Origin of the sequence: Hominilimicola sp., from assembly GCF_046972485.1 — a bacterium.
Classification (GTDB): Bacteria; Bacillota; Clostridia; order UBA1381; family UBA1381; genus Hominilimicola; species Hominilimicola fabiformis.
Window position 1 is genome coordinate 1 of the sequence record NZ_JBKVWU010000008.1, and the last position, 45969, is coordinate 45969.

46 protein-coding genes are annotated in these 45969 nt (G+C 38.3%); 22 read left to right on the forward strand and 24 right to left on the reverse strand.

From position 1 onward, the window contains the following. The 7 genes from hemC to ACLTU0_RS01980 form a co-directional block, all read right to left on the reverse strand. The coding region (hemC, locus tag ACLTU0_RS01950; RefSeq protein ID WP_412321172.1) for a hydroxymethylbilane synthase at positions 1–641 on the reverse strand (641 nt) is incomplete at its 3' end. Continuing rightward, positions 638–1771 (reverse strand): glutamyl-tRNA reductase, encoded by a 1134-nt coding sequence (gene hemA / locus ACLTU0_RS01955; protein WP_337599789.1) that lies wholly within the window; start codon positions 1769–1771, stop codon positions 638–640. The genes hemA and hemC, both read right to left, overlap by 4 nt. Positions 1772–1790: 19 nt before the next feature. Continuing rightward, entirely contained in the window at positions 1791–2474 is a 684-nt protein-coding gene (gene cobI / locus ACLTU0_RS01960) for a precorrin-2 C(20)-methyltransferase (protein ID WP_337599788.1), read from the reverse strand. A 2-nt stretch (positions 2475–2476) separates the two neighbouring features. Beyond that, a complete protein-coding gene (locus ACLTU0_RS01965; protein WP_022229458.1) occupies positions 2477–3319 on the reverse strand; it encodes an ATP-binding cassette domain-containing protein in 843 nt (280 codons plus the stop codon). Further along, a complete protein-coding gene (gene cbiQ, locus ACLTU0_RS01970) occupies positions 3319–4098 on the reverse strand; it encodes a cobalt ECF transporter T component CbiQ (protein WP_147514015.1) in 780 nt (259 codons plus the stop codon). Before cbiQ ends, ACLTU0_RS01965 begins: the two co-directional genes overlap by 1 nt. Continuing rightward, positions 4088–4372, reverse strand: coding sequence for an energy-coupling factor ABC transporter substrate-binding protein (locus tag ACLTU0_RS01975; protein ID WP_022229460.1), 285 nt, complete (start codon positions 4370–4372; stop codon positions 4088–4090). Before ACLTU0_RS01975 ends, cbiQ begins: the two co-directional genes overlap by 11 nt. A 14-nt stretch (positions 4373–4386) precedes the next feature. Further along, positions 4387–5121, reverse strand: coding sequence for an energy-coupling factor ABC transporter permease (locus tag ACLTU0_RS01980; protein WP_022229461.1), 735 nt, complete (start codon positions 5119–5121; stop codon positions 4387–4389). Positions 5122–5774: 653 nt separating this feature from the next. On the opposite strand from ACLTU0_RS01980, the gene hemL reads away from it, so the two are divergent. The 5 genes from hemL (at position 5775) to ACLTU0_RS02005 (ending at position 10975) form a co-directional block, all read left to right on the forward strand. After that, entirely contained in the window at positions 5775–7064 is a 1290-nt protein-coding gene (gene hemL / locus ACLTU0_RS01985; RefSeq protein WP_412321174.1) for a glutamate-1-semialdehyde 2,1-aminomutase, read from the forward strand. Continuing rightward, on the forward strand, positions 7061–7978 hold the full coding sequence (locus ACLTU0_RS01990; RefSeq protein ID WP_412321176.1) for a radical SAM protein: 918 nt from the start codon (positions 7061–7063) through the stop codon (positions 7976–7978). The genes hemL and ACLTU0_RS01990 overlap by 4 nt, the downstream gene beginning before the upstream one ends. Positions 7979–8049: 71 nt before the next feature. Beyond that, positions 8050–8412 (forward strand): HIRAN domain-containing protein, encoded by a 363-nt coding sequence (locus ACLTU0_RS01995; protein WP_308455629.1) that lies wholly within the window; start codon positions 8050–8052, stop codon positions 8410–8412. Beyond that, positions 8397–9734, forward strand: a complete 1338-nt coding sequence (locus ACLTU0_RS02000; protein WP_308455630.1) for an MATE family efflux transporter — start codon at positions 8397–8399, stop codon at positions 9732–9734. Before ACLTU0_RS01995 ends, ACLTU0_RS02000 begins: the two co-directional genes overlap by 16 nt. A gap of 62 nt (positions 9735–9796) precedes the next feature. After that, entirely contained in the window at positions 9797–10975 is a 1179-nt protein-coding gene (locus tag ACLTU0_RS02005) for a hypothetical protein (protein WP_412321177.1), read from the forward strand. A 60-nt stretch (positions 10976–11035) separates the two neighbouring features. Here ACLTU0_RS02005 and ACLTU0_RS02010 read toward each other — a convergent pair whose 3' ends face one another. After that, a complete protein-coding gene (locus ACLTU0_RS02010; RefSeq protein ID WP_117968241.1) occupies positions 11036–11641 on the reverse strand; it encodes a viroplasmin family protein in 606 nt (201 codons plus the stop codon). A gap of 538 nt (positions 11642–12179) precedes the next feature. On the opposite strand from ACLTU0_RS02010, the gene ACLTU0_RS02015 reads away from it, so the two are divergent. From ACLTU0_RS02015 to ACLTU0_RS02030, 4 genes are all read left to right on the forward strand, one after another. Next, a complete protein-coding gene (locus tag ACLTU0_RS02015; protein ID WP_412321179.1) occupies positions 12180–15146 on the forward strand; it encodes an S-layer homology domain-containing protein in 2967 nt (988 codons plus the stop codon). A gap of 121 nt (positions 15147–15267) precedes the next feature. Next, complete coding sequence (rlmD, locus tag ACLTU0_RS02020) at positions 15268–16626, forward strand: 23S rRNA (uracil(1939)-C(5))-methyltransferase RlmD (RefSeq protein ID WP_412321181.1); 1359 nt, start codon at positions 15268–15270, stop codon at positions 16624–16626. A 136-nt stretch (positions 16627–16762) separates the two neighbouring features. Then, positions 16763–17161: an NINE protein gene (locus ACLTU0_RS02025; RefSeq protein ID WP_412294744.1), complete on the forward strand. Its 399-nt coding sequence runs from the start codon at positions 16763–16765 to the stop codon at positions 17159–17161. Between the two features lie 101 nt (positions 17162–17262). Beyond that, complete coding sequence (locus ACLTU0_RS02030) at positions 17263–17565, forward strand: DUF2752 domain-containing protein (RefSeq protein WP_412321183.1); 303 nt, start codon at positions 17263–17265, stop codon at positions 17563–17565. 35 nt (positions 17566–17600) lie between these two features. On the opposite strand, the gene ACLTU0_RS02035 is transcribed toward ACLTU0_RS02030, so the two are convergent. Beyond that, positions 17601–18974: a citrate/2-methylcitrate synthase gene (locus ACLTU0_RS02035; protein ID WP_308455639.1), complete on the reverse strand. Its 1374-nt coding sequence runs from the start codon at positions 18972–18974 to the stop codon at positions 17601–17603. A gap of 172 nt (positions 18975–19146) precedes the next feature. On the opposite strand from ACLTU0_RS02035, the gene ACLTU0_RS02040 reads away from it, so the two are divergent. The 3 genes from ACLTU0_RS02040 to ACLTU0_RS02050 are packed head-to-tail and all read left to right on the forward strand — an operon-like array spanning position 19147 to position 21007. Continuing rightward, the gene (locus ACLTU0_RS02040) at positions 19147–19680 is read left to right on the forward strand and encodes a DJ-1 family glyoxalase III (protein WP_022229665.1); all 534 of its coding nucleotides are present in this window, start codon (positions 19147–19149) and stop codon (positions 19678–19680) included. Continuing rightward, positions 19677–20234 carry a 5-formyltetrahydrofolate cyclo-ligase gene (locus ACLTU0_RS02045; RefSeq protein ID WP_147514006.1) on the forward strand — a complete coding sequence of 186 codons (558 nt, stop codon included), beginning with the start codon at positions 19677–19679 and terminating at the stop codon, positions 20232–20234. The genes ACLTU0_RS02040 and ACLTU0_RS02045 overlap by 4 nt, the downstream gene beginning before the upstream one ends. Before the next feature lie 5 nt (positions 20235–20239). Beyond that, on the forward strand, positions 20240–21007 hold the full coding sequence (locus tag ACLTU0_RS02050) for a TatD family hydrolase (RefSeq protein WP_147514005.1): 768 nt from the start codon (positions 20240–20242) through the stop codon (positions 21005–21007). 39 nt (positions 21008–21046) lie between these two features. On the opposite strand, the gene spoVG is transcribed toward ACLTU0_RS02050, so the two are convergent. After that, positions 21047–21328 carry a septation regulator SpoVG gene (spoVG, locus tag ACLTU0_RS02055; RefSeq protein ID WP_117968249.1) on the reverse strand — a complete coding sequence of 94 codons (282 nt, stop codon included), beginning with the start codon at positions 21326–21328 and terminating at the stop codon, positions 21047–21049. Between the two features lie 210 nt (positions 21329–21538). Here spoVG and murC point away from each other — a divergent pair, with 210 nt between their 5' ends. Then, positions 21539–22930 (forward strand): UDP-N-acetylmuramate--L-alanine ligase, encoded by a 1392-nt coding sequence (murC, locus tag ACLTU0_RS02060; RefSeq protein WP_412321204.1) that lies wholly within the window; start codon positions 21539–21541, stop codon positions 22928–22930. Between the two features lie 83 nt (positions 22931–23013). On the opposite strand, the gene ACLTU0_RS02065 is transcribed toward murC, so the two are convergent. Then, complete coding sequence (locus ACLTU0_RS02065) at positions 23014–24342, reverse strand: sensor histidine kinase (RefSeq protein ID WP_412321186.1); 1329 nt, start codon at positions 24340–24342, stop codon at positions 23014–23016. A gap of 12 nt (positions 24343–24354) precedes the next feature. Then, a complete protein-coding gene (locus ACLTU0_RS02070) occupies positions 24355–25029 on the reverse strand; it encodes a response regulator transcription factor (protein WP_412321188.1) in 675 nt (224 codons plus the stop codon). Positions 25030–25236: 207 nt separating this feature from the next. On the opposite strand from ACLTU0_RS02070, the gene ACLTU0_RS02075 reads away from it, so the two are divergent. From ACLTU0_RS02075 to ACLTU0_RS02115, 9 genes are all read left to right on the forward strand, one after another. Then, entirely contained in the window at positions 25237–26004 is a 768-nt protein-coding gene (locus ACLTU0_RS02075) for a polyphosphate polymerase domain-containing protein (RefSeq protein WP_412321189.1), read from the forward strand. Positions 26005–26023: 19 nt separating this feature from the next. Beyond that, the gene (locus ACLTU0_RS02080) at positions 26024–26719 is read left to right on the forward strand and encodes a DUF4956 domain-containing protein (protein WP_308455645.1); all 696 of its coding nucleotides are present in this window, start codon (positions 26024–26026) and stop codon (positions 26717–26719) included. Between the two features lie 298 nt (positions 26720–27017). Beyond that, entirely contained in the window at positions 27018–27449 is a 432-nt protein-coding gene (locus ACLTU0_RS02085) for a DMT family transporter (protein WP_022229674.1), read from the forward strand. Between the two features lie 135 nt (positions 27450–27584). Continuing rightward, positions 27585–28628 carry a spermidine/putrescine ABC transporter ATP-binding protein gene (potA, locus tag ACLTU0_RS02090; RefSeq protein WP_117968254.1) on the forward strand — a complete coding sequence of 348 codons (1044 nt, stop codon included), beginning with the start codon at positions 27585–27587 and terminating at the stop codon, positions 28626–28628. A gap of 10 nt (positions 28629–28638) precedes the next feature. Then, entirely contained in the window at positions 28639–29448 is an 810-nt protein-coding gene (locus tag ACLTU0_RS02095) for an ABC transporter permease (protein ID WP_022229676.1), read from the forward strand. 51 nt (positions 29449–29499) lie between these two features. Continuing rightward, positions 29500–30270, forward strand: a complete 771-nt coding sequence (locus ACLTU0_RS02100) for an ABC transporter permease (protein WP_412321206.1) — start codon at positions 29500–29502, stop codon at positions 30268–30270. Beyond that, positions 30267–31538, forward strand: coding sequence for an ABC transporter substrate-binding protein (locus ACLTU0_RS02105; RefSeq protein ID WP_022229678.1), 1272 nt, complete (start codon positions 30267–30269; stop codon positions 31536–31538). The genes ACLTU0_RS02100 and ACLTU0_RS02105 overlap by 4 nt, the downstream gene beginning before the upstream one ends. 119 nt (positions 31539–31657) lie before the next feature. After that, positions 31658–32419, forward strand: a complete 762-nt coding sequence (locus ACLTU0_RS02110; RefSeq protein WP_412321190.1) for a type III pantothenate kinase — start codon at positions 31658–31660, stop codon at positions 32417–32419. Positions 32420–32550: 131 nt separating this feature from the next. After that, positions 32551–34665, forward strand: coding sequence for a glucose PTS transporter subunit IIA (locus ACLTU0_RS02115; protein ID WP_412321207.1), 2115 nt, complete (start codon positions 32551–32553; stop codon positions 34663–34665). A gap of 77 nt (positions 34666–34742) precedes the next feature. Here ACLTU0_RS02115 and ACLTU0_RS02120 read toward each other — a convergent pair whose 3' ends face one another. The 12 genes from ACLTU0_RS02120 to ACLTU0_RS02175 form a co-directional block, all read right to left on the reverse strand. Then, positions 34743–35810 carry a branched-chain amino acid aminotransferase gene (locus tag ACLTU0_RS02120; protein WP_412321192.1) on the reverse strand — a complete coding sequence of 356 codons (1068 nt, stop codon included), beginning with the start codon at positions 35808–35810 and terminating at the stop codon, positions 34743–34745. A gap of 180 nt (positions 35811–35990) precedes the next feature. After that, positions 35991–37043: an S-layer homology domain-containing protein gene (locus tag ACLTU0_RS02125; RefSeq protein ID WP_117968263.1), complete on the reverse strand. Its 1053-nt coding sequence runs from the start codon at positions 37041–37043 to the stop codon at positions 35991–35993. A 6-nt stretch (positions 37044–37049) separates the two neighbouring features. After that, positions 37050–37712, reverse strand: coding sequence for an orotate phosphoribosyltransferase (gene pyrE / locus ACLTU0_RS02130; RefSeq protein ID WP_022229683.1), 663 nt, complete (start codon positions 37710–37712; stop codon positions 37050–37052). Between the two features lie 17 nt (positions 37713–37729). Further along, entirely contained in the window at positions 37730–38467 is a 738-nt protein-coding gene (locus ACLTU0_RS02135; RefSeq protein ID WP_022229684.1) for a sigma-70 family RNA polymerase sigma factor, read from the reverse strand. Positions 38468–38489: 22 nt separating this feature from the next. Further along, complete coding sequence (locus ACLTU0_RS02140; protein WP_022229685.1) at positions 38490–39149, reverse strand: hypothetical protein; 660 nt, start codon at positions 39147–39149, stop codon at positions 38490–38492. Between the two features lie 218 nt (positions 39150–39367). Next, positions 39368–39952, reverse strand: a complete 585-nt coding sequence (locus tag ACLTU0_RS02145; RefSeq protein ID WP_412321194.1) for an L-2-amino-thiazoline-4-carboxylic acid hydrolase — start codon at positions 39950–39952, stop codon at positions 39368–39370. Between the two features lie 98 nt (positions 39953–40050). Beyond that, positions 40051–42054 carry a leucine-rich repeat protein gene (locus ACLTU0_RS02150; protein ID WP_412321195.1) on the reverse strand — a complete coding sequence of 668 codons (2004 nt, stop codon included), beginning with the start codon at positions 42052–42054 and terminating at the stop codon, positions 40051–40053. A gap of 193 nt (positions 42055–42247) precedes the next feature. Beyond that, positions 42248–42883 (reverse strand): S-layer homology domain-containing protein, encoded by a 636-nt coding sequence (locus ACLTU0_RS02155; protein ID WP_412321197.1) that lies wholly within the window; start codon positions 42881–42883, stop codon positions 42248–42250. Positions 42884–42995: 112 nt separating this feature from the next. Beyond that, positions 42996–43718 (reverse strand): S-layer homology domain-containing protein, encoded by a 723-nt coding sequence (locus ACLTU0_RS02160; RefSeq protein ID WP_412321198.1) that lies wholly within the window; start codon positions 43716–43718, stop codon positions 42996–42998. Positions 43719–43852: 134 nt separating this feature from the next. Continuing rightward, the gene (locus ACLTU0_RS02165; protein WP_412321200.1) at positions 43853–44479 is read right to left on the reverse strand and encodes a hypothetical protein; all 627 of its coding nucleotides are present in this window, start codon (positions 44477–44479) and stop codon (positions 43853–43855) included. Between the two features lie 502 nt (positions 44480–44981). Continuing rightward, positions 44982–45659, reverse strand: coding sequence for an S-layer homology domain-containing protein (locus tag ACLTU0_RS02170; protein WP_308455656.1), 678 nt, complete (start codon positions 45657–45659; stop codon positions 44982–44984). Positions 45660–45711: 52 nt separating this feature from the next. Next, positions 45712–45969: hypothetical protein (locus ACLTU0_RS02175; protein WP_412321202.1), on the reverse strand; the 258-nt coding region annotated here is incomplete at its 5' end.

Consider the following 45969-nt stretch of genomic DNA (forward strand, 5'->3'; position numbering starts at 1 on the left):
TTATCATTTATCGCCTGTGCGTATTTATCGGCTTTGCCGACGGCAGTTTCAATGGCAAGAATTCCCTGACCTGCGGCGCATATGAAATTATCGCCGAGATTTTCGATTTTAACGTCGGAAACGGCAAGACGGTTTATTGCGGCACGAGCCATAATAACCGCATCGTATTCACCGTTTTTGACTTTTTCAAGACGAGTACCGATATTACCTCTGATTGGCTTAAAAACAGCATTCGGGAATAGTTTTTCAGCCTGTGACTGACGTCTTGCACTGCCTGTACCGATTATTTTTATATCGGACAATTTAGTGTCCCCAAAATGAACAAGCACATCACTTCTGTCGTCGCGAAGAAGTGCGGCACTTATCGTAAGACCGTTGCAAATTTCTGTCGGCATATCCTTTGCACTATGCACCGCCATATCTATTTCACCGCTTAAAAGTGCGGTTTCGATTTCTTTTATAAAAACACCCTTTCCGCCGAAACTTTGGAGCGACTTATCAAGCTGACGGTCACCCTTTGTTGAAATGCCGACAATTTCAAAAGTGTCGTTTGGAAAATGCTCTTTCAATTTTTTGATTACAGCCTCTGTTTGCTTGATTGCAAGTTGGCTTTTTCTTGAGCCGATTTTTATTATACTCACGTTAATTTCTCCCTAAGCAAAATAATAAATTCACTGAATTTTGCATAATTGTTGTCTGATTTCAGATTATATATTTTATGGCGAAAAGTGTTCTTTTCGCTCTCGTTTTCAATTTTATTCTCTGCCGATTTGAATAATGTTTCGCTTTCGGAAAAAAGTTTCCATATACGAAATTCATCAATATATTTTTGAAGAATTTTTTCGGCTTTCATAATTTCCTGTTGTTTAATTCTGTTGTTGTTGTCCGCGATTTCGGTTAAATCGTCAATATTTTTGTAAACTGTGTATTCATCCTCGAATATCTCAATGTCACGAGGTACTGCAAGGTCGATAAAAACTCGCTTTTTACAAGTCTTTATTGCGTTTTTTGCTCTGCTTTTTTCAAGTACGATATGCGGACTGGACGTGGCACTGATTACGGCGTCATACATATCAAGATTATCATAACGCTTGTCGTAATCAACGGTAATCGCACCGTCAATGTGGTTTATAATGCCGTCATGCGTACGCGAAGTGGCATAAATATTTACACCGTCAAGGGACAGTAAATCTTTAAGAACGATAGAGCCTGTTTTTCCGCTTGCACCGATAATTAATATGTTTTTGTTATTTAGTGTCCCCAAAATATTTTGACACTGTTTTATTGCAATGGTTGCCGCGGAAACAGGAGTTTTCGATAAAAGCGTTTCCGTTTTAACTTTTTTTGCACCCGTTACGGAAATACGGAAAAGTGTGTTGAGATATTTTCCGCAGCACAAATGTTCTTTTGCAAATTCGTGCGCGTCTTTAACCTGACCTAAAATCTGATCCTCACCGAGAATCATTGATTTAAGCCCCGACGCGGTAAGTGCAAGATGACGCGAACAATCGTCGCCCTCATATATGCTTATGTACTTTTTAACAAATTCATCGGTTAGGGACACTAAACAGTCAATGAATTTATCTTTCATATTATACCCCGCAAGATAAAATTCACAACGGTTGCAAGTGGACAAAAGCACACATTCTTCAGCGATATTCTGTTTTATATACTTTAAAATTTCAGCCTGTTTTTTCTTTGTAAAAGATACTTTCTCACGAATTGATATTGGAGTATTTTCGTGGCTGATACTCACTGCAAGCAGTTCCATTATCCCATAACCTTTCTGATTATTTTCTTACAATAACGGTTGTAAAATAACCGTATGATTTGCCTTTTTGTATTTTTTCGATAATTTCGTTTTCCATACCGATACAGCTTGAAACAATCGCGTTGTTTTCAAGTCCGTACTTTTTTAAAATGTCGTATATTACATCTGTATCGTTGCCCGATTTCATAATCACAACCGTATCAAAATCGGCAATATATTTTTCAAGTAAATTTGATTTAAGCGAGGGAATAATCGCAACCGATTCGTTTCCCTCGCAAAGACTTATCTGTGCCTTGTCCGCAGCGGCACAAAATGAAGTTATACCGGGTATAATTTCAAGTTCAAAGCCTGCATTTTTCACTGCGTTGTGAACGTATGTGCAGGTACTGTAAACCGAAACGTCACCGAGAGTAATCATTGCAACATCTTTTCCGTCTTTTAAAGCCGATATAATTTTTTCGGCTGAATTTCTGCGGGACTCCTCTCTGATTTTAGTGTCCCCGCTCATACGGAATTCAAGTTCTGAAATTTCTTTTTTATCCGTATCAAATTCCTTGCGGATTATTTCAAGTGCAGTTGATTTTTCTCCGTATTTTTTAACGGGAACTGCGATTATATCAGCCTGTTCCAATGCACGAAGCGCACCGAGAGTTATATATGAACCGTCACCTGCACCGACTCCGACGGAATAGAATTTTGCCATAGTTATTTACCCCTTATAAGATTTAAAATTTCTTCTCTTGCTTTGCCGATAGTGGCTTTTGAGAAGTCTACATTAAGTTTATCACATTTATTCAAAATTTCAAGTAAATGTGCAATTCTCGGCAATCTTAAATTATGTTCACGCAAAAGCGTCGGATTTGAGAATACTTCTTCGGGAGTACCGTCTGTAAGTAACTTACCGTGATTTATAACGTAAACATAGTCTGAATAAATCGGCACAACGTCAATATCGTGCGTTGACATTATAATTGTCGTACCCTCATTTTCGCATATATCGCGAAGAAGGTGCATAAGCTCACTTACGCCCATTGGGTCAAGACCTGCCGTCGGCTCGTCAAGAATGATTACCTCCGGCGACATAACAAGTATGCCGGCTATTGCGGCACGTTTTTTCTGACCGAAACTTAATGCATGGGTGGGCTTGTCTTTTAAATCAAAAATACCTGTGCGTTTAAGTGCATTTTCGGTAAGATGAACAACTTCGTCCTGCGGCAATTTCAAATTCATTGCACCGAAAGACACATCCTGAAAAACAGACGCGGAAAAAAGCTGGTCGTCGGGGTCTTGAAAAACTATTCCGACACTTTTTCTTAATTCTCTGATTTCCTTTTTTGAATAACCTATCGGTTTACCCATAAATTTTACTGTCCCCGAATGCGGCTTTAAAATTCCGTTCATATTCAGAAACAATGTTGATTTGCCTGCTCCGTTTGCACCGAGAATTGTTGTAATTTTCCCTTTTTCAAAGCCAATGCTCAAATCTGAAAGAGCAAAATGGCTTTCATCATATTTATATGAAAGGTTTTCTGTTTCGATAATATTCATCAAATCCCCGCCTTTCTTGAAAATATTGCAATCGCTGTTGTAATTACGACGTATATGACCGCAAATACGTTAAATTTGACCGAATGATTAATCTTCGGCATAATAACGTTGATTTCGCCGTCATAACCGCGTGACTCCATAGCGGTATACGTTTTTTCGGCTTGATTAAAGGAACGTATAAAAAGGTTTGACGCAAGCTGTGCCGTTGAGTGGTAGCTTACACGAAGATTGCTGTACCCCAAACGTGCGTCTTGAGCGGTGTGTATTCTGTGCGATACGTCAAACAGCACAAAAATGTATCTGTAAATCAGTTCCGCAATTTCGATTATAAAATTCGGTATAATGCTTTTTCTGAGCAAAGTGAATAAATCGACCATAGGCGTGGTAAGTGAAAGAAAATACATACAGCTTACCGCACCGAAACACTTAATCATAACGCGAACAGCCGATAAAAGACTTGTATGGCTCACGCCGAAATAAGTATTGCCGAAATGCAGTGAAAAAAGCATATCGCCTGAATTTTGACCGATTGAAATTGCTATTGCGGCCGCACCCATAATAATAAAAACTATCGGGACAGTCATAAGATGAAATACGTTTTTATACGATGTTTTTCCTATAAAAATAATAAGAAACAGCATAGTAAGCGCAGTAAATACGCTTACCAAAAAGCTGTTTGCCCATATGCAGATAACAAGCACCGACATTGAAAACAGAAGTTTTGAAATAGGTGCAATATTTCTGAGTTTTGAATTATATGCTAATTTATCAATTATCATTTTTCTTTTTAGCTGTTACTCTGCCAAGTACAAAGCCGACAATACCGGCGCCCACTCCTGCCTGAAGACAGAAGAAAAGTGACTCGATTTCACCTGACGGCGGCTCCCAGAACGGCTCAAACCATGGCTCGTAACTTTCGTCCAATTCACTTATGGCGTCTGATGCTTGGTCGTCAGAACCGCCAAATTCGTGACCGCCCATAAACAGTAGCGGTACGGCAATTATAAGAACAAGTATAACTGCCAATATTGTATTTTTAACCCAAAGTTTCATTAATATATACCCCCTTATATAACATTAAGCTGCTTAAGTTCGTTTGTACAGTTCTTAGCCAATACATTGAATATCATAACAGACAGAATACCCTCTGCAATGGCAATCGGAACCTGTGTAACTGCGAAGATTCCCATAAACTTTACAAGTGATGCAAAGAAGTTTTGGTCAGGGAATGCAAGTGCAAGTTGACATGATGTTACCACATAAGTGAATATATCACCTATTGTTGCGGCAAGAAATACTGCAAGACCTTTCGGTGCGTTAAGCTTTTGGCAAAGCTTGTATATACCGAATGAAACGAACGGTCCGGCAATCGCCATTGAAAATGTGTTTGCACCAAGTGTTGTAAGTCCGCCGTGTGCAAGAAGAAGTGCCTGGAACAAAAGCACGATTATACCGAGTAAAGACATAATCGACGGTCCGAAAAGAATTGCACCGAGTCCTGTACCTGTCGGATGTGAACAACTTCCTGTAACTGAAGGGATTTTAAGCGATGAAAGAATGAAAACGAAAGCTCCTGCAAGTGCAAGAAGTATTTTTGTTTTATTATTCTTCTTTGCTTGCTTTTGCATACTGATACCGCCTGCGATAAGGAACGGTATACATACAACTCCCCATATAATACAGTAGTTCGGAGGAAGATAACCCTCCATAATGTGCATTGCGAATGCGTTTGTCATAGGAATGACAAGCAGTAGTGAAAGCATTGCCACCAATAGTTTTGTTTTCCTGTTTGCTAAAGACATAAATTTTTCTCCTTTTCTTATTATGAAATATGTTTTAGCACACAAGTGACCACTTAAATCAGTTATGAAACTTTTTGGGAGTGCAGAAAACTTGTGATTTTCACATACCAAAAAAAGCCGTAGGGATTGGGTAAATCCTATGGCTTAAAATCTGAATGATTCCGCCATTGACCCATCGTTCGTAGGCACAAATGCGCTCGATTTTCGGTAGGCGATCCGACTGTACGGTAGCGTGACTATGAGGGAATTTCACCCTGCTTCTCCTTTTGAAAACAAATATTTACAAATGAGCCTGTCGACAAATGTCGACAGCTCCAAAAATCACATCATAGATGTAATTTTTGAGTATTATCAGAGAAAAAATCGTAAAGTTCCTCCAAAGTCGAAACTTTAGATTTTAAGCCATTTCTGCCGCACCTGTCGCCAGAAATGATTGAAACTTGAGGCTACACCTCAAACTCCAACGTACAAAGCAGACAAAACCGTAGAGGTTTTGTCTGCAATCTATTATAAATATTTGTTTACCGAAAACGGATATATTTAGATATATCTTGTCTATTTTAACACTATTATATCGAAAAATCAAGGGAATTGACAATAAATTAAGTAGGGTGTATAATTTTTTTATCTGTTTAGAAAAGGAATGATATATTGTGGATACATCAAAAAGCAAAACAGCCTTTGACGAGGCTAAAAAATATATACCCGGCGGAGTTAATTCGCCTGTAAGAGCGTTTAAAAATGTCGGAACTTATCCGCTTTTTATAGAACGTGCAAACGGAAGTAAGATATACGATATTGACGGAAACGAATATATAGATTATGTCGGCTCATGGGGGCCTATGTTTTTGGGACACTGTAAGGAAATCGTTTTGGAGGCGGTTAAGGAGGCTTGCGATAAAGGTATGTCTTTCGGTGCACCTTGCCTTGCCGAAACGGAGCTTGCAAAGAGAATTTGTTCGCTTGTTCCTTGTGTTGATGTTGTGAGAATGGTTAATTCGGGTACGGAGGCAACTATGTCTGCGATACGTCTGGCAAGAGGTTACACGGGCAGAAATATAATAATAAAGTTTGAGGGCTGTTATCACGGACACAGCGACTCGCTCCTTATAAAAGCCGGTTCGGGTGCGGCAACTTTCGGAAGTGCGTCATCGGCAGGTGTGCCTGAAGATTTTGCAAAGTATACGCTTGTTTTGCCGTACAATGATATTGACGCAATAGAGGACGCATTTGAAAAAATGGGTAATGAAATTGCCGGAGTTATAATTGAGCCTGTAGCAGGAAATATGGGTGTTGTACCGCCTAAAGACGGATATTTGCAGAAAATTCGCGAGATAACGAAAAAGTACGGAAGCGTGTTTATTGTGGACGAGGTTATGACGGGATTTAGATTATCTGCATCGGGTGCAATAGGCAGATTTGGTTTGGATGCGGATATTGTCACATTCGGAAAAATTATCGGCGGCGGTATGCCTGTCGGCGCATACGGCGGTAAACGTGAGATTATGGAATTTGTTTCGCCGACAGGTCCTGTTTATCAGGCAGGTACATTGTCGGGTAATCCGCTTGCAATGGCGGCGGGTAACGCACAGATTAAATATTTGCAGGAAAACCCCTATATATATGAAGAAATTGAACAAAAGGGTGCATATCTTGAGAGTGAATTTAAAAAGTCGGCTGAAAAATACGGCGTGAATGTTCGTGTAAACAGAGTAGGCTCAATGATGAGTGTATTCTTTACGGACAATGACGTAACAAATTTTGAAACCGCGTCAAAGTCGGACATCGAAAAATTCAAAGTATACTTTAACGAAATGCTTAAACAGGGTATTTATCTTGCACCGTCGCAATTTGAGTCGTTGTTCTTGTCTGACGCACATACTAAGGCTGATTTGGAAAAGACAGCGGCGGCATTTGACAAGGTTATGGAAATATTGCGATGAATTATTACAGAGAATGTAGACTTTGTCCGAGAAACTGCGGTGTTGACAGAAGCAGGATAGTCGGTGTATGCGGCCAGAGTGATAAGCTTTATGTGGCACGTGTCGCACTGCATATGTGGGAAGAACCGTGTATTTCCGGTGAGAGCGGTTCGGGAACAGTGTTTTTTTCGGGATGTAATCTTGGGTGCGTGTATTGTCAGAACAGAGAAATATCTTCGGAGCATAAAGGCTTTGAAATAACATCGGACAGGTTGGCGGAAATATTTCTTGAACTTCAGGATAAAGGCGCAAACAATATAAATCTTGTAACACCAACTCATTATGTACCGCATATTATAAAGGCACTCGATGCGGTAAAAGGACTTGATATTCCGATTGTGTATAACTGCGGCGGCTATGAAAGCGTTGATACACTGAAAATGCTTGACGGTTATATAGATATTTATTTACCGGATTTTAAATATGCCGACAGCGTACTTGCAAAAAAGTATTCAAAAGCAGAGGATTATCCGATACACGCAAAAAGAGCGATAGATGAAATGGTAAGACAAGCCGGAGGTTGTGAATTTGACGAAAACGGTATGATGAAACGCGGAATAATCGTAAGACATCTTGTTTTGCCGTCATATACCGACAATTCAAAAAGAGTGATTAAATATCTGTATAACACATACGGCGATGATATTTATATGAGCATAATGAATCAGTACACACCGCTTGAAAGTGTTTTAAAATATCCCGAAATAAACAGAAAAGTTACGGAAAGCGAATATGACGAAGTGCTTGACTTTGCGGTTGAAATCGGTGTCGAAAATGCTTTTGTGCAGGAGGGGGGTACTGTTTCGGAAAGCTTTATTCCTTTATTTGACGGTGAAGGAGTAGTAAAAAAAGTAGACAAAACAAATATAAAATGATATAATAACAAATATGATTTTTGAACCTGTTTACAGGTTCGGATAATATATTGATGATTGGGGGCGGATTTATGGAAGATTTGTATGTAACGGTAACGGGCTTTGCGAATTATTATCATAAAAAGCCTTTTGCAATAGGAAACGTGCTTATCTGCGTAAAAGAGCCGTCAAACAAATATGATTCAGAGGCGATAACCGTAAAATTGCCGATTATCGGCAAGGTCGGATATATCGCAAACAGTCCGGCGAGTATTGCCGGCGGTACACTGAGTGCCGGAAGAATATACGATAAAGTCGAGGATAAGTTTTTTGTCCGAGTGATGTTTACGACTCAAAGTAAAGTGATTTGTAAGGTCGAAGAAAATTCGGACGGAATACTTGAAAAAGAAATACAAACACAAATTGAGGCGGCGGAAGAATGGCTAAACAAGTAGTAAACGATTTTTCAAAGGGAAGTATAATATCAAATATATTAAGACTTTCTATTCCGATGACGCTTGCACAGCTTATCAATGTACTTTACAGTATAGTAGACCGAATTTATATAGGAAGAATGGGCGAAAATTCGTCACTTGCATTGACAGGCGTCGGAGTTTGTCTGCCGATTATAACTATTGTAATCGCTTTCGCAAACCTTATCGGTATGGGCGGTGCACCGTTGTTTTCGATAAAACGCGGTGAGGGCAACGAAAAAGAGGCTGAGGCGATACTCGGCAACAGCGTGACACTGCTTGTAATATTCGGTTTGTGTCTTACGGTTGTCGGATTAATCGTAAAAAGACCGCTTTTGTATCTTTTGGGTGCAAGTGAAAATACGATTGAATATGCAAATTCATATATAACGATTTACCTTTTGGGTAACGTGTTTGTTATGATGAGTTTGGGACTTAATTCGTTCATAAATGCACAGGGCTTCGGTAAAACGGGTATGCTTACCGTCGTAATCGGAGCGGTGCTGAATATTATTTTAGACCCGATATTTATATATATAATGGGCGTACAGGGTGCGGCACTTGCGACAGTCTTGTCACAGCTTGCCGCGTCGGTTTGGACGTTTAAATTTTTAACCGGCAAAAATACGATTATAAAAATAAAACTTTCCGCAATGCGCTGTCAGGCAAAACGTGTAAAGAAGATACTTGTTTTAGGACTTTCGGGATTTACAATGTCGGTGACAAACAGCGCGGTACAGATTGCGTGTAACGTGAGTTTGCAGAATTACGGCTCGGACGTGTATGTCGGAGTTATGACTATAATCAATTCTATAAGAGAAGTTTTGCAAATGCCTGTAACGGGTTTGGGAAACGGTGCACAGCCGATAATCGGCTTTAACTACGGTGCAGGTGAAAACGGACGGGTTAAAGAGGCGATACGGTATTTGGCGGCAATGCTTATTATATACAGTACAGTGGCATGGTTTATAATTTTGCTGATTCCGAAATTCCTTATAGGAATATTCACTGCCGATGCGGCACTTATAACTGCCGGTGTACCGTCATTGCATATATACTTTTTCGGATTTTTCCTTATGGCGTTTATGTTTACGGGGCAGACGGTGTTTGTCGGAATAGGGAAAGCGAAGTTTGCGATATTCTTTTCTATATTGAGAAAGGGAATAGTGGTAATACCGCTTATACTTCTTCTTCCGATATGGTTCGGAGTAAACGGAGTATTTTTGGCAGAGCCGATTTCAAATTTGATAGGCGGTTTGGCGTGTTTTACAACAATGTATTTTGCAGTTTACAGAAAATTATAATTTGAGGTGCAGTTTTGAAAAAAAATAATTTGAAAAAAATAAATTTACAAAAGATTAAGAAAATGTTAGGAAATATATTTTCGTCAATCGGCTCAAAATTTAAGAAAATAAAACCGGTCGAATTCGGTGTCGGAGCGGTTGTAATTGTTTTGTCGTGCGTGGTAATAGTACCGTCACTTGTGCAGTGCGTTATAAATCGTAATAAGGCAAAGTGCAGTACGCATATGAGCATAATGCTGAATATGCTTTCGGACGAGCTTACGGACGAAATGAAAACAGGCGAAACATATTGGCACGACCTTATCCAAAATGGAAATTATCAAAAATTGATTTCAAGCCTTAATGAAAAGACCGGATTAAGTAAAAAATATCCGTCGACAAATTATTATATCAGAACAGGTGAAGAAAAACTTGCGCTTATGTGTAAAAAGCATAAGGATATATCGGATAAAGAGATTAAGTTCGCGCTTATGAAAGACGTGTCGGTTGAAGTGGCGGAAAAACCGCAAATCGGCGAAAAAATCGCATATTTGACGGTAAGCGGACCTGATACGTATTATGAGGACGATATGCTTGACGAAAATAATCCTAGTAAAATGGTGTTCATAGGCAGAGAAGTTGATAAGGTTATAAAGAACTTGACTGTAACGGCAGTATATGCAGGCGGTGCAAGGGAAGAACTTCCGAGAAGTAAGTATACCGTAACGGCGGATAAGCTTAATATGAAAAAATCGGGACAGACACATCTTACGGTTAAGTCAAACTCAAGTTCGCTTTGGGATAACAGCGCATATGCACAGTTTGTAATTGATGTTGTCGGAGATGATGACGTTGCACCGCTTATAGTTGACGGCGGCACAAAGGGAAGATTTGAACTTGCGTCATGGGAATGGAATGACTTTGTAACCGAGGCGGCACAGGAGGACGGTAAAAAATCGTTCGGTGCGTCAATAATCAGATATAACGGCAATTACTATTATTATCCTGACGGTTTGACGATAGTAAATGACAATAAAAATAATAATATGTTCAAATGCGCACTTGATGTTGACGATGAAACAAAACCGGCATATTATATCCAATTTGATACATCGTCGGTTGTGATAAACGATAATGACAGCAAAATCCATAACGGCAGCGTTAAGATTGAAAATGATTTAATCTATATTTGGCAGGAAAAGAGCAGTAAAGAACTTGACACCGGTTGGATAAGAGTGTATTGTGATTTGAAAAAGTATTAAAAGAAAAACAGACAAGTCGGTTAATTGGCTTGTCTGTTTTTGCATTGCTGCAAAAATAATTTATTTAATTCCCAAAGCGTCTTTTGCGAGTCTGTCGGCGACATCGTTGTACTTGTCGCCGGAGTGACCTTTTACCTTGTTAAATGAAACTTTTACCGATTTTTTTATTTCGTCATAAAATTGCTTGTAAGAAATTGTGCCGGATTTGTTTGTTTTCCAAGCACCCGTACACCATTTTTCGACACCTTCGTAATCATAATAAATGTCTATTTCTTCTATATGATTGTCAATGCAAAACTGCATTGCGAGTTTTGCACCCTCAATTTCACCCGCAACATTTCTCATTGAGGCGTTTTCGGGATTTGAAAATTTTCGGCTGAATGTCGTTTCTTTCCCCTCATAGAAAATAATAACTCCGCACGCATATTCTTTTGTGGAGATGTTGTAACTTCCGTCAACATATGCAACGGCGGTGCTTTTATTGTCTTTCGGTTCGTCAAATAAACTTATTTGTTCGTTTTCGCCTAAAAAAGCTTTTGCGTCCTCAAGCTTTGTGAAACTTTTATATTCCGCACCCGAAAAACCGGAAACCTCCTTTTTACATTCGTCCCAAGTGTTAAAAATTCCTGTATGATAGCCGTTTCTGACGGCATAATATTTAGCCATATGTGTAGTCCTTTCAGTTTGTTTACACTATTATATTAAGAAAAAATAATGATTTCAATAAATTTTTTAAAATTTTTTCAAAAAAAGCGGAACTTTTTCGGAAAACATACGTCTAATCTATTGTAAAACATAAAAGCATTGGTTGACATAATCAATTTGACCAAAAAATCCGTGAATTGGACATAGATTTTGTGCTAATTATAAAATTTTATGAAAAAGATCGGGTTGGCAGAAAAAAGTAGTTGACAACAGCTTTATGAAAGAGTAAAATATTCAGTAGCAGTTTTCGAATAATAGGGTAGAAGCGTTAGTTGAAAATTGTTACCGTAATATGAGTCACAAAACGGCAAAGCAGGTTGTAGCCGAGATGTGACAAGAATTACAGTTTTTTTACAACTGTAATACGTCATTGACTTATACACAGTTTGCGTGGTATAATCAATGTGTAATGTAGTTTTGTAATGCAAAGAAGGGTGCATACAAAACATTTAAGGAAACCCTTCACAAACAAAGAATCAAAAAGGGAGGATTTGAGACTATGAATAAGAATCTCAAAAAGGTAATTTCATCAGTTGCTGCTCTTACTATGGTAGCATCTTCAGTTGCCGCTTTCGCAGTTGATTTCCCTGACGTAGAATCTACAGCAAGCTACGCACAGGCTGTTCAAGAACTTTCAGCTCTTGACGTAATCAGCGGTTATGATGACGGCACATTCGGTCCGGATAAGCTTGTAACAAGAGCTGAAATCACAAAGATGATCGTTGACGCTCTTGCAGAACGTTCATCAGCAGAGGCATCAACAGAATCAACAAAGTTCGCTGATGTTTCAGCAGATCACTGGGCTAAAGGCTACATCAACCAAGGTGTTGCTAACGGTTTCATCGCAGGTATGAGCGATACAGAATTTGATCCAGACGCTAACGTTACATATGTACAGGCTCAAAAGATGCTTGTAAGTGCTATCGGTTACGAAACATATGCACAAGCTCAAGGCGGATGGCCAACAGGCTACAAGACATATGCTGCTTCACTTGATATCACAAAGGGTATCTCAGGTATCACAGACAGCACAGAACTTACAAGAGCTCAGGTTGCTCAAATGATCGACAACGCTATGGACGCTCCTCTTTGCGTAATCGCAAGCTGGAAGACAGAGTGGAACGGTTCAAAGACACCTAATCTTGAAGTAAGAGACGGTAAAGAAGGCAGAGCATACGAAACTCTATTCACAGAAAAGCATGACGCATACAAAGTATACGGTCGTGTAACAGAAACAAGCAAGACTGGTTCAGTTGATACTGACAAGGTTACATTCCAAGTTGAAAAAGCTGACAACTTCGACGATGAAGAAGTTAAGGCAGATTCACCTGTTTCAGAAGATATGTACATCGGCGATTCAAAGGCTGATAACTACCTAAGAACATATTCTCAGGCACTTATCCAAAAGAATGACGATGATGAATTCACAATTCTTTCAATCGCTGCTGCTGCTGCAAACAAGAGCGTAACAGTTGCTTCAGAAGACTTTGATGAAAACAAGTCAACAGACGAAGCTCTTTACTTCTTCCCGGCAGGTACAACAAAGGGTTCAACAAAGTATCAACTTGATACAACAAACGGCGTTACAATCTATATCAACGGCGTTGAATCATCAAAATCTATTGCAGAGCTAAGAGATTATCTTGATAAGAACGAAACAGCATCTGTAACACTTCAAAAGGAAACAGAAACTGGTTCAACAAGCACATCAGCTAAGTATAACACAATCATGGTATCTTCATATGTAACAGCTATTGTTGATGAAGTTATCGACAAGACAAACGAAACATCAGTAAACTTCGATACATATTCATCAGGTATCCAAGCTAAGATGACAGTAAACAAGGATGATGATAACTACACATATTCATTCAAACTTGACGGTAAAGATATCGAAGCTAAAGATCTTCAACAAAACGACGTACTTAACATTTCATACGATACAACAGGTTCATTCAAGGATTCAAGCTTCTATGATGTAATCGTTACAAGAAACGTTGTTGACGGCGTTAAGTGCACAAGCATTAACGATTCAAAGGGTGAATACACAATCGGCGGTACAAAGTATAAGGCTGCTGAAGGTATGGATATCGATGTTGAAACATCAACAGAATATAGCCTATACCTTGATCACTTCGGCAGAATCGCTAAGGCTGACGAAAACTCAGTATCAAAGAACTACGGCGTATTGAAGAACATCTACAAGAAGGCCGGCGGCGACTACATGGCTCAAATCATTACTAAGAAAGGTACTGAAGAAGAGTACAAAGTAGACAGCGATAAGGTTAATGAATATGCAACATACTTGAAGTATGCTACATTCTATTCAGATGCTAAAAAGGAAAATAAGATAGATACAACAACAAAAGATTGGCAATCAAAGGTAGTAGCTTTTGATGAACCTAAATATAGCACATCACAACCTAAGTCAGTTGCTTATCCGGAACAGGTTGTAGAATATTCAGTAAGCTCATCTTCAAACAAGATCACAATTAAGAATGGTGGCGTAATCGCTCCAACAGCTGCTGATGCTGAATACAAAGAATCAGGTAACAAGATTGGTTCAGTTAAGATGGCTGACTCAACAGTAATCCTTGACCTATCAGAAGTTGATACAAAGGATACATACTCAGTTGTTTCATCTCTAAACGACGGTAGCAACTATGTAGCTTACGGTTATGATAAGTCTAAGTCAGACAACACATACAGATTCGTAATCATTACAGAAGGTACATCAAGCGTATTCAATTCAGAAACACAGCTTGCTATCTTCAACGGTAGTGAAGTAGTCGACAATGACGGCGATAAGACAGCTTACAACTTGGTTGTAAACGGTGAAGAAAAGCAATTCATTCTTGATGATGACGTTGTAATCACAGGTAACAAGGGTGAAACAGTAGCAGATAACGCATTTGACGAAGGTGACGTACTTGTTTACGCTACTAACTCAGAAGGCTACATCTCAAGAATCTACTCAGTATTCGCTGCTCAGAATGTTCTAAACGGTTCATCATTTGAAGACTTTAGAACTAACGCATTCAAGAAGCAATCATCAGTTCTTGCAGATACAAAGTTCGCTGATCTTCTATCAGATGATGACAACGATGTAAACGTTGTATTCGGTCCTGTTGTTGATAAGAGCGGTAGCAACATCACAATCGGTACAGTTACAACAAATGCTGAGGGTAAGTATGTAGTAAACTATGACGAAGGTCTTGAAGTAAACTACAGCAACGCTAAGATCTACACATATGACTTCGCAGCAAGATCAGATAACTCAAGAGTTCTTCTTGACGAAGGTATTGCATCAACACCTGACGTTAAGGCTGCTAAGACAACAGTAGGTGGTCAAGATATTCTTAACCTTGAACACGAAGATGTTATCGACGATGTAGTATTCGCAGTAGTTAGAACTACAGATAAGGACGAAGCTCAAGAAATCTACCTAATCGTTAATAACGACTAATTCTTAAATAAGAATTTTAAAAGAAGCGGTTTATACCGCTTCTTTTTTTGCTAAAATCTTGCATATACCATTAATGAATGATATAATAAAACTATTATACAAAACAAATAAGAGGTAAATTATGATTCCTGTTGAAAAAAATAAAGAGTACGTTGCTTGTATAGATTCTGTTTCTTCGGACGGTAACGGAGTTGCGCATATAGACGGATTTGCGGTTTTTGTACCGCAAACGGTGGACGGCGATAAAATTAAAATGCTTGTTGTCAAAGTGCAGAAAAATTTTGCATACGGTAAGGCGTTGGAAATTATAGAACCATCGGATAAACGTTGTGAGCCTATGTGCCAACATTATAAAAGGTGCGGCGGTTGCCAAATTCGTCATATAAAGTATGACGCACAGCTTGATATAAAACGTGATATTGTTGAGAATGCGATGCAGAGAATAGGCAAGTTTGAGAATTTTAAGATTGACGGAATTGTCGGTATGGACGTGCCGGAACGGTATAGAAATAAAATGGTTTTTCCTGTCGGAAATGTGTATGGTAAAAATGTTTGCGGTTTCTACGCAATGCGAAGTCATGACATTATTCCGCTTGATGATTGCAGCCTTGGTGATGAAATTAATAAGGAAATAAATGATGCGGTAATTGATTATATGAATGAAAATAATGTCAGTGCATATGATGAAAGGTCGCATAAAGGCATTGTCAGGCGTGTTTTTACACGTAAATCATTTTCTGCAAATGAGATTATGGTTGTCGTTTCCGTTAATGCAAAAAGTTTGCCGAAACGTGAAAAATTGATTTCAAAATTGAGAAAGGTTTCGGATAGAATTGTAAGCATCGTGCTTAATATTAACACTAAGAGAAATAATCTTGTGCTTACGGAGGAAAATGTAATTCTTTGGGGTAAGGATAGGATTTCAGATACACTTTGTGGAGTGAAATTTGATATTTCGCCTCAAAGCTTTTTTCAAATCAATCCGGTACAGACCGAAAAACTGTATAGTAAAGCTTTGGAGTATGCGGATATTGATGAAAATACAAGCGTGATGGATATTTATTGCGGTATCGGTACAATTTCGCTGTGTGCCGCTAAAAACGCAAAAAGCGTTGTAGGTGTAGAAATTGTTGAACGTGCAATCGAAGACGCAAAAGAAAATGCAGTGAAAAACGGTATTGAGAACGCAATTTTTTACGCAGACAGCGCAGAAAATATCGTGCCGAAATTGATAGAAAAAGGCGAACGGCCGGACGTGGTTATTCTCGATCCGCCGCGTAAGGGCAGTGATGAATCAACACTCACAGCAATAATTAAAGCACAACCCAAACGTGTAGTGTACGTTTCCTGTAACCCCGCCACTCTCGCCAGAGATGCACGTTTTCTTAACGATAACGGCTATACCATAACCGCCACCACCGCCTTCGACCTGTTCCCGCATACAAGTCATGTGGAAACGGTTTGTTTAATGTCAAAATAACGGAATTTAAACATAAAATTGAATGAATTTTTACAATACAATAATCTTTAAGATTAATTCAATTCCACTCCTATAATTGTTTATAATGTATAAAAAATATTACTATATGTTTGAATATTTTATAGGAGGGTTTTATATGTATTGTAGAAATTGTGGGGAACAAATAGATTCAAATGCTGCTATCTGTGTTAAATGTGGATTTGCAAAGGGGACTGGTGTAAAATATTGCGCGAACTGCGGAAAAGAAGTTGTACCGGGTGCAAATGTCTGCACAAACTGCGGATTTGCTATAGATAATACTCCAAATATTAATCCGGAAACTCAAAAGTCAAAAATGACAGCGGGTCTTTTAGGAATTTTCCTTGGTGGATTGGGTATTCATAATTTTTATCTTGGATATACCGGTAAGGCTATTGCTCAAATTGCATTATCAATCTGTTTCGGTGCAGGAGCTATTTGGGGACTTATTAAAGGAATTATGATTTTGACGGGTAAAATTAATAAAGATGCTAACGGAGTTCCTCTTAAGGAGTAATGAATAAGTTGATGGACAAACAGAGTTTCAAATTAAAATGGGACTCTGTTTTTTTACACAAAGAAAAGCTCGTGGAAAAACCGCTTTTAAAGATGTTATATATGGCGGTAGTACTTACCTTGTTGGCATTTCTCTATATCTCGGGTGTGGGCTGTGTTTGGCGATTCCTTTTTCATTATCCTTGTCCGGGGTGTGGAATAACCCGTGCATGTGTGGCTTTGGTGCATGGTGACTTTAAAGCGGCATTTGAATATAATTATATGTTTATAAGCTTGCCGATTATTTTTGCATATATTCTGTTTGACGGCAGAATATTTAAATCCAAAAAAATTGATTATACAATATTATCAATTATAATGTTTGGTTTTTTAATACATTGGATATTGACTTTATGCAACTATTAAACAATCCCAATGCAATGCATTGGGATTGTTTATTTTTAATCTCTGCTGTCAAGAGGAACATATTCTTTGTGAGGTGCGATACTTTTATATGCGGGACGAATGATTTTACCCGGATTGACAAGTTCCTCAATTCTGTGAGCCGACCAACCGGCAATTCTTGCGATTGCGAACATAGGTGTATACAATTCCATCGGCAAGTCAAGCATACTGTAAACGAAGCCCGAATAAAAGTCAACGTTTGCACTGACGCCTTTATACATTTTGCGTTCACTTGCGATGACCTGCGGAGCAAGTCGTTCAACCCTTGAATACAAATTAAATTCGTCCTCTCTGCCTTTTTCTTTTGAAAGGCTCTCAACGAATGACTTAAAAACATTCGCTCTCGGGTCGGAAAGTGAATAAACCGCGTGACCCATACCGTAAATAAGTCCAGATTTATCGAACGCTTTTTTATTAAGCAAATCAGAAAGATATTGCTCAATCTCTTTATCGTCATTCCAGTTTTTAATATTCTTTTTCATATCCTCAAACATTTGCGTAACCTTAATATTAGCACCGCCGTGCTTAGGACCTTTCAGCGCACCCAAAGACGCGGCAACAGTTGAATAGGTATCCGTACCGCTTGAAGTGACTACGTGAGTAGTGAATGTTGAGTTGTTACCGCCACCGTGTTCGGCGTGAAGTATCAACGCAATATCAAGAATTCTCGCCTCAAGCTCTGTATATTGACTGTCGTTACGCAACATATGAAGTATATTTTCCGCAGTCGAAAGCTCCGGTTTAGGTGCATGAACGATAAAACTGTCGTTTTCATGATAATACTTAAACGCCTGATAGCCGTAAACCGACAACAACGGAAATTGCGCGATTAACTGCAAACACTGTCTTAAAACGTTCGGAAGTGACACATCGTCGGCTTTATCATCATAAGCATACAACGTAAGCACACCTCTTGAAAGTGCGTTCATCATATCCTTACTCGGTGCTTGCATGATAATATCACGCACAAATGAAGGGGGAATAGTTCGCATATGTGAAAGTGTCTTTGTGAAAATATCAAGCTCATTTTTATTTGGAAGTTCGCCGAAAAGAAGTAAATATGTAACTTCTTCAAAGCCAAACCTTTTGTCGCGGATAAAACCTTTAATAAGGTCCTCGACATCATAGCCGTGATAATAAAGTTTACCGTCACAAGGTTTTGATGATCCGTCAGAGAGTGTATCATAGGCATGAATTTCGCCTATTTCGGTAAGTCCGGCAAGAACACCTTTACCGTTAATGTCTCTCAACCCCCTTTTAACGTCATATTTGGTATATAACTCAGGATTAATGCTTTTATTCTTTTTACAAATTTCAAGCATTTTCATCATTTCGGGAGTAACTTCGATAGGTACAATTTTCTCTCGCATATATATTCCTCCGTTTATTTTAAATTTAGTATATGAAAAAAATTCGCTCCATATAACTTTATTAATATTATACCAGATATTTGAATATAAAACAACAAAAATTATGTAAACTTATTGTGAATTGTTGATAGGCGTGATATAATAGTAAAAAAAGATGAAAGGATAGATTTTTATGGTATATGTAATGCTTGCGGACGGTTTCGAGGAAGTTGAGGCAATCGAACCTATAGATATTTTGAAAAGAGGCGGTGTTGATGTTACAACAGTAGGTGTAAAGAGCAAGACGGTAACCGGCGCACACGGTATTGAGGTGACAGCCGATATTGAGATTAACGGGGTTGAGCCTGAAAAGATGGAACTTTTAATGTTGCCGGGCGGTATCGGTCACGAAATTCTTGACGCGTCAAACGACGTACACGGACTTTTGAATTATGCGGTTGCAAACCGTATTTATGTATCGGCAATTTGTGCCGCACCGTCAATTTTGGGTAAGAAAATGTTACTTGAGGATAAAAAAGCGACTTGTTTCCCGGGTTACGAAAAGTATCTTTACGGTGCAGACGTAAAGTCGGATAAAGTTGTTGTTGACGGTAAGTTTATAACCGGCAAGGGCGCAGGCGCGGCGGCTGATTTCGGGTTTGCCATGCTGGCTATTCTAAAGGACAAGGAAACTGCCGACAGAGTAAAGGAGACAATGCAGTATTGATTAAGGACGAGATAAGGGAAGATATGCGTGCCAAACGTCGTGCATTATCTAAGGACGAGGTTAAAATTAAAAGTGATGAAATTCGTCAAAGGCTGCTTGGGGTTGAGCGTGTGAAACAAGCCAAAACAATATGTACGTTCATATCTGCGTTTAAAGAACCTGATACCGTTGAAATAATCAAAGAACTTTGGGAACAGGACAAAAAAATTGTTGTGCCGATAACCGATATTGAGAGCGGTACGTTGTCACTTTCGTATATAAACAGTATGGACGATATGAAAAAGGGTGCATATGGCATTTTAGAGCCGAAAACGGTACGAAAGGCTGACGAAAATAATATTGACGTTATTCTTGTACCGGGACTTGCATTTGACCGTAACGGCGGAAGAATGGGATTTGGAAAAGGGTATTACGACAGACTGCTTGAAAGCAGCAAAGCAGTGAAAATAGGGCTTTGTTATGATTTTCAGATACTTGAAAAAATACCTACGGAAAGTCACGATGTTCCGATGAATTTTGTGATAACGGAAAAAGAAATTTTAGAAATCAGGTGAAAGTTATGTTGTTTGATTCTCACGCACATTATAATGATGAGAGGTTTAAAGATGATGTCGATGAAGTGCTGTCGGCGATGAATGAAAATAATGTCGGACTTATTTTAAATTCGTGTTCGTCACTTGACGAGGTGCCGGATATATTTGCGATATGTGAAAAATATCCGTTCGTCTATGCATCGGTCGGAATACATCCGCACGAGGTTTCAGAACTTACCGAGGCGGATATGGATAAGCTGAAGGAATATGCAAAAAATCCGAAAGTTAAAGCGATAGGTGAAATAGGACTTGACTATTTTTATGATTTTTCACCGCGTGATATTCAGCAAAAGTGGTTTGCAAGACAAGTGGACGTTGCACGAGAGCTTAAAATGCCGGTTGTTATACACGACAGAGAAGCGCATAAGGATTGTATGGATATTTTGCGTGAACATAAGGTGAGCGAAGTCGGAGGAGTATTTCATTGCTATGCGGGAAGTGTTGAAATGGCAAAGGAAATACTTGATTGGGGAATGTATATCGCGTTCGGTGGTTCACTTACGTTTAAAAAGTCGGTAAGACCTGTTGAAGTGGCGAAGTATGTACCGCTTGACAGAATTGTTATTGAAACCGATTCGCCGTACCTTACACCGGAACCGCACAGAGGAAAGCGAAACAGTTCGCTTTATATCCACTATGTTGCCGAAAAACTTGCGGCGGTAAAGGGTATTTCTGTTGAAGAAATCGAAAACGCAACATATGAAAATGCAAAAAAATGCTTTGGAATAAAATAATATAAAAGACAGATTACAAAAAGTAATCTGTCTTTTATATTATTCAGCTGTTTCCGGAGCAGGCTCGTCTTCAATCGCATCATATGCGGCAAGAACCTTGCTTTCGAGCATATTTCTCATATCACTGTTTATCGGATGAGCAATATCTCTGTACTCACCGTCAGGAGTTCTTCTGCTTGGCATAGCAACAAACAGCTTTTCCGGACCTTCAATAACCTTTACGTCATGGACAGCAAACGCATTGTCAAATGTAACAGATGCGACAGCTTTCATTTTTCCTTCGCTGGCTACTTTTTTAATTCTGATGTCTGTAATTTCCATGTTTTTCATCACCTTCCGACAAATTTTACTAATTTAATAATATAGCAATTCGCTCAATTTGTCAAGTGCTTTGCACAGATTTTATGGTGAAAATGGCGAAAAAATTACAAGATACGATTTTTAATTGGGCAAATTTATAAAAAAGGGTTTTCAATTTGTTGATAAAGGTATATAATTAATATATTAATATGAGATACGAGGGGATATATGATGAATAGATTTCAAATGTCTGATATAGATAAGACGGCAAATATACATTTTATCGGTATAGGCGGAATAAGTATGAGCGGTTTGGCACAAATTGTGCTTAAAGACGGCTACGGCGTTTCCGGCTCGGACTGGAATAAGAGTGCTATAACCGAAAAGCTTGAAAATATGGGTGCGGATATTGTGTACGGTCACGGTGCCGTTAACGAGGACGGCATAAATAAGGCATCGCTTGTTGTATATACGGCGGCGGCAAAAGCCGATAATCCCGAAATTGTGCTTGCAAAGGAAAAGGGTATTCGCCTTATAGACAGAGCCGAGTTTTTGGGTGCGATAATGAAAAATTACAAGCACGCTGTCGGCGTAAGCGGAACGCACGGCAAGACAACGACAACATCAATGCTTGCACACGCACTTATCGGTGCAAATCTTGACCCTACAATCAGCGTAGGCGGTGAGCTTGATTTAATCGGCGGAAATATCAGAACGGGTAAATCGGATTATTTTGTTACAGAGGCTTGTGAATACACAAACAGCTTTTTGAAATTTTATCCTACAATTGCCCTTATAACAAATGTTGAGGAAGATCATCTTGACTTCTTTTCGGGAATTGACGAAATAATCGCAAGTTTCAGACAGTTTGCGTACTTGACAAAGGATATAGGTTATGTCGTTGCAATGGGCGGAGATAAGAATGTTCAAAAAGTGCTTGAAAACGCAGACGACCTTAACATAATCACTTACGGAATGGAAAGCAAGTTTGATTATTACCCTGAAAACATTGTGTATCACGCAGGTTTTCCGAGCTTTGACGTTATGAAAAACGGTGAAAAGGTTTGTCATATAAAACTTAATGTCCCGGGCGAACACAATATTTTAAATTCGCTTGCCACGGTTGCGGTATGTAATCTTATGGGCATTGACGCGGAAACTGTCGCAAAGGGTATTGAAACATTTAAAGGTACGCACAGACGTTTTGAGAAAAAAGGATTTTTAAACGGTGCGGTTGTGATTGACGACTATGCACACCACCCGACAGAAATAAAAGCGACACTTCACGCGGCACAAAAATTCCCGCACAATAAAGTTTGGTGCGTGTTCCAGCCGCACACTTTCTCACGAACAAGAACATTGTGGGACGAATTTGTCGGTGCATTTGATGATGCGGACGAATTGATTTTGACACATATATATGCTGCACGTGAAAAGTTTGACGGTGTTACAAAACCTGAAAATCTTGCGGAGGATATTAAGAAACGCGGAGTAAATGCACAGTATATCGATAAATTCGAGGATATTGCCGAGTTTTTGAAAAAGAACGTCAAAGAGGGCGATATTGTGTTTACAATGGGTGCAGGTGACGTTGTTAATATAAATAAGTTAATTGTTGAGTAACAAAAAAGACGACTTCTCAGTCGTCTTTTTTGTTGCCTCCCCTTGAGGGGAGGTGTCACGAGGTACGAGTGACGGAGGGGGCTTTACTTAGCCACAGGTATTTTAACGGTAAATTCCGTATATTCATTCTTTTTTGAGTAAACCTTAATACTGCCTTTACAAGCGGTTGTGATAGCTTTTGCTATTGCAAGACCGAGTCCGTAACCGCCGCTTTCTCTTGCTCTTGACTTGTCCTCACGATAGAAACGTTCAAATATTTGTTTTTGTGCGTCCTCAGAAATTCCGACACCTGTATTTCTGACTGTCAATACCGCATCAGATGATTCGTGAGTAAGAGTTATATTAATATCGCCGGATTTCGGTGTGTACTTGACTGCGTTGTCAAGAAGTATCATAACAAGCTGTTTAAGCTGTTCGGTCGAGCCGTTTACGAATAAATCGGGAGTGATGTCGTAAGTAAGGTTTACGTTGTTTTCAAAAATGACTGCCTCCATAAGAAGTATAACGCTTTCAGCTGCCTCCGAAAATGAAACCTTACTGAAAATCACGTTTCCGTCATCGTGGTCAATTCTTGCGAGATACAGTAGGTCATTTGTGAGTTTTGTCATTCTTTCAGTCTCTGTTTTGATGTAATCAAGCCATTTTTTTTCTTCGCCTATAGTATTTTCCTGATGTGACAGAAGTACGTCAACATTTGTATTAATCGTTGTAAGCGGTGTTTTCAGTTCGTGTGATGCGTCTGCGACAAACTGTTTTTGCTTGTTGTACGATTCTTCAACCGGCTTGATTGAACGGTTTGCGGACGACAGACTGATTAAAAACGCTACCGTAAGTGCAACTACGCCGACTAAAAGAAGTATCAAAAATAAATTTCTAAGCATTGCGTGTTCGGCTTGACATTCCGTAAATGCAATTATAAAACCTGTATCAAGCGGTACAACTTTGTATGACCAGTAACCGTTTGACGAACGGATTTGTCCTTTGTCCTCCGAACCGTAAATAATGTCATTTATTTTGTCGGTATAGAAATCTTCGTTTAATTCAAACGGTGCATTGATCTTTTCAACATTGCCGTCCGTATCGGTTGTGACAGTGAATGTAAGCGAAAATTCCTGCTTTTGTTTGTCATTTTTGTTTGTGTTGTCCGCATTAAGGTCGACTGTATTCGGATTGGGCGGTACATCGCCGTTTTGGTCGGGCGGTACATCGTCAATCGGCTTTTGCATATTGTCTTTTTGCCGCGGATTGTGGTCGGGACGAATAAATTCAATCGCTCTGTCAAGTTTTTGCGATATGCTTTTGTTTACGTTTTGAGCCGTCATAATATAAATAACGGAAAAACTCGATAAAACAAGTGCCGCAATTATGAGCGTGTTTATTATAAGAAGTTTATTTCTAAGTTTTTTAAACATACCCAAGTCCCCCTATTCGCTTAAAGTGTAGCCGACACCTCTTACGGTGTTAATGGACACCTTTGAATGTACGAACGCAAGTTTTTTGCGGAGAAATGATATATATACTTCAACGTGATTGGATTCAGCCTCAGAATCAAAACCCCATAATTTTTCTATAATCTGTTCCTTTGAACAAACCATTTCTTTGTGTAACATTAAATGTTCAAGCAGTTCGCTTTCTTTTAATGTAAGAGTTATTTCCGACGAACCTGCCGTCAGCTTTAATGAAGAAGTGTTAAGAGTTATATCACCGTATGAAATAGTATTTGTGTTTGCTACTATTTCACCGCGTCTGCGGCCTAATGCCCTTATTCTTGCAAGCAGTTCTTCGGTGTTAAACGGCTTTGCGAGGTAATCGTCCGCACCGCTGTCAAGTCCGAGAACTTTATCGGAAATTTCATTTTTTGCGGTAAGAAGTATAACAGGCGTGTCAAAACCCTCTGAACGCAAGGTTTTTAAAACGGTTATACCGTCCGTTTTGGGTAACATTATATCAAGGACAATAACGTCATATATACCGCTTAATGCGTCGTCAAGTCCTGTTTCACCGTCGTTTGCAACGTCAACTGTGTAATTGTTTTTCTTTAATATATGTGACAAAGCCTCCGATAAATGAAGCTCGTCTTCTACAACAAGTATTCGCATTCGCTCACCCTCTTTTATCATTTTATGTCTATATTATAGCATAGTTTTCTTAAATGTACCTTAATTTTAAAATTTTTTTTGCGTATTATATAGTAGAAATTTCATCGGAGAAAAGTTTTCTGAAATTAATTTTACATTTTAAGGTTTATTTAAGGATTATGCCGTACAATGAAATCAACGAAAGGATAAAAGAGGAGATGAGGACTTATGGCAATAGAGATTTTTAATCGTTACGAGCATAAGTATAAGCTCGACACGAAAACCTTTAATAAGGTTTTGGAGATTATGGATGAGCATATGGAACTTGATTCGCATTGCGGCGAACATTCGCTTTATACCATAGCAAATATTTATTACGACACGAAAGACAATTCTCTTATAAGAGAGTCGCTTTCAAAACCGGCATATAAGGAAAAGTTAAGACTTCGTTCTTACGGTGTACCGGATATGGATTCAAATGTGTTTCTTGAAATAAAGAAGAAATACAGAGGTCTTGTGAATAAACGTCGTACAACGTTGGAACTCGGAGAGGCATATGATTTTATTGAAACAGGTGTGAAACCGGAATTACAGGATTATATGAACGGTCAGGTTTTGAATGAACTTGAGTATTTCCTTAATTTGTACGACCTTGAGCCGAAAGTCTATATCGCATATGACAGGTTGGCTTATTTTGAAAAAGGCAATGACGATTTGAGAATATCGTTTGATACAAACATTCGTACAAGAAGAAGTGATTTATTGCTGGAGTCGGGCGACCACGGAAAAAGACTTTTAGACAGTGACGTGTGGCTTATGGAAATAAAAACAAGTTTGGCAAAACCGTTGTGGCTTTGCGAAATGCTTTCGGAATTTGAAATTCGTTCATCAAGTTTTTCAAAATACGGTACGGAGTACAAAAATATGATAGCAAGACAAAGGGAAATGCCGAAACAAAAAATATTTGTATTCGGAAATCAAAAACAAGCAGTATAATATAGGAGGATAAAAGAGAATGGATAATTTAATAAATTCAATAACATCAACATCGGATTCAGGCATAACGCTAACCTTGTCTATGGCAATAGTCGCAATGGCGGCGGCACTTATATTCGGACTTGTTATAAGTCTTACATATATGGGTACACATAAAAATAAATATCAGCAGAGTTTTGCGATTACGCTTACAATGCTGCCGATAATTTTGACGGTTATAATTTTGTTCGTGGGAAGTAACGTGGCGAGAGCATTTTCTCTTGCGGGAACATTGTCGATTATTCGTTTCCGTTCGGCACCCGGCGATCCGGAGGATATAGGATATATTTTCTTTGATATTGCGGCAGGTCTTGCGTGCGGTGTAGGTCTTTACGGATACGGAGCATTATTTGTTTTGTTGCTTTGCCTGTTTATGATTGTGATTTCAAAAATCAAATTCGGTAAGCCTAATACAACGGCTAAAAATTTGAAAATTACCATTCCCGAAAATCTTGATTACGAGGGTATATTTGATGAAATAATCAAGAAATACTCAAAAGATTATACATTACAAAAGGTCAGAACAACAGATTTGGGCTCGCTGTATGAACTTACATATTCGGTTAATATGAATAAAGATGCCGATGAAAAGAAGTTTATTGACGAATTAAGATGCAGAAACGGCAATTTGAATATTGTATTGTCACTTGCCGCAACAGAGCTTTACGGAAAATAAAGGTTTAATAATATCCGACTGTTTTAACAAGAAAATTAATCTCCCCCCTATACAGTTAAGACAGAGGATATATTAAAACGGATAATAGGGTTGGAAAAAAGTTTAAATTTTTCTAAAAAAGACTTGCAAAGTGTTTTGCGGTATGCTATAATATATTTGTAGAAAGAAATTACATTCTACCCTTTTATCCTATACATAGCAAAATGAAAAGAGCACTTATTTAGGTGCTTTTTTCATTTTTTTTTTGGATAAATTTTTCTTTATGGGGTAAGCTAAAATAAAGGAGAGTGGCTTAACTATGGCAGGAATAATTTTCAGTATAATAGCGGGTGCGTCAATGAGTATACAGGGTGTTATGAATACACGTCTTTCGGATAAAATAGGAATATACGAATCAAACGCATTCGTTCAGGGGACGGCATTTTTGTTGTCGCTTATTGCGGTGTGGATAATGGGTAAGGGGAGTTTTAAAGGTATAGCGGACGTGAATAAATTCTATCTTTTGGGCGGTGTACTGGGGATAATTATAACCGTAACGGTTATGCTCGGTATAGGCAAATTAAGTCCTACGGTGGCAATTTCAATTATATTGATTTCACAGCTTTTCGTTGCGGCGTTGATTGACGCATTCGGTCTTATGGGAAGCGAAAAGGTCGCGTTTACTTGGAATAAATACATCGGAATGGCACTTATGATAGGCGGTGTGCTGTTGTTTAAGTGGAAGTCATAAATACCGTAACTGATTTCTACGTTAATATTATGAAAAAAACATTTTTTTTATTGCAAACGTAATACAAAGTATGATATAATTTTTTTGCATTTATGCGAAATAAAATTTATTTAAAATTTATCGGGAGGTAGAGAATTGAACAAAAATATTATTAGTCTTGAAAACATTGCCGTTTCCTTTGACGGTGAGAAGATTTTAAACGACATCAATCTTGACATTAAGGACAAAGAATTTGTAACGTTTCTCGGCCCATCGGGCTGCGGAAAGACAACCACACTTAGAATTATAGGTGGGTTTTTAAAGCCTGACAGCGGTATTGTCAGGTTTGACGGTAAGGAGATTAATAATATACCTCCTTATAAACGTAATGTTAATACGGTGTTTCAGAGATACGCGCTTTTTCCTCATTTGAATGTGTATGATAATATTGCATTCGGATTGAAGATAAAGAAATTTTCTGATAAGGAAATTCAAAAGCGTGTCGGAGCAATGCTGGAGCTTGTAAACCTTAAAGGTTTTGAAAAACGCTCAATCGACAGACTTTCGGGCGGTCAGCAGCAGAGAGTTGCTATTGCAAGGGCACTTGTCAATGAGCCGAAGGTGCTTCTTCTTGACGAGCCTTTGGGTGCACTTGATTTGAAGCTTAGAAAAGATATGCAGATTGAATTAAAGCGTATTCAGCAAAGCCTTGAAATTACGTTTATATATGTAACACACGACCAGGAGGAGGCTCTTACAATGAGTGATACGGTCGTGGTAATGAATAACGGTGATATTCAGCAAATCGGTTCTCCGGTTGATATATATAATGAGCCAAAAAACGCATTCGTTGCCGACTTTATCGGTGAAAGCAATATCCTAAACGGTATGATGGTTAAGGATTTGCTTGTTGAGATAAACGGTCACAGATTTGAATGTGTTGATACGGGATTCGGTGAAAATAAACCTGTTGACGTTGTTATACGTCCTGAGGATATTCAGCTTGTTAAGCCTGACGATTCACATATTTCGGGTGTTGTGCAGTCTGTCACGTTTAAGGGTGTGCATTATGAAATGCTTATCGAGGCCTATGACCACGATTGGCTTGTACATTCGACAAAGGCGGCAGAAGTAGGAAGTACGGTCGGTATAAAGTTCGATCCGTATGACATACATATTATGCACAAGATGAACGATTAAGGAGGTAGAGATGATGAAAAAACTTGTTTCCGCTCCTTACCTTTTGTGGATGGCGATATTTATTATTGTTCCGCTTATAATGGTGGCATACTTTGCTTTAACCGATACAAACGGAGCATTTACGCTTGACAATCTTGCGGCGGTGTCGCAGTATTCAAATATATTTATTCGTTCAATATGGCTTGCGGCGGTTGCAACGGTGATATGTCTTATCATAGCGTATCCGCTTGCACTGATACTTGCCAATACGGATAAAAGCTATCAAAGTACGGTGCTTATGATAGTAATGCTCCCAATGTGGATGAACTTTCTTTTGAGAACGTACGCATGGATGACACTTTTGGGCAATAACGGACTTATTAACAGCTTTTTTGGGCTTTTCGGACTTGGCCCGTTTAAAATGCTGAATACATCGGGTGCGGTTGTGCTTGGTATGGTTTATAACTATTTGCCGTATATGATACTTCCGCTTTATACTGTAATGGAAAAGATAGATAAAAGCGTTATCGAGGCGGCTCATGATTTGGGCTGTAACAATGTAAAGACTATGTTCAAGGTTATTGTACCGCTGAGTATGCCCGGAATAATGTCGGGTATCACAATGGTGTTTGTGCCGGCAATCAGTACATTTATCATTTCAAGAATGCTCGGCGGCGGTTCTAACCTGCTTATCGGTGACCTTATAGAAATGCAGTTTCTCGGAAATTCGTATAATCCGAACTTAGGTGCGGCAATTTCGCTTGTGCTTATGGTTATCATTCTGCTGATTATGACAATACTTAATCAGTTTGATGATGATGAAGATAAGGTGCTTATGTAAGTTTATAAGAAAGGACGTGGGATTTAATTGAAAAAATTATCAAAGGTCTATATGGCTCTTGTTTTATTGTTCCTGTATATACCGATTTTTGTGCTTATTGTGTTTTCGTTTAACGTAACAAAAAGCCGTTCGGTGTTTTCGGGATTTACATTTGATTGGTACATAAAGCTGTTTTATAACGGACTTATAATGAAATCGCTTTTAAATACAGTAATAGTTGCGACAGTTGCGTCAATCGCCGCGACAATTCTCGGTACTGCGGCGGCAATCGGTATAAACAATATGAAAAAACTGCCGCGAACGATTGTTATGCAGGGTACGAACATTCCTATTATCAACCCCGAAATCGTTACGGGTGTTTCGCTTATGCTTTTGTTCGTGTTCTTTTCGGCAAGAATGAATTTTGAATTTGGCTTTGTGACGCTTATCATAGCACATATCACGTTTGACGTGCCGTATGTAATTCTGAACATAATGCCGAAATTCAGACAGATGAATCCGCATCTTTACGAGGCGGCACAGGATTTGGGGTGCAGTCCCGTTTCGGCATTTTTCAAGGTTGTTTTGCCTGAAATATTGCCGGGTGTAATTTCGGGATTTTTGATGTCGTTCACATTTTCGCTTGATGATTTTGTTATCAGTTACTTTACAAGCGGTGCAACGTCACAAACATTGCCGATTACGATTTATTCAATGACAAGACGTAAGGTAAGCCCTGAAATAAACGCACTTTCAACAATAATTTTTGTAATCGTGGTCATAGTGCTTGTTGTTAAGAATGTAATTGAGCGTAGAAATGCGGTAAAGCGAGGTGTTAAATGATGAAAAAATTTATACTTGCTTTAATTTCAATGTCGCTTTTGCTTGCAAGCGGTTGTGCGCATATTGAGGAATACGATACTGAGGAAACGGCAGATACGGAAGAAACAACGGAAGTACAGACTGTAACGGTTGATAATCCCGAATACTATACGCGGTTTAAGAATGACGGCATATCAATAAACGTGTATAACTGGGGTGAATATATTCCTGACGGAAGTGAGGAGGGCGTACTTAACTTAAACGCCGAATTTACAAAGCTTACGGGCATAACGGTAAATTACAGTACATATGCCACGAACGAGGAGCTTTACGCAAAGTTGAAGGGCGGCGGCTCAACTTATGATATTATCATTCCTTCAGATTATATGATTTCAAGAATGATAAAAGAGAATATGCTTGAACCGCTTGATAAGTCGAATATTCCGAATTTTGCGAATATAATGGATAAGTTTAAGAGCTCGGAATATGATCCCGGTTCAAAGTATTCCGTGCCGTATACATGGGGAACGGTCGGAATTATCTATGATACGACTGTTGTTGACGAGGAGGATATTGGCTGGGATATTCTTTGGGACGAAGATTATTCGGGCAGAATATTGATGTTCGATAATCCGCGTGACGCATTTGCGATTGCGGAAAATATGCTTGGATATTCGCTTAATACTGAAAACAGCGAAGAACTTGAAAAAGCGGCGGAAAAGCTGAAAGAACAGAAAAAAGTTGTTCAGGCGTATGTAATGGACGAAATATTTGATAAGATGGGTGCAGGTGAGGCAATAATAGCACCGTATTACGCAGGTGACGCTGTAACGCTTATGGACGAATATGAGGACCTTGGTTTTGTAATTCCCGACAGCGGTACAAACTTGTTTATAGATGCGGTTTGTATTCCTAAGGGCTGCAGAAATAAAGAGGCGGCGGAAATGTATATTAATTTCTTGAATGAGCCTGACGTTGCATATGCGATTGCAGATTTTATCGGATATTCAACTCCAAACCAAAAAGCATATGAAATGCTTGATGATGAAGTGAAAAATGACGGTATATCTTATCTTGATGATGATTATATCGAGGAAAAAACGACTGTTTTCTGTAATCTTTCAGATGAGGCAAATCAGAAAATGCAGACGCTTTGGACTGATATGAAGTCGTCAGAAGAACAAACACCGAATAAAGTGATAGTTCCGGCATTTATGTCAGTGTGCGTCATTGCGTCATTGATTATATTAATAAGAAGATATATTAAAAAGAAGAAAGATATGTTTTAATAAACGGCGACCGTTGGTCGCCGCTACGAGGTAGTAGTGGCGGTCATTGGCCGCCCTTTTGACTTATATATATTAATATGCTATAATTATATATAAGTTTAAATTAAGGGGATAAAAAAATGATACTTGCAATAGACATTGGAAATACAAACATAGTGGTAGGATGTTGTAAGGACAACAAAGTTTCGTTTGTGGAACGAATTTCTACAAATCACACTTCAACGGAGCTTGAATATGCTGTTTCGATAAAGACGATTTTGGAACTTTACAACATTGATTTTTCTAAAATTGACGGTGCGATAATATCATCGGTTGTTCCTACTGTCACAATCACTATGAAAAGAGCGATAAAGAAAATTACAGGCTGTGATGCAATGATTATCGGACCAGGTATAAAGACGGGTTTAAGCATTGTTATAGACAATCCAGCACAGCTCGGCAGTGACTTGGTTGTTGACGCGGTTGCGGGAATACATGAATACGGTGCGCCGATTATAATATTTGACCTCGGCACCGCAACGACTATTTCGGTAGTCGATAAGAATAACAACTACATCGGCGGTGTTATAATGCCGGGAATGGGTATTTCGCTTAACGCAATGGTAAGCGGTACGTCGCAACTTCCGAGAATTAGCCTTGAAGAACCGAAAAAGATTATCGGCTCAAATACCGTTGACTGTATGAAAAGCGGTATATTGTACGGTACTGCGTCAAGTATGGACGGAATGATTGAGCGTATCAAGGAAGAAATCGGTGAGGCGAAAGTTGTCGCAACAGGCGGACTTGCAAGTACGGTTGTTCCGCATTGTAAAAATGACATAATTCTTGATGACGAACTTTTGCTTAAAGGACTTATGATAATATATAATAAAAACATTTAATTTCAATAAATTCCCACTTGTAGAATAGCAGAATATGCACAAAATATTAACATAGTTTAATGGAAAGCGGGGAAGAGAATTTGAAGAATAATAAAGTTTTTGAAGTTCTGCAACGCGTCGGCAGGTCGTTTATGCTGCCAATTGCAATTTTGCCTGTTGCAGGACTTTTTCTGGGGATAGGAAGTTCTTTCACAAACGAAACAATGCTTAAAGCATACGGTCTTTACGGCATAATGGGACCGGGAACGATAATTCACGGCATTTTAACGGTTATGAGTGCCGCCGGAAGTATCGTTTTTGATAATTTGCCATTGCTTTTTGCAATCGGTGTTGCAATCGGTATGGCGAAACGTGAAAAGGAAGTTGCCGCACTTGCGAGTGTTATTGCGTTTTTTATTATGCATACTGCCATAAGTGCGTTGATTTCCGTAAATTATGCCGGCGGCGATATGAGTATGGATGCAATGGAACAGGCTGTTGTGAATTTGGAGCAAAATCTCGGTCTGAGCGGTGCAACGTCAATGGTACTTGGTATATATACGCTTAATATGGGCGTGTTCGGCGGTATCATTGTCGGACTTGGCACGGCGGCACTGCACAACAGATTTTACAAAATACAACTTCCGCAAGTGCTGTCATTTTTCGGCGGTACAAGATTTGTGCCGATAATATCGGCGGTTGTGTTTTTGCTTGTCGGAATACTTATGTATTTTATTTGGCCGTATATTCAAAAAGTTATTTCAATGCTTGGAAATCTCGTACAGAATACGGGCTATATCGGTACACTGATTTACGGAATAATCGAACGTGCGTTAATACCGTTCGGACTTCATCATGTATTTTATATGCCGTTTTGGCAGACAAATGTCGGCGGTTCAATGGAGATTGCAGGTCAGACAATAAACGGTGCACAAAATATATTCTTTGCACAGCTTGCCGACCCTAACACAATGAAATTTTCCGTTGACGCAACGCGTTTTATGGCAGGTAAATTTCCGTTTATGATGTTCGGTTTGCCGGGTGCGGCACTTGCAATGTACAGATGTGCCAGAAACGAAAAGAAAAAAGTTGTCGGAGGACTTTTGCTTTCGGCGGCTTTGACGGCATTTTTGACAGGTATAACAGAGCCGCTTGAATTTACATTCTTGTTCGTTGCACCGATTTTGTATGTTGTGCATTGTGTGCTTGCAGGTATCTCGTTTATGCTTATGCATATATTCGGTGTCGGAGTCGGTATGACGTTCTCGGGCGGACTTATAGATATGACTCTTTTCGGTATAATGCAAGGTAATGCAAAAACTCATTGGATTTATATCGTTCTTGTCGGTATTGTGTATTTCTTCGTTTATTGGGGTGTATTCACGTTCCTTATAAAGAAATTTAACTTTAAAACTCCGGGTCGTGAGGCGGATAATGAGGAAACAAAGCTTTATACGCGTTCAGATGTGAATGCGAAAAATGGCGGAAAGACAGATATGACATCTGTTTTGATTTTAAAAGGACTTGGAGGTAAAGAAAATATCGCCGATATTGACTGTTGTGCAACAAGACTTCGTATTACGGTGCATAACAGTGACGCGGTCAGCGAGGATATTTTAAAACAAAGCGGTGCGGCAGGTGTAATTAAAAAGGGTAACGGTATACAGGTTATTTACGGTCCGCGAGTAACGGTTATAAAGTCGCATTTGGAGGACTTTATGGAAAGTAAGGAAAGCGTCGATTTAAGCGGTTATGGTGTGGCGGATAATGAAATACAAACTGAAAAAGAAACTGCACCGAAAGCAGACGGAACGGAAATATTCCTTTCATCTCCGATAAGAGGAAAAGCAGTACCGCTTGAAAAGGTGGATGATGAGGTATTCTCTGCCGGAATACTCGGACAAGGTATTGCGATTGAGCCGAGCGAGGGCAAGGTTTTCGCACCGGTTGACGGTGTGGTTGAAAACGTTCCGAAAAGTAAGCACGCTATCGCAATAACTGCGGATAATGATGCAAATATTTTAATTCATGTCGGTCTTGATACAGTTGAACTTGATGGTAACGGATTTGACGTAAAAGTTGCAAACGGTGCAAAAATCAAAAAAGGCGACTTGCTTATGACGTTTAATTTAAACGGAATAAAGAAACAGGGCTATAAAATGATAACGCCTATGGTAGTTTGTAACGCAGATGAATTTGCGGAATTTAAAACCGTTGCCGACGGTGATGTGAATGTCGGTGATGATGTGATAAGAATAGTCAGATAACAAAAAGGACGGTTTTAAAACCGTCCTTTTTGAATATCAAATATTTTGCACGTTCCGAACAATTATCGGATTCTGAATTAGTCTATCTTAACTGTCCAACCGAACTCGTCTTTTATTTTGCCCCATTGAATACCTGTAAGAGTATCATAAAGCATATGAGTAACTTCGCCGATTTCGCCGTTGTTTACAGGCATTACAAGGTCACCATACTTAAGTTCACCGATAGGTGAAATAACAGCGGCAGTACCTGTACCCCAAGCTTCTTCAAGCTTACCTGCTTTGAATGCCTCAACAAGTTCATCGATTGAAAGACGACGTTCTGAAACTTTGTAACCCTTTGACTGAAGAAGTTCAATAATTGACATTCTTGTAATACCGCCAAGAATTGAGCCTACAAGAGCAGGAGTAATAACTTCGCCGTCAATTTTGAAGAATACGTTCATTGAACCAACTTCTTCAACGTACTTTCTTTCAACACCGTCAAGCCATAGAGTTTGAACATAACCTTGTTCAGCAGCCTCTTCCTGACCTTTTAGAGAAATGGCATAGTTAGCACCGGCTTTTGTGAAACCTGTACCGCCGATTACGGCACGAACATACTTCTGTTCAACGAAAATTTTAACAGGTGCGATACCTTGCGGATAATATGCTCCGACCGGTGAAAGAATAATTGCAAATGTAAGGTGCTTTGCAGGGTGAACACCAACTTGTGCGTCAGTAGCGAATATGTAAGGTCTGATGTAAAGTGAAGTACCGTCAAGTGAAGGTACCCAGTCCTTATCTACTTCTACAAGTGTTTTGATTGCCTTTATAGCAAATTCTTCATCTATCTTAGGAATGCAAAGACGATCACACGAAACGTTCATTCTTGCCATATTCTTGTCAGGACGGAAAAGTTGAATTGAACCATCAGCTGTACGATAAGCCTTCATACCTTCAAAGATTTCCTGTGCATAGTGAAGTACCATAGCGGCAGGATCAAGTTCAAACGGACCGTAAGGGACGATTCTTGGGTTGTGCCAACCCTCTCCCTCGTCATAGTTCATAATGAACATATGGTCGGTATAATATTGACCAAAACCAAGCTTTGATTCATCAGCAGGCTTTTGTTTTGGAGTAGTTGTTTTTGTGATTGAGATTTCCATTGTAAACGCTCCTTTTATTTTTCATACATAAACAAAATTTGTTTATCACGTTATATTATACCGCTTTTTTTTAGCGTTGTAAAGTAGTATAGTGTATTTTTGCGACATTTTTTATAAATAAAATTACAATATTGTACCAATATAAAAGGACAAAGTTAAAACAGCTTTGTCCTTATAATCTTATGATAACAAATTATAAAGTCTGACGATTGTTGCAACGGCTTGTTCAACAGTATACTGACCTTGCGGATTAAATTCTTCCTCCGTAATACCTGTCATTATACCGTGTTCGTTCGCCCAAGTTACAAAGAATTTTGCCCAAGGGGAGATTAAATCGGTGTCGTTGTATGTAAGGCTTGTTTCTGTTCCGATCCACATATACATTTCCGCAACTTTACATAGCAGTGTTGCCGCCTCTTCACGCGTTATTGTGCCGTCAGGGTCGAAATGTGATTCGTCTTTACCGTTTACAATGCCGAGTGCGTAAAGTATGTTGACGGAATCGTCAGCGTCGTTACAATCGACAAAGTAATTTTTTAGATACGGCTTGTTTTGGTCTTGCATATACTTGTCAAGTGACGAGTAATTTTCTTTCACGCAAATTAGATTTGCAAGCAATATACAAAATTGTTCACGTGTAATATTTTCAGAATAGTTGCCTGTAAATTCATACGGCAAAATATTTTTGCTTGCCGCCTCTCTTGCAAAAGGCTGTGCCCAAGGTGATGACGGAAGTTTCAAAAAGTCGTTTGACGTAACGCGGTGTATTTCCTCACCGTTCACCTTTTCTTCCGCATCGCGGTACATACTGTCAAGATAAAGCAATTTTTCTGTATTTGCCTTATTTAATTTGTAGCAAACGTAATTGTTGCTTCCGTACATACCAATCTGCAAACCCGAATTAAGCATATAGCTCTTTACGCCGTCATTTGTATAGATGTTTACGGAAATACCGCGAAATGGGGTAGGGTTTATCTTTCTGTAAACAGTCATATCTTGAATTGTTGAGTAAAATTCGTTTATTTCGTCTTTTGTGAGGTCGGTATATTTGCCCTCGGCAATATCCGAAACCGTTATACGCGTTATTTCATCGGCGTTAAAAACTCCGAGTGCGTCAGAAAAAGTCATATTTTCCGGCAAATCAACCACATTATATGCGTGTGCGGTAAGCGCAAGCATAAGAAGCAGTACAGTCGGAACAATAATTTTAAATAATCGTTTAATTTTAATCACCTCCGTTTAGAAAACGCAGTAAGTGTCCATATATTCCTTCATTTTTGTAAGAATATCGCCGTATGAACCGTCTTGCTTCAGATATTCGTAAATATCCTGAACAGTAATAATAGCGTGTACGTTAATTCCGAAATCCTCCATAACTTCCATAATGGTTGTCTTTTCAGGGTTTTGACCTACTTCACATCGGTTTACGGAAATGAACATATCTTTAACTTCTACATTTGCGGCATTTTTTAGTATCGGCATAGTTTCTCTTACGGCTGTACCGGCTGTTATAACGTCCTCAATAATGATAACTTTGTCGCCGTCCTGTGGCTTGTAGCCTACAAGTGAACCGCCTTCACCGTGGTCTTTTTCTTCTTTTCTGTTGAAGAAATAAGGCTTGTCGATTTTGTATTCGTTGTAAAGTGCACCTGCGGCGGCAGTTGCAAGAGGGATACCCTTGTAAGCCGGACCGAACATACAGTCAAAATTATCACCGCAGTTTTCCTTTATAAGTGCGGCATAGAACTTGCCGAGTGTGGCAATTTGCTTGCCTGTACGGAAGTTACCTGTGTTTACGAAATAAGGTGTGTTTCTTCCGCTCTTTGTTACGAAATCGCCGAAACGAAGAACATCAGATTCCATCATAAATTCAATAAATTCTTTTTTCTTTTCTGTAAGCATAATTTTTCCTCCTAAAATTAATCTCTAAAATAAAGATTTCTCAATTTTTTCAAAGTGCGTTTTTCCATTCGCGACACTTGCATTTGAGAAATACCCATTATTTCTGAAATTTCCTTTTGACTTTTTTCGTCATAGTAACGATATTCAATAAATTTGCGTTCATCGGCGGAAAGTCGACTCATGCAATATTTAATAAAATCCTTGTCCTCTATCATAAGAAAATTGCTGTCCTCAATGCCGATAAGGTTTGAGAAATTTAATTCACCGTCTGCATATGCCTCGTATTCAAGTGACTTTATAAATGATGTATCACCTACTTCGTAGACATTCTCAAGCAGTTTTTCGGGAATGTTGAGTATTCTTGCAATTTCCTCTTGCGAAATTTCGCTTGAAACACGCTTGATTTTTTCCGCTTTGTAGAATATTTCATAAAGACGTCTTGGAATACGGATAAAGTTGCCTTTATCTCTGAAATACTTGCGTATTTCGCCCATCACCGTAGGGGTTGCATATGTGGCGAATTTAACGCCTTTGTCAGGGTCAAAACGCTCAACCGCATATAAAATTCCCATACATGCGACTTGAAATATATCGTCATATTCAACACCGCGGTTGATAAATTTGCGTGAAAGAATTTCGGCTATATATATGTAAGAAGAAACGATTTCGTCACGAAGGGCGATGTCGCCTGTTTCTCTGTATCGAGAAAACATTTCATATTCTGTTGTTTTAATTTCGGGTTTGACGACTGCCAATAAAAACCCTCCTTCGTGTGATTTATTTTACAAGTGCCTCAGCAACGGCGATTGAGTCATCGTGTGCCTGAGTATTTTTTTCGTCATCTTTGTAGTTGCGGCGAATAAGAATGTATAAATCGTCACAGTAAATGCCGTTGTCTTTTAAAAGCCGGCTGTCTTTTAGATTTACCGCATAACCTTTGCCGTCAGCGGCTTTAACGACTTTGTCGGAAGACGAGTCTATAAAACTGTCAGTGCAGTCATAAATTTGGTCTACAACTTCTTTTTGCATTTGAGCGTCTACGTTAGCCTTGTCCATAAGATAGATAAATGAACAGTCGTCCGTAAACGTTAAGTCAAGCTTTGTTTGAATAGCATAGTCGTATTCTTCGCTGCCTGCATTGTCCGCAAAAACGAGTGTGCTTAGAAGTACTGAATTTTCGCCGTTTCCGTCAATGTCGCTTATACGTTCGGAAATTATTTCTTTAAGCTTGTTAATTTCTTCTTCGGAATAATTCATATGTCCCGCGTAAACAACATTCATATCGTATTTCGGACGTGTCGCACATTGTACAATGGTTACGGACGCAATAAGAACAGCTACAACCGTAATTATAACGTGCCATTTGTAGTAATCCCAAAAATATTCCCACCATTTTTTTGTGAACTTCGGTGGTACTTCACCGTATTTTTCTGCCATTCGGATTCCTCCTTTATGGTTGGTTTATAATTTGTGTGCTTTGACGCATACAATAACTGCGTCTAAAAAGCTATCAGTCCTATTATATCATAACTGCACTATTAAATTCAAGGCTTTTTCTTGGAAATAGAGTTTACTTTACGAAATTGAGGGAAATAATCAAAAAAGCCCTTTGAGAAAAGGGTTGTCCTTTCTCAAAGGGGGACAAATAGTCAAAACTATTTTTTGAAAAAATGAAAATCACAGCAATCTCCGCCGTAACCCAATGTTTTGGTGCGAGTAAATCCTATTTTTTTCAGACTGCCGTATGTAACGTTGTCAACATCGCAAAACAGACGGCACAACTCCGCACAGCCGTTTTCTACGCAAGCGGTGTGCCAAAGGCACTTTTTAATGGTAAGATTAAAGTAATTCTTGCCGTGAGTTTGTTCGCTTTCCTGTAAGTCGGTTGTACGCATAATTTTAAGAGTTATGTTGCTGTAAAGTGCATAAAATCCGGGTATCAACTCCATTTTCGCCGTAGACGCGTGCTTTTTTGCCGCAACTTTATCAAGCATATATTTTCGCATATGCTCATATACGACATCTTCCGTAAAACCGCTTTTTGACAAAACCTTGTACAGTGCAATGCGGGGGAGAATTGTGCTAATAAGCGTTTTCATCTGATTTTTTGATTTGTTTTTTGTGTTTTTAATAATCGTGTTTAGCACTTTCTCTTGCTCGTCAAATAACACACTGCCTCTGTCTTTCCTAAATTCTTCGATTAAAAATGCTTTTATCTGCTTTTGCTGTTTTATTTTCATAGCTATAATACCTCTTTAAAATACGAATGTTAATTTTATTGTATCATAACTGTCAAGATAACAAAAGCCGAATTTGTCAAAGCAAATTCGGCTCGGGATTAATTAAATTGATTAAAAATCGCGTAATTATCCAATGTCCATACGTTATTGATTTTCTTGAAATACAAATAGTAAGTAGTGTTTTCGTCAAGAGTTATTCCGTTGCTTTCAGCCTCAAAAGTATCTTCAGACGAATATACACTGCCGTCTGTGTTGATTAAAAGTCCCTCGGGTTTAACAGATATTTTCGACTGTGATATATTTTTGATTGTTGCGTATGCGTAAAATTCTTCTGAATTTTCAAGAGGGGATTTAGTTGCAAAAGCCGTCTGATTGCCCCAATCGTTTGTTTGCAACATAGTTTTTAATGTTGTAAGCGGATAATATTCTTTACTGCCGTCGTATGTTACTAAGAATTTTTCGGACTCTGTTTTGTGGTCTGCCGTTATTGAATTGATTGCTCCAAAACGTTTAATCGGCATATTTATTGTGTTTGAAATTATTTGAGCAGTTTGTTCGCGTGTGGCAGGTTGATTGATGTCGTCAACTGCAATACTTTTGCTGAAACCGTATTTTCCCGCTACCGTATTGTAACCGTTCGGATAACCGCCGTTTTCGACAGCCTCTGCCATATATCCGTCTTCGCCCAACGAACATATTGCCATTTTCAAAAGCTGTATAATTGTAACATTGTTGTCCGGTCTGAAAGTGCCGTCCTCAAAACCGCTTAAAATACAGTTGGTTTCACCGCTTGATATATCGGCACTTTTCATTACGTAGTCGGCATATTTGTACGCCCAATGGCTCATTAAGAAATCAGAAAAAACTGCTTTATCTGTTGCGATGTTTTGGTATTTTGTGTCCGAATAGCCTAAAGCTGTCGCGAACATAGTTGCGGCTTGTGCACGGGTTACATTGTCCTGTGGTTTGAAAGTGCCGTCCTCAAAACCGTTGATAATTCCTAATTGCGATAATTCATCAATCGCTGATTTGTAGCTGGAATTGTCCGTGTCGGAATATGTAAGTAATGAAAGATATTCATCGTGGCTGTTGACTGCAACGAATTTAATATCATTATTCTTTGCAAATTCTTCTGCCGCCGAATTTGCATAACCGTATATAACGGCATTGTCGTTAAATGCCTTTTTTTCAATGTCAGTTACACTTTGAGGTATATATATGCGTGCGTTGACGGAGGATAGGAAAGCCATTTTGCCTATTTTCTCCAATCCGTCAGGCAAATCTATATTTTTTAAGTTTGAACAACCCGAAAAGGCGGTCATTTCAACAGACTTTGTGTTCGGAGAAAATACAACTTCGTTTAGGTTATGGTTTTCATTACAAAGGTCGTAATTAACCGCGGTCACACCGCTTGGAATTACAAGCATTCGCAATCCTGAATTTGCGAATGCTCTGTCACCAATTTCAGTTACAGTGTCGGGAATGTCGATACTTTCCAATGACTCGCAGTTTAAAAATGCCGATGCACCGATTGAAGTTAATTTTGTCGGCAATTCTATTGATGTAAGTTTGTAATCGGAATTGAATGCACCTGTCGGAATTTCTGAGATATTGTCCGAAAGGGTTATTTTTTCAAGCTCGGCACAGTTTGCAATAGAAGATTTTCCGATCTTTTTTACACTGTTCGGCAAACTGATTGATTTGATTGAAGTGCCGTAGAATGCCATATCGCTTATACTTTCAACACCGTCTTCGATTATAATGTTTGTTATTAATTCAGGACTGTTCTTTTCAAACCAAGGGAATTTGTGATTTTCAAGTTCTTGCATATATTGCTCGTTTTCTTCTGCGGTGAATTGATGTTGCGATGTTTGAAACGCATATTCACTCATTTCACCTGTGCCTGAAATAGTAATTGTGCCGTTTGTGTCAAGCTCCCATTTTAAATTGTCGCCACATTTTCCGCTGTCAGCAACTGTGGATACAGTCTGATATGCCGAGTCGGAATAATTTGTATTTACATTGTCGGCAAGAGCGAATGTGTATGACATACAAGCCGATAATGCAACTAATGCCGCAATTATTTTTCTTATAGCTTTCATATTAATATGCTCCTTTTTAATTTTTGATAACATTAAGGTTATAATCGGATTTTATATAGAAATGTTTGCAATGTCAACATTTCCCGACTAAGTGGTAGCTTATTCCGGAAACTTGGTAGCAATTATTGGAAAAACAAAAAGTCGAATTAGGATTAGTAAATTCGACTTTTGATTTGCAGTATAAGATTGTTAATTATGAAAATTCTTCATCTAAGCGCATTCTTAATGATTCAAATTGGCGATGCTCACCGTCACGCCATTCATAGACGTAGGTTATTGAGCCGTCTTCGAGATAATTTGTTTGCATATAAACCAATAAAGGTGCATCTAATGAATTGTATATCATTTGCATTGCATCTTTGCGTGTTACATATGCGTTTGAATCTGATGTGTCAACGTTGTTCATTATGTTGTATTTTTCTGAATATGTCAAATATCCGTCCGGATATCCGCCTTGCATTTCTGCGTATTGAGTGTATCCGAGGGCGGATACAATTATCTTTTGTAATTCGTTATATGTGATGTTGTTTTCGGGACGAAATGTATTATCTTCATATCCAGATATAATATAGCTATCCCATGCAGTTCGTACATATTTTACAACCCAATGAGTAGGCGGTACATCGGAAAAGATTTGATCTGTGCCAACGTGGTCTATTTCGTAATTTCCCGTGGCGACGGAAACCATTTTTATTACTTCCGCTCTTGTTATGTGGTCGTCAAGTCTTAAATCGTCGCTCTTTTCAACAATATGAAATTTTTCTAAATCTTCAATAATATTGTCATCAAGAGTGCTTGCAAAAGTATTTAGGGAACTTGTTAATGTCAAAATTGACAGTGCAATAAGAAACGTTTTTTCATCATAATCACAACCTTTTTATTAATTATTAATATACCGTACTATAAGCAAATTTTATATAGGAATATTTGTAATCTTGCTGCTATTTAGCATTTTTTATTGTAAATAATGTTTGTTTAACAGTGCCATTCCCACCTATTTCATAAATCGGCTCATTACTGCCGTCAAATGCAGTTTTGTAATCCGTTACAACGCATATTGGTGTAAATAACATACCTCCAAGCATATCCATGGCATCTCTTCGCGTAATCGCCGTCTTTTCCTTTGTTTCGTTCATTTCAATATTGCCGTTTCTGTTATCTGTTGAAGATTTGAAGAACCTATTGTAATAACCCAATGACATATATGCGTGCGGATATCCGCCATATAAATCCGCAACAGGCTTATATCCAAGCACGTTGAATATCATTGTTATTGCTTGCTCGTATGTGACGTTGTCCGCCGGACGAAATGTTCCGTCATCATAACCACTTATAAAACCTATCGAAACTGCTTTAGCAATATCATCATATGCCCAATACGACTTGTCTATATCAGAAAAATTGATTTCTGCGAGTTGTGCATCGGGATTGGCAATTACAGCCGCTCTCATTAATGCTGATGTAAATTCTGCACGTGTCATATTGTTGTCAGGTTTGAATGTTCCGTCGTCATATCCTTTCATTAGACCGAATGAATCCGCATAAGTCGATTGCCCCTCTACAACATAGTCTGAATATGTGCTTATTTCTTCTGCATTCGCTGTTGGTAGAATCATTCCGATTGTAAGAATTAATGATATAATAGTTAAAATCTGTTTTTTCATTTTAATTTCCTCCAATTTTTTTCTGGTAGTGTAAAGTGTTTTTATTAGCTCCTTCAAAAAACTAAGTGTTTATACACTTGTGATGAGTCATTGTTTTCACAATTCACTTTACACTACCTTTATATTATAGGATATTAATATCCTATAAATGATAATGTACCTTCTGCGACTGATGACAAATTATTATCTATATAAGCATATAAATGACTATTCTTAGCAATACCACTGACTGAAATTGCTTGGTCATTTGCATTAGGTTCTATTGTAATAAGTGGGCTTGTTGAAACTTCTTTAGAACATAAAGAAAATTCTACTTTTTTATTAAAGTTGGTATTAGGTTCTACTTCCATTAGTACTTTTGTATTAGAACGATTTAACATTAAATATGTAGAAAATCTTTGGCTTTTAGCAGGAACTGAAAATGTACCACTATAAGAACCATCTTCAATACTTTTTGATGATGTAGGAATATTTGTTCCTTTAAAATAAGTAGAAGATAATATGCGTGGTGTTACAGTAGAATTGAAAACTTCAATTTTGTTGTCAGGATTTGCTGTAACTTCTATACCTTGGTATCCTGTGACTGTAGTAATTCCGTTGTCAATATCTTCTTGTGAAAGATAAAGTCTGTTCTCGCCATCAGGAGCTAAAACAGAGATTATTGCATCTTCAGGATTTTCACATGCAAACGCGCTCAAGCTCATTGCTGATACTGCCATTAGAGTTGCCATTCCCATTGTAACAATTTTTCTTAGTTTCATAATAAGAACTTCCTTTCATTTTTATAACACTGAAGTATTTATGCAACAAAATAAAGCTCTTATACATGACTTGACAAACAAAGATAAATTGTTATATAATCTATGTATAAGAGGTACTCAATTATTTTTAACTCATGCTGTCCGGCAAGAAATTAAGATTATTGGTATCTCTTTATTTTGTTTTCAAAATAAAATCTGTATTATATTTGTTTTAATGTTATCGTAATGTATAAATAAATTTTACATTGAATTAATTTTTCTTATATCATATAAAATCTTAGAATAAATATTTGTGATAAGCTCACTAAACTGATGATATGAATAATGATTATCAACATAAATATTTATTTTAAATCTTTAATAACATTTTGTTTAGTAATAATCATAGAAAAGTTGAAAATATATTTCTGTGATTACAACTGAATTTTATATAAAATTTTTGAGAATGTCAACATTTTTCGACTAAGTGGTAGCTTAATCCGGAAACTTGGTAGCAAATATATTAATATTCCACTTCACCACTCAAAATTTTTCTAAACGATATGAATGGATTTGATTTCCCATCATAAATCATTACTACAGTTTCAACTGTTCCGTCGATTTCAACATTCTCTCTTACTTCCATAATAGGAGCATCAAGTGAATTATAAATCATTTGCATTGCGTCACCACGGGTAGCAAAAGCAGAATTGTCCAAACTCATATTTTTGCTTATTTCAAGAGCATTTGAATAAGTAATATAACCTTTCGGGTAACCACCTGCTTGTTCTGCATAAAGATTATATCCTAAAGAAGAAACTATCATTCTATGCAATTCCTGATATGTTACATACTGTTCGGGTTTAAATGTATTGTCTTCATATCCGCTTATTATGCTGTCATCAACAGCAATTTCTATATATTTTGCAGCCCAATGACTTGTAGGAACATCGTAGAAAATTTGAGTATCTGTTGTGTCATTGTCAAATACGTCATTTCCTTCCGCAATACATATCATTTTAACAGCTTCTGCTCTTGTAATATTATTATTTGGTCGTATATCTGATTTATCAGCTATAATTTTAAAGTTGTATAAATCATTAATGATATTGTCGGTCAAATCATTTGCAAGAGCTGCGGAATTTGATGTTATTGCTGTTGCAGCGATGAGTAATGTTGCTAAATTAGTCTTTGCACTCATTTTTTTGTCCTCATTTCTTAATTTAATCTTGAAATATTATAAGTAAATATGATTAATCTTCACTTAAAGTGCCGGATATTGTTGCTGAACCGGATAAAGTTTTCAAATGTATTTTACAAGTGCCGATTGAGTTATAATATTTATTTAGTCCACTCATTTTAAAAACTGTTTGAGATGTTTTTATATCACCGGTTGGACCTAAAATTGAACCATCTCTTTTGCAGACTTGTAACCTTAAAGTTTTTGCCGGTTTCTTATCTAATCTTAAAATTATGGTATCATCGTCGGTGATAAGATATGAGTCATCACC

What these genes read in the sequence shown, in the direction of transcription:
- hemA (WP_337599789.1), bottom strand. Translation starts at nt 1,771, where the DNA reads ATGGAACTGCTTGCAGTGAGTATCAGCCACGAAAATACTCCAATATCA.
- cobI (WP_337599788.1), bottom strand. Translation starts at nt 2,474, where the DNA reads ATGGCAAAATTCTATTCCGTCGGAGTCGGTGCAGGTGACGGTTCATAT.
- ACLTU0_RS01965 (WP_022229458.1), bottom strand. Translation starts at nt 3,319, where the DNA reads ATGAATATTATCGAAACAGAAAACCTTTCATATAAATATGATGAAAGC.
- cbiQ (WP_147514015.1), bottom strand. Translation starts at nt 4,098, where the DNA reads ATGATAATTGATAAATTAGCATATAATTCAAAACTCAGAAATATTGCA.
- ACLTU0_RS01975 (WP_022229460.1), bottom strand. Translation starts at nt 4,372, where the DNA reads ATGAAACTTTGGGTTAAAAATACAATATTGGCAGTTATACTTGTTCTT.
- ACLTU0_RS01980 (WP_022229461.1), bottom strand. Translation starts at nt 5,121, where the DNA reads ATGTCTTTAGCAAACAGGAAAACAAAACTATTGGTGGCAATGCTTTCA.
- ACLTU0_RS01990 (WP_412321176.1), top strand. Translation starts at nt 7,061, where the DNA reads ATGAATTATTACAGAGAATGTAGACTTTGTCCGAGAAACTGCGGTGTT.
- ACLTU0_RS01995 (WP_308455629.1), top strand. Translation starts at nt 8,050, where the DNA reads ATGGAAGATTTGTATGTAACGGTAACGGGCTTTGCGAATTATTATCAT.
- ACLTU0_RS02000 (WP_308455630.1), top strand. Translation starts at nt 8,397, where the DNA reads ATGGCTAAACAAGTAGTAAACGATTTTTCAAAGGGAAGTATAATATCA.
- ACLTU0_RS02005 (WP_412321177.1), top strand. Translation starts at nt 9,797, where the DNA reads ATGTTAGGAAATATATTTTCGTCAATCGGCTCAAAATTTAAGAAAATA.
- ACLTU0_RS02010 (WP_117968241.1), bottom strand. Translation starts at nt 11,641, where the DNA reads ATGGCTAAATATTATGCCGTCAGAAACGGCTATCATACAGGAATTTTT.
- ACLTU0_RS02015 (WP_412321179.1), top strand. Translation starts at nt 12,180, where the DNA reads ATGAATAAGAATCTCAAAAAGGTAATTTCATCAGTTGCTGCTCTTACT.
- rlmD (WP_412321181.1), top strand. Translation starts at nt 15,268, where the DNA reads ATGATTCCTGTTGAAAAAAATAAAGAGTACGTTGCTTGTATAGATTCT.
- ACLTU0_RS02025 (WP_412294744.1), top strand. Translation starts at nt 16,763, where the DNA reads ATGTATTGTAGAAATTGTGGGGAACAAATAGATTCAAATGCTGCTATC.
- ACLTU0_RS02030 (WP_412321183.1), top strand. Translation starts at nt 17,263, where the DNA reads ATGGCGGTAGTACTTACCTTGTTGGCATTTCTCTATATCTCGGGTGTG.
- ACLTU0_RS02035 (WP_308455639.1), bottom strand. Translation starts at nt 18,974, where the DNA reads ATGCGAGAGAAAATTGTACCTATCGAAGTTACTCCCGAAATGATGAAA.
- ACLTU0_RS02040 (WP_022229665.1), top strand. Translation starts at nt 19,147, where the DNA reads ATGGTATATGTAATGCTTGCGGACGGTTTCGAGGAAGTTGAGGCAATC.
- ACLTU0_RS02050 (WP_147514005.1), top strand. Translation starts at nt 20,240, where the DNA reads ATGTTGTTTGATTCTCACGCACATTATAATGATGAGAGGTTTAAAGAT.
- spoVG (WP_117968249.1), bottom strand. Translation starts at nt 21,328, where the DNA reads ATGGAAATTACAGACATCAGAATTAAAAAAGTAGCCAGCGAAGGAAAA.
- murC (WP_412321204.1), top strand. Translation starts at nt 21,539, where the DNA reads ATGAATAGATTTCAAATGTCTGATATAGATAAGACGGCAAATATACAT.
- ACLTU0_RS02065 (WP_412321186.1), bottom strand. Translation starts at nt 24,342, where the DNA reads ATGTTTAAAAAACTTAGAAATAAACTTCTTATAATAAACACGCTCATA.
- ACLTU0_RS02070 (WP_412321188.1), bottom strand. Translation starts at nt 25,029, where the DNA reads ATGCGAATACTTGTTGTAGAAGACGAGCTTCATTTATCGGAGGCTTTG.
- ACLTU0_RS02075 (WP_412321189.1), top strand. Translation starts at nt 25,237, where the DNA reads ATGGCAATAGAGATTTTTAATCGTTACGAGCATAAGTATAAGCTCGAC.
- ACLTU0_RS02080 (WP_308455645.1), top strand. Translation starts at nt 26,024, where the DNA reads ATGGATAATTTAATAAATTCAATAACATCAACATCGGATTCAGGCATA.
- ACLTU0_RS02085 (WP_022229674.1), top strand. Translation starts at nt 27,018, where the DNA reads ATGGCAGGAATAATTTTCAGTATAATAGCGGGTGCGTCAATGAGTATA.
- ACLTU0_RS02095 (WP_022229676.1), top strand. Translation starts at nt 28,639, where the DNA reads ATGATGAAAAAACTTGTTTCCGCTCCTTACCTTTTGTGGATGGCGATA.
- ACLTU0_RS02100 (WP_412321206.1), top strand. Translation starts at nt 29,500, where the DNA reads ATGGCTCTTGTTTTATTGTTCCTGTATATACCGATTTTTGTGCTTATT.
- ACLTU0_RS02105 (WP_022229678.1), top strand. Translation starts at nt 30,267, where the DNA reads ATGATGAAAAAATTTATACTTGCTTTAATTTCAATGTCGCTTTTGCTT.
- ACLTU0_RS02110 (WP_412321190.1), top strand. Translation starts at nt 31,658, where the DNA reads ATGATACTTGCAATAGACATTGGAAATACAAACATAGTGGTAGGATGT.
- ACLTU0_RS02115 (WP_412321207.1), top strand. Translation starts at nt 32,551, where the DNA reads ATGCTGCCAATTGCAATTTTGCCTGTTGCAGGACTTTTTCTGGGGATA.
- ACLTU0_RS02120 (WP_412321192.1), bottom strand. Translation starts at nt 35,810, where the DNA reads ATGGAAATCTCAATCACAAAAACAACTACTCCAAAACAAAAGCCTGCT.
- pyrE (WP_022229683.1), bottom strand. Translation starts at nt 37,712, where the DNA reads ATGCTTACAGAAAAGAAAAAAGAATTTATTGAATTTATGATGGAATCT.
- ACLTU0_RS02140 (WP_022229685.1), bottom strand. Translation starts at nt 39,149, where the DNA reads ATGGCAGAAAAATACGGTGAAGTACCACCGAAGTTCACAAAAAAATGG.
- ACLTU0_RS02145 (WP_412321194.1), bottom strand. Translation starts at nt 39,952, where the DNA reads ATGAAAATAAAACAGCAAAAGCAGATAAAAGCATTTTTAATCGAAGAA.
- ACLTU0_RS02150 (WP_412321195.1), bottom strand. Translation starts at nt 42,054, where the DNA reads ATGAAAGCTATAAGAAAAATAATTGCGGCATTAGTTGCATTATCGGCT.
- ACLTU0_RS02160 (WP_412321198.1), bottom strand. Translation starts at nt 43,718, where the DNA reads ATGAAAAAACAGATTTTAACTATTATATCATTAATTCTTACAATCGGA.
- ACLTU0_RS02165 (WP_412321200.1), bottom strand. Translation starts at nt 44,479, where the DNA reads ATGAAACTAAGAAAAATTGTTACAATGGGAATGGCAACTCTAATGGCA.
- ACLTU0_RS02170 (WP_308455656.1), bottom strand. Translation starts at nt 45,659, where the DNA reads ATGAGTGCAAAGACTAATTTAGCAACATTACTCATCGCTGCAACAGCA.